Origin of the sequence: Nonomuraea sp. MTCD27 (genome assembly GCF_041950495.1) — a bacterium.
In the GTDB taxonomy this organism is placed as follows: Bacteria; Actinomycetota; Actinomycetes; order Streptosporangiales; family Streptosporangiaceae; genus Nonomuraea.
This window is the reverse complement of record NZ_JBGNUW010000022.1, coordinates 167,636-218,689: the sequence shown is the minus strand read 5'-3', so window position 1 is coordinate 218,689 and position 51,054 is coordinate 167,636. Positions and strand designations below refer to the sequence as shown.

The following is a 51,054-nucleotide window of genomic DNA, read 5'->3' as shown; positions in this document are numbered from 1 at the left end:
ACAAGGAGCTCCCCCAGGCCCGCGCCCACCTCCAGGCCACCCACCCCGACCTCTACCCCGCCGCCCCCCCCCCCCCCCCCCCCGAACCGAACCCGAGCCCCGCCACCGAGACCGCCGGGGACCCGGCCCCTGGCACACCCCACCAGGACCCGTGGACCGCCCCCTGGGACACCAGCGGCACCGCCTCCTCCCCTTCCTGGACGGCCCCGGCCCAACCGTGGGAAACCCCGGTAGCACAACCCCCGCCCGACGACCCGGCCCTGCGCGCCGCCCTGATCGCCACCGCCTCCGAGCTGACGACCACGCACACGAACGTCTCGGAGCCGGTCCTGACCCGCCTCACCCGCCGCCGCAGGATCCGCGTGGCCACGTGGACGACGGTGTCCCTGGGGACGGTGGGCGCGTTCGTCGCCCTGGTGGCGGTGGGCGTGAACGCCATGGTGAGCAACATCGAGCAGCAGGTCACCGGCGACCAGGCCTCCCCCTACTCGAGCTTCGAGGCACAGGAGGAGCAGATCCCCGACCCGCTGCCCGCCGAGCTGGACGACCCGGTCCAGTACGCCACCACCGGCTACTGCCGCTCGGGCGGCACCAACCAGAAGGACCCGCTGCCCTGCGCCCAGTGGCGGCTGACGACCGCGACGGGCGACGAATGGCGGCTCCCGGGCGCCCGTGCCGGCTATGACGCGGACACCGGCGCCACGATGTCGCTGGCCCTCAGCCAGGACGGCCACCGCGCCGCCTACCGCAGGTCCGACGGCTCGTACGTGGTGCGGGACCTCCGTACGGGCGTCGTCAAGGTGATCGACGTAACGGACGAGCGGGCCACCCCGCACTTCAGGTCCTCCCCGAGCGGCCGCTACTTCTCCGTCTACTTCGAGGACGGCGGCGGCGCGACGCTGGACTTCGACACCGGCGTCACGCACTACGAGTTCGGCGAGCGGATCCGGATCCTGGCGGTGTCCGACGACGGCACCAGGGTGGTCGGCGAGAAGGAGGACGTCACCAAGGTCCCCGGCCACGCCTCCATCACCAAGCTCACGCTGAACGGCCCGGAGGGCCTCGACGGCGGCTACCGCGTCGACCCCGGCCTCCTGGAGTACGGCGGCGCGCTCTCCCCGGACGGTCGCCGGCTGGCCCTGGTGGCGGAGGACACGGAGCTCGTCGTCATGGACGCCCGCACGGGCCGCCTCACGGGCACCCGCGCGGACCTGGGCGAGTACGAGGTGGTGCAGGTCGAACGCTGGCTCGGCGCCGACGAGGTCCTCATCCGCCAGTTGGAGGACGACGAGTACACGCACCTGGTCAAGGTCGACGTGCGGTCGGGCACCACCACGGACGTCACGGACGAGGCGGTGCCGGAGGAGCTGTACTACGACGACCCGCTCGGCCTCTTCCGGGAATGAGCGAAGGGCCCCGCCACCCCCCGGCGAGGCCCTCCCGCGTCCACGATCAGACGGTCGCCCACGATCAGACGGTCTCGTAGACCTGCGCCTTGTCCTCCCCCGGAGCCACCGCCGCCTTGCGGGCCCGCAGCCCGGTCGCCGAGATCGCCAGCCCGACGAGGGCCAGCACCAGCGACACCACGATCGCCGCGCGCAGCGAGCCGATGGAGAGCGTCTCGCCGCCGCCCGAGGTGAGCACGGCGGTCACCACGGCCAGCACGATCGCGCCGCCCACCTGCCCGGAGGTGTTGAGCAGGCCGGAGGCCAGCCCCTGCTCGTCGTCGTCCACGCCGTTGGTGGCCTGGATGTTCAGGGAGGGGAACGACAGCGCGAACGCGATGCCGAGCAGGATCATGCCGGGGATGACCATGCCGCCCAGGCTGGGCGTGCGGTCGATGCCGAGGAACACGGCGTACCCGCCGGCCAGCGCGGCCGCGCCGATCACGATCAGCTTGCCGGTGCCGAACCGGTCCGCGAAGTCGCCCATCTTGGTCGAGGTGAGCGCGACGAGCAGGCCGGCGGGCAGGAACGCCATGGCGGTGCCGAGGGCGGACCAGCCCAGCAGGTTCTGGAAGTACTGCATGGCCACGAACTGGAAGGCCACGTACGAGCCCATGAGGATGAGCAGCCCCAGGTTGGCGCGCACGATGTGGCCGGAGCGCAGGATGCCGAGCCGCACCAGCGGGTGCCGCATCCTCAGCTCCGTGAAGACGAACAGGCCGAGCAGCACCGCCACGCCCACGAGCGAGCCGATCGTCCGCACCGAGGCCCAACCGGCCTCGGGCGCCTGCACGACCGTGAACACCAGCAGCAACATCGACGCGGTGATGGTCACGGCGCCGATCAGGTCGTGACCGCCCTCGGCCCGCTCCTCCCGGCCCCGCGGCAGCACCTTCAGCGCGGCGATCAGCGCGATGATCGCGACGGGCACCGGCATGAGCAGCGTCCACCGCCAGCCGATCTCGGTCAGCAGACCGGACAGCACGAGGCCGAGTGAGTAACCGCTCGCGCCGCAGGCGGTGAAGATGCTCAACGCCTTGTTGCGCTCCGGCCCCTCAGGAAAAGTCGTCGTGATGATCGACAAGGCGGCGGGTGCGGTGAACGCGGCGGCCACACCCTTGATGAACCGGGCCGCGATCAGCAGCCCGCCATCGTCCACCAGACCACCGAACAACGACGCAACGGCGAAGACGCCCAGAGCGACCAGGAAAACCCTGCGCCGCCCGAGCAGGTCGGCGGTCCTGCCCCCGAGCAACAGAAGACCGCCGTAGCCGAGCACGTAGCCGCTGACCACCCACTGCAGAGATGACGTGGTAAGGCCCAGGTCGTGCTGGATGGCGGGCAGGGCGACACCGACCATCGAGACGTCAAGGGCGTCAAGGAATATCACTGCGCAGAGCACGGCGAGCGCGCCCCAACGGGATGAGGAAGAGGACATGAGTCAGAACAATACATGCACTCGCATCTAATGCAAGCGCATTTAATGTCGTTGCATGAGTTTTATCGAAGTGGTAACCTCCGCGACATGGACGAGCAGTTCGTGGTGGAGACCTGGCACTACGTCCTGGCCAAGCACGCCAAGGCGATGTGCGCGCTGGAGCGCGAGCTGGGCGATCGGCACGGTCTGGGGCCCAGCGAGTTCGAGGTTCTGGACCGGATCGTCCATAACAACCGGAAGCTCCGCATCCAGGAGCTGTGCGACGAGGTCCACCTGAGCCAGAGCGCGCTGTCGCGGGTGGTGGCGCGGCTGGAGAAGGCGGCGCTGGTGTCGCGCGGGGTCTGCGACGAGGACCGGCGGGGCGTGTTCGTGTGCATCACGGACGAGGGCCGCGCCCGCCACGCCGAGGCCCTGCCCACCCACCGGGCCGTGCTGTCCGAGATCTTCGCCGACGCCCCCGCCCTGACCCCCTGACCCGCTTCCCCACCGACCGCGGCCGGGGTCCTTTCGGCAAAAGGCGCAAAGGCACCGTAGCCGCGCCCCGCGCCGGTGACCTTAGCCCTGGCACCTCTCGGCTCTCAAGGGACCCCCAGGCCGGTCGGCGGGCCCCGGGACGCCTTCGCCCTCTCGTCCCCTCACCCCCCAGAACCCAAAGGGACCCCAGCCCGGTCGGTGGGCTGGGGTCGGGAAGGGACCGGCAGGGGCTACGGGGCGGCGGTGATGCGGTCGATGATCAGCGGGAACTGCTCCTCGCCCGCGTCACCCACCGCATACCCCCCGTCCAAAGCCTCAAGAGCCCGCTCGAACCGCCCCGTCTCATCCGCGTGCAGTGTCATCAACGGCTGCCCCGCCCGCACCAGATCCCCCGGCTTGGCGTGCAGCACCACCCCGGCCCCGAAGGACACCGGATCCTCCTTACGCGCCCGCCCGGCCCCGAGCCGCCAGGCGGCCAGCCCCACGGCGTACGCGTCCAGCCGGGTCAGCACCCCCGAGGACGGCACCTCCACGGTCATGGTCTCCGCCGCGCGAGGCAGCAGCGCGTCCGGGTCCCCGCCCTGCGCGGAGATCATCCGCCGCCAGGCGTCCATGGCCGAGCCATCCTCCAGCGCCTTCTCCGGATCCTTCCCGGACGACACCCCGGCGGCCTCCAGCATCTCCCTGGCCAGCCGCACCGTCAGCTCCACCACGTCGGCGGGCCCGCCGCCGGCCAGCACCTCGACCGACTCCTCGACCTCCAGGGCGTTCCCCACGGCCCGCCCCAGCGGCCGGTCCATCGCCGTCATCAGCGCGACCGTCCGCACCCCGGCGTCGGTCCCGAGCGCGACCATGGTCTCGGCCAGCTCCCGGGCCATCGGGACCGTCTTCATGAACGCCCCGGAGCCCACCTTCACGTCGAGGACGAGCGACCCCGTCCCCTCGGCGATCTTCTTCGACATGATCGACGACGCGATGAGCGGGATCGACTCGACCGTGCCGGTGACGTCGCGCAGGGCGTACAGCTTCTTGTCGGCGGGAGCCAGGCCCGACCCGGCGGCGCACACCACGGCCCCCGCCGAGCGCAGCACCTGCAGCATCTCGGAGTTGGACAGCGAGGCCCGCCAGCCGGGGATCGACTCCAGCTTGTCCAGGGTGCCGCCGGTGTGGCCGAGCCCGCGGCCGGAGAGCTGCGGCACGTACGCCCCGCAGGCGGCCACGAGCGGCGCCAGCGGGAGCGTGATCTTGTCGCCGACGCCGCCCGTCGAGTGCTTGTCGGCGGTGGGCCGGTCGAGCTCGGACCAGTCCATGCGCTCACCGGAGCGGATCATGGCCTGCGTCCAGTCGGCGATCTCGCGCCGGTTCATGCCGTTCAGCAGGATCGCCATGGCCAGCGCGGACATCTGCTCGTCGGCCACGACGCCACCCGTGTACGCGTCGATCACCCAGTCGATCTGGGCCGTGGTCAGCTCGCCCCGGTCACGCTTGGCGCGGATGACCTCGATGGCGTCCATCAGGCGCTCCTGCTGAGGTCCTGCGGCCCGAACGCGTACGGCAGGATCTCGGCCATCCGCTTCGGCCCGTCCTCGGTCTCGACCAGCAGCTCCTCGCCGCCGAACTCGTACAGGAGCTGGCGGCAGCGGCCGCACGGCATCAGCAGCTCGCCGTGGCCGTCCACGCAGGTGAAGGCCACCAGCCGGCCGCCGCCGGAGCTCTGCAGCGCCGAGACGAGGCCGCACTCGGCGCACAGGCCCAGCCCGTAGGAGGCGTTCTCGACGTTGCAACCGGTGACGATCCGCCCGTCATCGACCAGCGCCGCCGCCCCCACCGGAAATTTCGAGTACGGCGCGTACGCGTTCCGCATGGCCTCCGCGGCCTCGTCCCGCAGGCCGTTCCAGTCGATGTTCAATGTTGTTCCCCCCGGCGATAGCGCACGCCGTCGGCCTTGGGCATCCGCAGGCGCTGCGAGGCGACCAGGAGCACGAGCAGTGTGAGCACGTGTGGCGTGATGAAGACGAACTCTCTCTCCAGCTTGTCGACGACCAGCCAGAGCCAGAACAGGACGACCGCGCCCAGCGCGGCGACGGCCATCAGGGTGTACTGCCTGGCGCGCCCGGCCACCAGCTCGACGGGCCGGTCGGGCGCCGTCAGGCGGCGGACCTGCAGCCCCAGGTAGATCAGCAGCAGCACTGCCCCGAACAGGAAGAACGAGGTGACCGCGCCTTCGCTGCGCAGGCGCAGACCTTCGGTGTACCCGAACAGCGCGGCACCGACCGCGAGCCCGCCGGGCCGCCAGTTGCCGAAGATCATGGCGGCCAGGCCGATGAAGCCGCGCCCGGCCGTCTGGCCCTCGACGTACTTGTTGGAGACGAAGACCAGGAACACGCCGCCGAGCCCGGCGAAGGCGCCGGAGATGACGACCGCGAGGTACTTGATCCGGTAGACGTTCACGCCCAGCGACTCGGCCGCCCACGGGTTCTCGCCCGCCGAGCGCAACCGCAGGCCGAAGGACGTGTGCCAGAGCACGAAGAACGTCAGCGGCAGCAGCAGCACGGCCAGGATCACCAGCACGTTCACATTGTGCGTCAGTCCGCGCAGGATGCCGGCCACGTCGGACAGCAGGAACCAGTGGGTGCTCTCCAGCTTGCCGAGCAGGTCCGGACCGTCGGAGAGCAACGGCAGGCTGGGCTCCCACGTCTTCCCGGTGATGGCGGGCGAGGTGGTGATGCCCGCGCCCGCTTCGGAGGCCGGGGTGCCCTCCTTGTAGAGCACCTCGGACAGGAAGCGGGTGATGCCGGGGCCGAGCAGGTTGATGGCGACGCCGCTGATGATGTGGTCGACGCCGAACGACACGGTCGCGATCGCGTGCAGCAGCCCGCCGAGCGCGCCGCCGAGCAGCCCGGCGGCCAGCGCGGCCACAGGGCCCCACTGGTATCCGGCCCAGCCCGCGAACCAGGTGCCGAGCACCATCATGCCTTCGAGGCCGATGTTGACCACGCCGGCCCGCTCGGCCCACAGGCCGCCGAGACCGGCCAGGCCGATCGGCACCGCCAGCAGCAGGCCGGCGGCGAACGTGCCGGAGGAGGTGATGTCGTTCTGGCCGGACACCATCCGCACCAGCGACATCAGCAGGATGAGCGCCGCGACGCCGATGAGCGCCACGTGGTATTTGCCGACCCGGGTCATGCTGTCACCTCAACCGGAGTGTTCCTGCCGAGCTGCTGGGCCGCCCGCCGCTCTTCGAGTCTCAGCGCGAACCGGTTCGTCACCTCGTTGGCCACGACGACCAGCAGGACGATGGCGCCCTGGATGATCGTGACGACGGAGGCGGGGATGTCCGCGAACTGCAGCGCGCCCTGCGCCCGGTCCAGGAACGCGAACAGCAGCGCGGCGATCGCGATGCCGACGGGCTTGTTCCGGCCGAGCAGCGCCACCGCGATGCCCAGGAAGCCCAGGCCGGCGGTGAAGTTGGAGTTGAAGGCACCCCGGGAGCCGAGGATCTCGGGCAGGCCGATGAGGCCGGCGATCGCGCCGGACATCACCATCGCCGAGATCACCATGGTCTTCGGGTTGACGCCCGAGGCGAGCGCGGCGGGGCCGTTGAGCCCGCTGGCCTTGACGTTGAAGCCGAAGCGGGTGCGCTCCAGCACCAGCCAGACCACCACGCCGAGCACGACGGCCACGAGGAGGAAGCCCCAGAGACCGCCTTCGCGGGTGGGCCGCACCAGCCCGAACCAGTCGAACACGAAGTTCAGGTCGGGGAACATGGCCGAGTCGGGAAGCTTCGGCGTGGTCGTGGAGAGGTCGCCCTCGGCGCGCTGGCCGGCGAAGGGGCCGCGGACGAGGAAGGCCGCCAGGTTGATCGCGATGAAGTTCAGCATGATCGTGGCGATGACCTCGTTCACCCCCCTGGTCACCTTCATGACGGCGGGGATGAGCGCGTACAGGCCGCCGACCAGCGCCGCGACCACGATGATCACCGGGATCTGGATCCAGGCCGGCGCGGCGAACGTGGAGCCGACATAGGCCGCGCAGATGGCCGCGATCCGGTACTGGCCCTCGACGCCGATGTTGAAGAGGTTCATGCGGAAGCCGACGGCCACCGCCAGACCGGCGATGAACAGCGGCACCGCCCGGTTGAGGAGCGTGGCGATGGAGTTGGACTCCGCCCGCGCGGTCTCCCCGAAGTTGAAGAAGGCGCCCAGGGCGTCCAGCGGGCTCCCGCCCGCGACGACGATCGCCACGCTGCAGATCGCGATCGCCAGGAGGATGGCGATGACGGCGCCGGCGACGGTGAGCAGCGCCCGGTTGAGCCCGGCGGGCATCACGTCTCCTCAGTACCGGCGATGGCGCCGGTCATGTAGCCGCCCAGCCGCTCGGGCGTGATGTCGGAAGGATCGAGCGCGGCAACGAGCCGCCCACGGTAGATGACCTGGATCGAGTCGGACAGGCCGATCAGCTCGTCGAGGTCGGCGGAGATGAGCAGCACCGCCAGCCCGGCGGCGCGGGCGTTGCGCAGGTGGTCCCAGATCGCGGCCTGGGCGCCGACGTCCACGCCGCGCGTGGGGTGGGCGGCGATGAGGAACGCGGGCTCACCGCTCATCTCGCGGCCCACGATCAGCTTCTGCTGGTTGCCGCCCGACAGGGCCAGGGCCAGGGTCTCGACGCCGGGGGTGCGTACGTCGTACTCCTTGACGATGCGCTCGGTGTCGGCCCTCGAGGCCCGCCGGTCGACCCAGATGCCGTTGCGCGCGGGCTTCCTGGTCTGGTGCCCCAGCACGCGGTTCTCCCACAGGGACGCCTCCAGGAGCAGGCCCTGGCGGTGCCGGTCCTCCGGGATGTAGCCGATACCGGACTCGCGGCGCTTGAGCGTGGACCAGGCGCTGATGTCCCGGCCGTCCAGCTCGATGCCACCGTGCGCCGGGCGGATGCCCATGATGGCCTCGATCAGCTCGGACTGGCCGTTGCCCTCGACACCGGCGATGCCGAGGATCTCGCCCTTGTGGATCTCGAACGACACGTCGTCGAGGAGCAGGCGCTTGCCGTCCTCGCGCAGCTTGGCCACGTACGTGCCGACCGGGGTGCCCTTCGGCGCCGGGTGGTGGCCGTCGGCCTCCATCGTGAGGTGCGAGACCCGCAGCGCGACCGTGTCGGTCACGGTGGACTCGCGGGTCTCGGGCGTGGGCAGCTCGCTGCCCACCATCAGCTCGGCCAGCCGGCGGGCGGTGACCTGGCTGGGTTCGACGCTCGCGACGGTGGTGCCGCGCCGGATGACGGTGATCGCGTCGGCGATGTCGAGCACCTCGTCGAGCTTGTGCGAGATGAAGATGACCGTCAGGCCCTCGGCCTTGAGCTCGCGCAGGTTCTGGAAGAGCTCCTCGACCTCCTGCGGCACCAGCACGGCCGTCGGCTCGTCGAGGATGAGGATGCGGGCGCCCCGGTAGAGGACCTTGAGGATCTCCACGCGCTGGCGGTCGCCGACGCCGAGGTCCTCCACCAGCTTGTCGGGATCGACCCGCAGGCCGTGGGTGGCGGCCAGGTCGGTGATGCGCCTGCGCGCCGCGGCCGTGTCGAGCACGCCGGCCGTCGTGGGCTCGGCCCCGAGGACGATGTTCTCGAGCACCGTGAAGTTGTCGGCGAGCATGAAGTGCTGGTGCACCATGCCGATCCCGACCGCGATGGCGTCGCTCGGCGTGCGGAAGCTGACCTCCGTGCCGTTGATCCTGATGGTGCCCTCGTCCGGCTTCTGCATGCCGTACAGGATCTTCATCAGGGTCGATTTGCCCGCGCCGTTCTCCCCTACGATGGCGTGCACCGTGCCGGGCTGGACGGTGATGCGGATGTCGTGGTTCGCGACGACACCGGGGAAACGCTTGGTGATGCCCTCCAGCTCTACGGCGGGTTTCACCGTGGCCAAGGTGTCAGCACTCATTTGCCTCTCCTACAGGGGGGCGGCATAGGCAGAAGGCCCGAAGTCAGGACTCCGGGCCCTCGGCTGTCTCTCCTGCCCCGATTTACGGCTTGGCAGGAACCGTGATCTTGCCGTCGACGATGTCCTTCTTGGCAGCGTCGAGCTTGTCCTTGATGTCGTCGATCTCGCCACCGGTGGTGGACAGGCCCACGCCGTCGACCTTCAGGTCGTAGGTGACGTTCGAGCCGCCCTTGGTACCGCCCTGGAAGGCCTTGATGAACTCGAACACGCCGACGTCGACGCGCTTGAGCATCGAGGTCATGATGACCGACTGCAGGTCGGTCTCCTTGACCGTCTGGCGCTGGTCGGAGTCGACGCCGATGGCCTTCTTCTTGGCCGCGGCCGCCGCCTGGAACACGCCGAGGCCGGAGTCGCCGGAGGCGTGGTAGACGATGTCCGCGCCGTCCTGGTACATCTTCTCGGCCGCGACCTTGCCCTTGTCGGGGGCCTTGAAGCCGGTGAAGTCACCGTCGGGGGTGAGGTAGCTGATGTCGATCTTGGCGTCCGCCTTGACCGACTTCACGCCGGCCACGAAGCCGGCCTCGAACTTCTTGATCAGGTCGCTCTCGACGCCGCCGACGAAGCCGACGTGGCCGCTCTCGGACTTGGTCGCCGCGGCGACGCCCGCCAGGTAGGAGCCCTGCTCCTCGGCGAACAGCAGGCCGGTCACGTTGGGCGCGTTGGAGGCGGAGTCGACGACCGCGAACTCGATGTCCGGGTATTCGGTGGCCGTCTTCTTGATGTCCTCGGCGTAGGCGAAGCCGACACCGATGATCGGGTTGTAGCCCGCGTCCGCGAGCTGGCGCAGCAGGTCGCCGCGGTTGGAACCGTCGGCGGACGGGCTGAGCTCCTTGATCTCCGCACCGAGATCCGTCTTTGCCTTCTCCAGGCCGGCGTATGCGGCGTCGTTGAAGGACTTGTCGCCACGCCCGCCGACGTCGAACGCCAGACCCACCTTGAGCGAGCTCTTCGTGGCTTCGCTGCTGGCGCCGCCGGTCGGCTCCTGACTGGCCGCCGTGGTGCCCCCACCATCGCCGCCACAAGCGGCTGCTGCCATGAGCATGACACCGGCCACCGAGCCGAGCATCATCCTGTTGAATCGCTTGCCGAGCAAGGCGACTCCCTTCCATTTCCCCGCCGCCGAATCTCATCGCAGGCGCGAAGAAACGTACGGCACCTGCACGGAAGATAGTTGCTTGACCAGGGCGAACCAAACTGGCGCACAGGGTCGCAACCTGTCCGTTATCGACATCACTCGCGTCCGTGACCTGAATCCCGGTTCAGGCACACGGTACGCCCGTGGAAAGTTTTGCCCAACTTTGGTACACGATCACCCCTTGCCCGAGAGCCGATCGTGACGGATGTTCCCAGCGACGGTGAAATCTCGCATCGGAGTTCTGCATGCACCCTCGGAAGGCCCTTCGGGCACTCGCCGTGCCGCTGGCCGCGTTACTCGTCGCGTCCATCACCGGCGTCCCACCCGCCTCGGCCGGCACCCCCGCCATCAAGATCGAGAACAACGCCACCCAGCCCGTCTTCTCCCGCGCGGACGCCGTCAAGCAGACGGTGTTCGTCGAGGTCGCGGGGACCGACAGCGACAACGACGGCGCACCCGACCGGGTGGCCGTGGACATCCTGCGGCCCAAGGAGACCGACCAGGGACTGAAGGTCCCGGTGATCATGGAGGCGAGCCCGTACTACGCCCCCGGCAACGACGTCGCGAACCACCCCGTGGACGTGGACGAGAACGGCAACCCGCTGCCCGCCCTGACCGCCCTGTCGGCCAAGCTGGCCGCCGAACCGTTCGACGGCTACTACGACAACTACTTCCTGCCCCGCGGCTACGCCATCGCCCTGGTCGAGAACCTCGGCAGCGCCCGCGCCACCGGCTGCCCGACCTCCGGTGACCGCAACGAGACGGCCGGCCCGAAGGCCGCGATCGACTGGCTGAACGGCCGCGCCAAGGGCTTCGACGCCGAGGGCCACCCGGTCGAGGCCACCTGGTCGACGGGCAAGGTCGGCATGATCGGCGTCTCGTACAACGGCACCCTGCCCAACGCCGTCGCCGCGACGGGCGTGGAGGGACTGGAGACGATCGTGCCGATCGCGGCGATCTCCAGCTGGTACGACTACTACCGCGCCAACGGCGGCGTCCTGGCGCCCGGCGGCTTCCAGGGCGAGGACCTGGACGTGCTCGCCAAATACGTACTGACCAGGGAGAACGGCCAGGAGGCCTGCGGCGACGTGATCGACGGGATCACCGCCACCCAGGACCGGATCACCGGCGACTACAGCCCCCTCTGGGACGCCCGCAACTACCTCAACGACGTGCGCAAGGTCAAGGCCAGCGTCTTCGTGGTGCACGGGCTCAACGACTGGAACGTCAAGACCAAGCAGTTCGCCCAGTGGTGGTACGCCCTGTCCAAGCGGCACGTGCCGCGCAAGATCTGGCTGCACCAGGGCACCCACATGAACCCCTTCAGCCTGCGCACGGTCGAATGGCTGCGCCAGCTCCACGGCTGGTTCGACCACTGGCTGTACGGCATCGACTCGGGCATCATGCGCGAGCCCCAGGCGGACGTGGAGATCGCCGCCGGCCAGTGGGCCCAGCACGCCTCGTGGCCGCTGCCGGGCACCGCGACCGTGCCCCTCTTCCCGGGCTCCGGCTCGACGCTCGGCCTGCTGCCCCGCCCGCGCTCGCCCAAGGAGTCGTTCGTGGACCAGAAGGTCAGGACGGCCGAGCAGCTCGTGGAGGCGACGGGGGCCGATCCGAACCGGCTGGCGTGGACGACCGGCGCGCTGCCCGCCGACGTGCGGATCTCGGGAACGCCCACGGTGTCGGTGCGGGCCTCGCTCAAGGACGGCGCGTCCCCGTACCTGACGGCACTGCTGGTGGACTACGGCACCGACGTCCGCCCGAACGGCACCCTGCTCTCGACCGGCCAGTCCTACTGCTACGGCCAGGGCGTCCCGGGTGACACGGGCTGCACCACCCTCCGGACGCTCGGCACCGCGACGACCCCGTACAAGATCGTCACCCGGGGCTGGCTCGACGTCCGCAACCGCCACCGCCCGGACCGCACCGAGCCCCTACGGCCCGGCAAGGACTACACGTTCACCTGGGACTTCCAGCCGACCGACTACTTGTTCAAGAAGGGGCACCGGCTCGGCCTGGTGATCATCTCCACTGACTACGACTACACCCTCCGCTACCCGCCAGGCACCAAGATCACCGTATCCCCCGCCCAGTCCGCCCTCCGCCTGCCCGTGACCCTGGGCAAACTGCTCTGAACGACCGCCTCACAAAGGCGGCCACGCTTTCCTGCGCGCGCCCGGCTGTCCACCAGCCGGGCGCGCCCCTTGCGCGAACCGGGCCCCGCACTCCGCGACGCGGCACGCGAGACCCGAAGTACGGCCGGGTGGGGAGGAACAGGGGTCAGGCGGAGACGGAAAAGGGCATGTCAGGCCAGGGCGGAGGTGACCGGGTCCAGCGGCCCGACCTCCCACAGCGCCGTCAGCGCCGTGGCGGCCAGGACCCGCACGCCCATCGCGATCGCCTTCTCGTCCACGTCGAACGTCCCCTGGTGGATGTCATACGTCACCCCGTCGGGCGACCGCGTCCCGAGCCGGGCGAACGCCCCCGGGATCGACTCCAGGTACCAGGCGAAGTCCTCGCCCCCGAGCGACTGCTGCGTGGGGACGACCGCCCCCGCGCCCAGCACGCGCTCGGTGGCCTCGGCCAGCATCTCGACGCTGACCTCGTCATTGACCACCGGCGGCACCCCGCGCGTGTAGTCCATCGTGGCCTCGACCCCGTAGGCGGCCGCCACCGACTCCAGCAGCGACTTGATCAGGTCGGGCGCGGCGTGCCAGGCGGTCTCGTCGAGGCAGCGCACCGTGCCCTCGGCCACGCCGTCGTCAGGGATCGCGTTGGCCGCCGAGCCGGCCTCCACCTTGCCCCAGACGAGGCTGAGCGAGGAGCGCGGGTCGACGCGCCGCGACAGGGCCGCGGGCAGTTCGGTGAGGATCTTGGCCAGGGCGAAGACCAGGTCGGCGGTCAGGTGGGGGCGGGCGGTGTGGCCGCCGGGGCCGGAGACCCTGATGACGATCTTGTCGCAGGCGGAGGTGATCGGGCCGGGCCTGAGCCCGACCTGGCCCACGTCCACGCGCGGGTCGCAGTGGAGCCCGAAGATGCGGTCCACGCCGGCGATGCCGCCCTGGGACATGACCTCGAGCGCGCCGCCGGGCAGCTCCTCGGCGGGCTGGAAGATCAGGCGTACGCGGCCGGGCAGCAGACCGGCGGCGGCCTGCTGGGCGAGAAAGAGCGAGGTGCCGAGCAGCGCCGAGGTGTGCACGTCGTGACCGCAGGCGTGGCAGGCGCCGTCCACGGTCGAGCGGTAGGCGACGTCCTTCTCGTCCTGCAGGGGCAGCGCGTCGATGTCGGCGCGCAACGCGATGGTCGGCCCGTCGCCGCTGCCCACGTCGCAGATCAGCCCCGTGCCCTGGGTGAACACCGTGGGCTTCAGACCGGCGGCGACTAGCCTGTCGGCGATCCGCTGGGTCGTACGATATTCGGCGAAGGCCAGCTCAGGGTGCATGTGGAGATCGCGGCGGAACGCCACGAGATCCTGCTCGGTCTCCGCCAGGAACGCGTCGAGTTCCCCCCGCAGCTCACGTCCCCGCATATGTCACCGTCCCGTCCCATGCCGCGCGCCCCAGATGTGCTGGCCATCGCGGCTCATGCCCTGTAAAAATCTCCATCCCGCGGTGGCCACCCGGTTTGAGCGGCCGCTCGGCGAACCAAAAGGCACACCCAGTGGGTACGGTGCGCGAGATCGTCAGCACGGGCTTCGCGGTCATCGGTTGTGATTGCCGCCGCTCCAGCCCGGGAGCACAGCGGTCGGCCGTGAGCCCGATGGCGATGCCTCGACTTTATCGCTCCCCTGCGACTCCGCGCCGACAGATACACCAAAAGTTAGCCGACGGCAGGGCCGAAACCGCAGGTCGTCACGTTCCGCATACGCGCGGCTGATCCGGAAATAGTCACAAGGGATCAGTAGATCGTGACCCGATGCTGTCAGTTCAAACGTGGTCAGCGATTCCGAATCCTGTCACCTTCTGTCATGGTCATGACACTCCAACGATGGCTGCATTTGAGAAGAATGCGTGTTTCACTCGCTGTATGATCACTAATATCCCGTTCGGGGAGAAGAGTGCTGGGTTGAGCATCTTCGAGCCGAGTGAGGGGACCCTGGTGGTCGTACCCTCGCTCTCCCTCCCGCAGGATGAGCTCCGCCGCATCACGGCGGCCAGGTCGTACGAGGAGCGCCTGCTGTTCCTGCTGCTCACGCTCCGCGAACCCAAGGTCAAGGTGGTCTACCTCTCCTCCGCGCCCATCGACCCCGACATCGTCGACTACTACTTCGCGTTCCTGCCCGACCCGGATGACGCCGCCAAGCGTCTCACGCTGATCAGCCTCGACGACCCCTGGTCCCAGCCGTTGACCAGGACCCTGCTCGATCGCCCCGACGTCATCGAGCAGTTACGCTCGGCGATCGACGGTGACGCTTGGCTGGTGCCGTTCGTCCTCAGCGAGCTCGAGGAGGAGCTCGCCTCGTTACTCAACGTTCCCCTCTACGGACCGGCAACGTCCCTTTCCTATTACGGCTCCAAGAGCGGGGCCCGGGAAGTGGGACACGAGGCGGGTGTGCCGATGGCGCGCGGCTTCGCCGGCGTGCACTCGGCGCTCCAGATCGAGGAGGCGATGGAGGCCCTGCCCGGCGAGCGGGTGATCGTGAAGCTGAACGACGGGTACTCCGGTCTCGGCAACGCGATCGTCACGAAGGCCGACAGGTCGCTCACCAGCTTCTCCGCAGCCGGCGAGACCTGGGCCAACTTCACCGCGAAGATCCGTGACCGGGGGGCCGTGGTCGAGGAGTTCATCGAACATCGCCCGCTCTACTACCCGAGCGCGCTGGCTCAAATCACGCCCGGCGGTCAGGCTCAGGTGCTGGCCACGCACGACCAGGTGCTGGGCGGCAACAACGGCCACGTCTACCAGGGCTGCACGTTCCCCGCGGCGCCCGAGTACCGCGCCGAGGTGGGCGCGTCGGCCGGCCGGATCGCGCAGGTCCTGGCCGAGCGGGGAGTGGTCGGGCTGTTCGGGATGGACTTCTTCGCGCTGAAGGCCGACGCCGGGTACGCGGCGCTGCTGTGCGAGATCAACCTCCGGATCGGCGGCACCACGCATCCGTTCGGCGCCGCCGTGCTGACGACCGGGGCCACGTACGATCAGGCCACCGGTCACCTCATGTCTGGAAATCAGCCGAAGTTCTACACCGCAACCGACAACTGCGCTTCGTCCTGCCTGCGCGGGCGCACCCCGGGTGAGGTGATGCGGACGGCGGACCGGCTCGGGATCGGCTTCGACGCCGAGCGGCGCACCGGAAACGTGTTCCACCTGCTCGGCGCGATCCCCGAGTACGGCAAGCTGGGCTTCACCTCGATCGGTAACTCACGCGAGGAGGCCGACGAGCTGCACGCCCTCACCCGTCGTCTCCTCTGCGGCCCCTGACCGAGCCCCCCACCGAGCCCCCGCCCGAGCGGCCCGCCGAGCCCCCGGCCGAGGAGCCCCGCAGACCGCGCCAGCCGATGATCCCCAACACGATGGCGAGGATGATGTTCACCGCGATCAGGATCCCGTGCACCACGTAGAAGCTGGTCGGATGCCCATCGGCCAAGTTAAACCCCAGGTTCACCCACTCGAAGATCATGAATACGCCCAGGATGATGAGGAATCCGGCGATCTTTCGTGACACATGTACCTCTCTAGTATCGAAGGTGGATCTTCGGGGGATGTGTCGCCACATGGGCATTAACACGGAGCTACGCTGAGACCGCCATGTGGACGAAACTCGTGCCGGTCACGGCACTCATCGCCTCGGTCTCGCTCACCGGCGGGACCGCATATGCCGAACCGACGACGCCGGTCGGCGGCGAGGCGCTGGGCAGCCGCGGACTGGTTGTCCCTGCAGGCGTCAAGAAGCCGCCCAAGAGCAAGGCTACTTCGTACGTCATCGCGGACGCCGGAACGGGGCAGGTGCTCGCCGCCAAGGACGCCCACGGGCGCTACCTGCCGGCCAGCACGCTCAAGACGCTGACCGCACTCACACTGATCCCCAAGCTCGACAAGAACCGCAAGATCCGGCCCAGCCAGAACGCCTGCAACCAGGAGGGCAGCGCGGTCGGGCTGTCGCCCAAGGCGACGTACAAGGTCGACGACCTGTTCAAGGCGCTGATGATGTCGTCGGGCAACGACGCCGCGATGGCCCTGGCCGAGACGAACGGCGGCCTGGCCAAGACCATGAGTGACATGAACGCCGAGGCCAAGCGGCTGCAGGCGTACGACACCGTGGCCAAGACGCCCAGCGGCCTGGACAAGCCGGGGCAGAGCAGCTCCGCGTACGACCTGGCGCTGATCGCCCGCGCCGGCCTCGCCAACCCCGAGTTCCGGCGCTACATCAGCACGAAGACCAGCAAGTTCCCGGCGCCCAAGGGCCACTACGAGATCAGCAACCACAACAAGCTGCTCTGGCGCTACCAGGGCATGGTCGGCGTCAAGAACGGCTGGACGTCGAAGGCGCAGGCCAGCTTCGTGGGCGCGGCCACCCGCGGCGGCCACACGATCGTGGTGAGCATCATGCGGCACCAGGGCGGCTTCTGGGACGAGATCACCCAGCTGCTCGACTGGGGATTCTCGGTGCGCGGCAAGGCCGCCCCGGTCGGTCAGCTCGTGGACCCGCTGCCCGCGTCGGCGCTCGCCGCGCCCCAGCAGCGCCCGTCCGCCGCCGCCCCCGCCTCGCCGGGCACCTCGGTCACGCCGGCCGCCCAGCCGCCGCTGCTGGACACCGCCGCCTCCAAGCAGACCGACTCGACCAAGACGGTCGGCTCGCTGGTGATCGGCGGCGGGCTGCTGTTCGGGCTGATCTGGCTGGGGTACGGGATCCGCCGCAAGCGCGGCCGCTCACGCCTCTGACGGCCGGCCGGCCTCCTCGACGGAGCGAGCCGGGCCCTCCGCGGAGGGCGCCGGCTCCTCGGTGGACGGGACCGGCGAGGGCGCCGGCGGCGGGCACAGCCCCGAGGTGGCGGTCCAGGCGGCGACGAAGAGCACGAGCCGGGCCGAGAAGTTGATCCAGACCAGCAGGCCGACGATGACGGCGAACGTACCGTAGACCGGGTTGCCCAGGGTGGTGGCCAGCAGCAGCGTCGCGATCTGCTTCAGCACCCCGAACCCGATCGCGCCGAGCAGCGCCCCTTGGGCGATCACCCGGAACGGCCGGGTCGGCCGGGCCACCCAGCCGAGCAGGATCACGAACAGCACCCAGTCCGCCCCCACGCTCGCCGTCACGCCCGCGGCCCTGAGCCCGAGGTTGGCCAGCATGTCCGCGCCGCCGAAGACGGCGTGCACGACCTTGTCCGTGGCCGTCGTGGCGAACCCCGCGACCAGCACGGACACGATCGCCGTCAGCCCCAGCATGATCAGCGAGGCCAGGTCGCGCAGCTTGCCGAGGAAGAAGTTCAGCGGGGGCGTGGTGGCCATCGAGATGTCCCGCAGCGCCCCGCGCAGCGCGTCGAGCGCGCCGAGCCCGGCGTACAGGAGGCCGAGCAGGCCGATGATCCCGGCGGTCTCCTTGGCCCTGGCGATGGCCTTGATGTCGAGCTGGGCGGAGATGCCCGGCAGGCGTTCGACGATGGCCTTCTCCAGGGCGTATCTGGTCTCATCGCTGGTCGCCACCACGAACCCGAGCACCGCGTACGCCAGCGCCACCAGCGGGAAGAAGGACAGGAAGGCGAAGTAGGTCACCGCGCCGGCCAGCCGGTCGCCGGACTGGAGCTGGTAGCGCTGCGCCGCGCGGACGAGATGGTCGAACGACAGCCTGCGCACCCGCCAGTCGTCGAGCTTGCCGCGCCCCCATGCCTTAACCGACTCGACGCGCTCCGTCAGACTCGCCATGACACCCTCTTCCCAGGGATCTCCTACCCCAGGCCCGGGTGACGATCACGTACGAGCTACCGCGCCCGCGCTCCGCGCCAGGGCCGCCAGGACCGCCGCCAGGTCGTGATGGAGCAACTGCCCACCACTCTTGACGACACGCCCCGCGACCATGACCGTCTCCACACAACCGAGGTCGGCGTTCAGCACGACGGCGCCGATCGGGTCGTGGGCGGCCGCCATGCCCAGCGTGTCGGTGCGCAGGAGCATCAGGTCGGCCTGCTTGCCCGGCCGCAGCGAGCCGACGACGTCGGCCATGCCGAGCACCTCTGCGCCCTCGATGGTGGCCATGCGCAGCGCGTCACGGGTGGTGAAGCCGAGCCCGGCGCCGCCGGGGCGGCCGCGTTCGAGCAGGTGAACGGCGCGCATCAGGGAGAACATGTCGCCGGGCGAGCAGACCACGGTGTCGGCGCCGAGCCCGGCCGGGATGCCCGCCGCCCGGATCCGCCCGGTGGCCGGGTAGCCCATCGCCAGGTTCATCTCGTCCACGGGCGCGAGCGAGACGCTGCCGCCGTTCGCGGCGATGCGCTTGAAGTGCTCGTCGGTGTAGTGCAGGGCGTGCACGAACGTGGTGGGGACGTCGAGCAGCCCGTTGGACTCCAGGAACGCCAGGCCGTCGGCGGCGCCGTCCGGAGTGTGCCCCAGGTGCGCGGTGACCGGCAGGCCCAGCTCGCCGGCCAGCCGCCATTCCGCCAGCGCGCGCTCGGGGCCCGCGATCTCCGGTCCCAGGGCCGCGAGGGCCATCGTGACCAGGCCGGAGGCGTCCGGGAGCTGCTCGCGTACGCGCCGGGCCCCGCTCGCCAGGCCGGCCGGGTCGCCGCCGTGGCAGTAGCCGAACACGGCCCTGACTCCGGACTCGCGCAGCGCCCGGACGGCGGAGTCCGTGTGGTCGGGGGTGAGCTGGATGTGCGACCAGTCGAGCAGCGTGGTGACACCCGCGTCGAGGCACTCCAGCGCGCCCGCGAGGTTGCCGGCGTGGACGTCCTCCGGCCGGAAGCGGGGTGCGAACTCGCCGATGACGCGCCGCAGGTAACCGGGGAAGTCGACGTCGGGCGCGGCCGCCCTGATGGCCGCCTGCCAGGTGTGCCGGTGGGTGTCGACGAAGCCGGGGAGCACGATCCGCCCGGTCGCGTCGATCACCTGCGCGCCCGGGACCTCGGGCAGGCCGGGGCCCACCTCGGCGATCACGTCGCCCTCGATCCGCACGTCGGCGTGGCCGAGGACGACGGGCTCCGGCTCGGTGTCGATGACGAGGCCGTTCCTGATCAGTTGGGTGATTGCCATAGTGAAAAGCTTAGAGAGAAGCTTTTCAGAAAGCAATCTGATGATGGGTATTCTCGATGGCGTGAAACCGGATGAGATCGACGCGTTGGTGCCCGGCTGGCAGGAGGCGGGCATGTCGTCGTCGCTCATCGCCGCACTCGAGCTGAGCAAGCGGGCCTCCCGGCTGCACCTGCACTTCGAGCAGGCGATCAAGGCCGAGCTGTCGGAGCTGGGGCTGACCTACGCCGAGTTCGACGTGCTGACGGCGCTGAACCGGGCGGCGCCGCCGTACCGGATGAAGCCGAGCGAGTTGTCGAAGTCGCTGCTGCTCACCTCCGGGGGGATCAGCAACGTCCTGCAGCGGCTGGCGGCGGCCGGATACGTGGAGCGCGAGGCCAACTCCGGTGACGCCCGCAGCCGCTGGGTCCAGCTGACGGACAAGGGGCGCCTGCGGGCCGAGGCGGCGCTGGAGGCCTCGGCGCGGGCGCACGAGGACGTCACGGCGGGGATCCCTGAGGAGACGGTGCGGCAGGCGGCGGACGTGCTGCGCGCGGTCCTCACCCCGATGAGCCGCCGCCGCTACCGCTGAGCCCGCCCCCATGCCCGGCTACAGTCCGTGGCGCGCGGCCCAGGACGTGATGGCCGCGGCGATCTCCTCCGGCCGGTCCTCCGGCGCGTGGTGGCCGGCCGGGCCGCAGTGCTCGGTCTCCAGGGCGGCGATGTTCTCCGCGCACCAGGCCGCCATCGCCTCCCCGACCAGCAGCGTCGGCGACGAGTCGAACGTGAGCAGCAGCTTGGGCACGTCGTCGCTGCTCGCCAGCCACTTGCCCGAGCCGTCCAGGCGGGCGGCCACGTCGGCGGGCTCGCCGTCGATCGGCAGCGACCGCGCCCACTCCAGCAGCGGGCGGCGGCTCTCCCGGGTGGGGTAGGGCGCCAGGTACGGCTCCATCTCCTCCTGGCTCAGGCTCGTCAGCACCCCTCCGGTGAACGCGGTCTCCACGAGGAAGTTCCGGTCGAGCACCAGCGACTCCCCCTCGGGACCGCGGATCAGCTCGGCCCGCGCACGCGGCCCCTCGCCCAGCTCGTCCCAGCTCATCCCGCGGACGATCGTCTCCATGAAGGCCACGCCCCGCACCCGCTCCGGGTGGCGGGCCGCCCAGTCGAACGCCAGCGCGCCGCCCCAGTCGTGCCCGACCAGCACCACACCGTCCAGGCCGAGCGCGTCGAACCAGGCGTCGAGGTAGCGGGCGTGGTCATCCATCCGGTACGGCACGTCCGGCTTGCCCGAGCGCCCCATGCCGATGAGGTCGGGGGCGAGCAGCCGGCGGCCGGGCCGGGCGACCCCGGGCAGCACGTTTCGCCACAGGCGGGACGAGGCGGGATTGCCGTGCAGGAAGACGAAGGGCACACCCTCCCCCGCGTCCTCGTAGTACATCGCGGAGTCCAGCACATCGAGCTCAGGCATGATCGATCCATTTCGTTCGTTTGACTAACGTTCGTGGCACTAACGAAATTACACCGTTAGTCGCACTAACGCAACAGATAAGATCGCCCGCATGACGGACCCGATGGACGAACAACTCACCCCGGCCCCCCTGCGCAAGGTGCCCAGCCGGATGTTGTCGCTGGTCGCCACGCACGCCGACCGGCTCGTCACCGAGGGCCTGGCCGGAGCGGACGCCCGCAAGTGGCACTACGCCGCGCTCATGGCGCTGCGCGCGTCCGGCCCGGTGAGCCAGGCGGAGCTGAGCAGGATCACCGGGATCTACCGCAGCGACCTGGTCGCCGTCATCAACGAGCTCACCGAGCGCGGCCACGTCGAGCGCGCGCCGGACCCCGCCGACCGCCGCCGCAACGTCATCACCATCACCGAGCAGGGGCGCCGGCACCTGGAGCGGCTGCAGCGTCTCATGGCGGAGCTCCAGGACGACTTCCTGGCGCCCCTAAGCGGACCGGAACGCGAGCAATTCACGGATTTTCTCGCCCGCCTGCTGGCCCACCATTCGCGGCGTCGTGGGGCCTGAGCAGGGCCGAAACCATGGCAGCGGAACATCGGGAGCCCTAGCCTGAGGGGAGTTGGGACCGATCCAGGAGGCGTCGCGCCTATGGCCGAAATCAGCACCGGGCAGATGGTCAGACTCCAGCGCGAGCGAAGGGGCATGAGCACCACCGCGCTGGCGACCCAGTCCGGCTGCACCCCCAGGCACATCGAGCTGATCGAGCACGGCAAACGAACACCCTCGCTCCCCCTCCTGCGGGAGATCGCCAAGGTGCTGGGCGTACGCACCGCGGTGCTCTTAGGCGAGACCCCGCGCGACTCCCACGAGCCGAGCAGGCCGCAGATCAGCGACATCGAGCGGGCCCTGTTCACGTGCCGGTCGCTGGCGCCCGACATCGAACCGCCCGACGTCGAGCAGCTCTCCGAACGGGTGGCCGCGGCCCGCAACGCCTGGTTCACCTCGACGCGCCGCTACTCGATCCTGATGGCCGCGCTGCCGTCGCTGGTCACCGACGCCGAGAGCCTGGCCCTGGAGCGCACACCGGGCGCGCACAGCGTGGCGACGGACGCGTACCTGCTGGCCAGGGGGGTGCTGAAGCACCTGCGGCGGGTCGATCTGGCGCATCTCGCGGCCGACCGGGCCATGCGGTTCGCCGAGGAGTCCGGGGATCCGCTGATGATCGCGTGGGCGTACTGGAACCTGGGGCAGTCGATGTTGTCGGACGACATGCACCAGATCGCGTACGACGTCGCGCGGCGCGGCATCGAGCTGCTGGAGCCGCACGTCGGCGACGGCGACCAGCGCCACCTCAAGGCGCTCGGCGCGCTGCACCTGCTCGCCGCGATCGGCGAGGCCCGCATGGGCGACGACGACGGGGCCAGGGAGCGCGTACGCGGGCCGGCGGCGCAACTGGCCGAGCGGGTCGACGACTCCTCGGGCGTCTACGACCTGGCCTTCTTCGGCCCCACCAACGTCGCCATCCACATGGCCAGCATCGAGAACGACACCGGCCGCCCGGAGGCGGTGCTGCACATCGCCGACGACATCGACCTGCGGCGCACGCCGTCCATCGAGCGGCGCACCACCCACCTCGGCCACGTCGCCCGCGCCTGCGAGGACCTGGGCGACGACGCCGCCAGCCTGCTCCACCTCCTGCGAATAGAGCGTGAATGCCCGGAAGAGCTCGACCACAAGCTGCTGTTGAGGGAGATGGTCCGCTCGCTGGCACGGCGGGCGCGGCCGTCGTGGGCGCCGGAGGTGCGCTACCTGGCCGAGCGCCACGACATCCCGATATGAGCCGCCCGGCGGGCGAACTCAGAGTTCGGTCACCACGAACAGGGAGATCTTGCGTCCGAGTTCGTCACGGACAGGCGCGCGGGTGCGACTCTGCGTCCATGACCACAGCGCCGACTGCCGATTTCGTCATGGAACGCCTGCTCCAGGAGGCCACCCGAGAGTTCCCCGGGTGGTCCTTCGTACGAGATCATTCGGGCTGGACCGCCATACGCGATGAGACCCGGCTCACCCGGCCCAGCCTGGCCGCCCTGCGTGCCCTCCTGCGCGTGCACCGGGCGGCGCAGCGGAGATGACCGGCACGCCCTTCGAGGGCCCCAGGGCCGGCTCGCCACCCGAGCACGACCATCCTCTGGCGAGGCGGCAGCTCGAGGTCCTGCGGTCCACGTATCCGGCGTGGGAGATCCATTTCCGCATCGACGCGGCCGGCGCGCCCAGGTGGACGGCCGAGCTGCGGCGGCCGATCACGGCGCAACTGACGGCCGGCGGAGTACGGGAACGCATCGGCGGCCCTGACGCCATCACCCTCGCCTCCGCCCTGGCCCACCAGTCGTCCCTCCTCCACAACGGCCGGACCGCCTGGCCACCCGCCTGACCACCCCCCTGCCCGGCTTCCCATCCCTCTCCGGGGAAGCCGGGCCCGAGCGCGGGAAAGCGTCAGCCGGTGGTGGACGGCAGCACCCTGGCAGCCAGGCCCGAGATGACGGCGGCCACCTCTCCGGGGGCCTTGGCGTGGGCCGAGTGGCCCTGGCCGGACAGCACCACCCTCGACGCGGCCGGCAGCACCCGCTCCAACGCGTCCAGCCGCTCCCCCAGGTGCCCCGGGCTCCGGTCGCCCCCCAGCAACACCACCGGCGCGCTGATCTCCGCGTAGGCGCCGAGCCGGACGCCGAGGGAGTCCATGGCGGCGTTGTCCTCGATCTGCCGGGGAGCCAGTGCCCGCATCCTCGGCGACACCGACACGAACCAGCCCACCAGCAGGGCCGCCCAGGCCGGCAGCCCCACGGTGTCGCGCACGAAGATCCGCATCGCCCGGCCCGGCCGCCCGGCGGCGATGGCGGCCCGGGTCCGGGTGTGGACCTCGCCGTGCGGTCCCCCGAGCGGCGGTCCGATCACCGCCGGCGGCTCGTACAGGACCGCCCCGGCGAACGCCGACGGCGCCGCCACCATGGCCTCCAGCGCGATCACCGCCCCGGAGGAGTGCCCCGCGACCAGCACGGGCCCGCCGCCGACGGCCGCCACCACCGCGAGCACGTGCTCGACCTCCTGCGCGACGGTGCAGGGCGGGAGGTCGAGCCGGTATTGCCGCCGGTGCGGGCGGACGACCCGGTAGCCGGGGGTCAGCCGCTCGGCCACCTTCCGCCAGGAGGCGCCGTCGTCCAGGCCGGGGTGCAGGACCAGGATGACGGGCCCGCTCCCCTCGTCGACGGCCCGCGCCTCGGTCCCGTCGGCCGCCTTCGCCGTCATTTCCATGGCCTCTCCTTAGCATCGCTAAGTGCAACTTAGCGCCGCTAAGCCGCCCTGACAACCGGCCCGCCTCGGCGGCCGGCGGCGAGCCCTTCGATGGGAGAGGCGTACGCGACCGCGGCCGGCAAAAACGAAAGCCGGGCACGCCGCTTGATCGGCGTGCCCGGCCCTGAAGGTCGGGAAGGTTACAGCTTGGGCAGGAAGCCCACCCGGTCACGGACCTGCGCCATGGTCTCCTTGGCCACCGCCGCGGCGCGCTCCGCGCCGATCGCCAGCATGCGGTCGAGCTCCACCTCGTCGGACAGCAGCTTCTCCGTGCGCTCCCTGATCGGCGCGAACGTGTCGGCCACGGCCTCCGCCACGTCCTTCTTGAACGTGCCGTAGCCCTGGCCCTCGTAGCGGGCCACCAGCTCGGGGATGGGCGTGCCGGTCAGCGCCGACTGGATGCGCAGCAGGTTGGAGATGCCCGGCTTGTTCTCCTCGTCGAACAGCACCTCCGAGCCCGTGTCCGTCACCGCGCGCATGATCTTCTTGCGCAGCGGCCCGGGCTGCTCCAGGACGTCGAGGATGCCCGCCGGGCTCGACGACGACTTCGACATCTTCGCCGTCGGGTCCTGGAGGTCGGTGATCTTCTCGACCTCCTTGAGGATGTAGGGCTCCGGCAGCGTGAACGTGTCGCCGAACCGGTGGTTGAACCGCTGGCCCAGGTCGCGCGTGAGCTCGAGGTGCTGCTTCTGGTCCGCCCCGACCGGGACCCGGTTGGCCTGGTAGATCAGGATGTCGGCGGCCTGCAGGATCGGGTAGGTGAACAGGCCGACGCTGGCCGCGCTCTCCCCGAACTTGGCCGACTTGTCCTTGAACTGGGTCATCCTGGCCGCCTCGCCCATGCCGGTGAGGCAGATCAGGATCCAGGCCAGCTCGGTGTGCTCGCGCACGTGCGACTGCACGAAGACGGTGGAGCGCTCGGGGTCGAGCCCCGCGGCGAAGAGCTGGGCCGCGGCCACGCGGCTGCGTCGGCGCAGCGCGGCGGGCTCGGTCGGCACGGTGATCGCGTGGAGATCGACCACGCAGTAGAACGCGTCGTGGGTCTCCTGCATAGTGACCCACTGGCGGACCGCACCCAGGTAATTGCCCAGGTGGAAGGAGTCCGCTGTGGGCTGGATGCCGGAGAGTACACGAGGTCTGGCCATAGCAGGCAATTGTGTCAGGAATCCTGCTCAGGCTGCGACTCGGCGGCCGCTCGGCGTTTCACTCTCACCCGGGCGATACGGCGGCCGTCCAGCTCGGTGACGGTCAGCTCGAAGCCGGAGAACTCCACCCGCTCCCCGGCTGCGGGCACGTGACCCAGCATGGCCATGACGAACCCGGCCAGCGTCTCGTAGGGGCCGTCCGGCAGGCGGATGCCGGTCTCGGTGGCGAAGTCGTTGAGGTTGGTCAGGCCGTCGATCTCGATCTCGCCGGCCGGCAGGATCACGACGTCCTCCTCGACGTCGTACTCGTCCCTGATGTCCCCGATCAGCTCCTCGACCAGGTCCTCCATGGTGACGATGCCGGCCGTGCCGCCGTACTCGTCCACCACGATCGCCAGGTGCTGGCCCTCGTCGCGCATCTCGTTCAGGGTGGTGAGCAGGCGCTTGGACGCGGGCACGAACTTGGCCGCCCTGATCGGCACGACCGCGCTGAGCGGCTCGGTACGGCCGGCCAGCTCGGGATCCAGCAGGTCACGGACATGGACGAAGCCGATGACCTCGTCGTAGGACTCGCGGTAGACCGGGAACCGCGAGTGCGGGAGCGCGGCGGCCAGCCGGGCGGCGTCGTTCAGCGGTGTGTCGGCCTCCATGAACTCCACCTCCGTGCGCGGCAGCATCACCTCCCTGAGCTGCCGTTTCCCGGCGGCGAACACCTCGCCGATGAGCTTGCGCTCGTCGGCGGTCAGATCGGTGTGCCCGACCACCATGTCGCGCAGCTCCTCGGTGGTGACCTCCTCGCGGTCGGCCTTCGGGTTTCCGCCGAGCAGCCTGACCACGCCGTCGGTGGACTTCGACAACATCCAGATGATCGGGCGCGACAGGGAGGCGATCCGGTCGAGGAACGGCGCCACGTACAGCGACAACCCCTCGGCCCGTTGCAGCGCCAGGCGCTTGGGCGCCAGCTCCCCCAGCACCAGCGACACGTACGAGATCGCCAGCGTCACCAGCACCAGCGCCATGACGGGCGACACCGCCGGCGGCACCTGCCAGCCCTCCAGCACGGGCACGAGCTGCGCCGCCAGCCGGTCGGCGCCGAACGCGGCCGACAACATCGTGGCCACGGTCACGCCGATCTGCACGGCCGACAGGAATCTGTTGGGATCGCGGGCCAGCTTGGCCACGCGCTCGCCGCGCCGGCCGTACTGGGAGATCTTGCGGACCTGGCTGTCACGCAGGGAGACCATGGCGATTTCGGCGGCGGCGAAGAAGCCCCCGATCAAGATGAACAGCAGAACCAGGGCGATGTTGGCCGCGACGGTGTCAAACATGGTGGTTGGCAGCGTACTCAACGGATTTCCCGCGTATGCTGAACGGCAAGCCGTACAAAATCAAACATATTTGAACAGGAGTGAACATGAGGCTACTGGTCACCGGTGGTGCCGGATATGTCGGTAGCGTCGTCGCAGCGCAGCTCATCGAGGCGGGACACGAGGTGACCGTGCTCGACGACCTGTCGACCGGGCATGAGGACGCGGTGCCGGAGGGCGCCCGTTTCGTGCGCGCGGACATCGCCGAGGCCGGGCAGGTGCTCGACGGCGTGCAGGCGGTGCTGCACTTCGCGGCCAAGTCGCTGGTGGGCGAGTCGGTGGCGAAGCCGGGGCTCTACTGGGCCAACAACCTGGGCGGCACGCTGGCACTGCTCGACGCCATGCGGGACAAGGGCGTGGGCCGGATCGTGTTCTCCTCGACGGCGGCCACGTACGGTGAGCCCGAGCGCTCGCCCATCGAGGAGAGCGATCCCACGCGGCCGACCAACCCCTACGGGGCCTCCAAGCTGGCCGTGGACACCGCGCTGAGCGCGTACGCGGGGCTGCGCGGGCTGGGCGCGGTGAGCCTGCGCTACTTCAACGTGGCCGGCGCCTACGGCCGCTTCCGCGAGCGGCACACGATCGAGACCCACCTCATCCCGAACGTGCTGAAGGTCGCCACCGGCGAGCGCGAGTCGGTCAGCGTGTTCGGCACCGACTACGCCACGCCCGACGGCACCTGCGTGCGCGACTACATCCACGTCTCCGACCTGGCCAAGGCCCACCTGCTGGCGCTGGACGCGATCGCTCCGGGCGAGCACAAGGTCTACAACCTGGGCAGCGGCACCGGCTTCTCCGTGCAGGAGGTGATCTCGGTCTGCCGCGAGGTCACCGGGCACGAGATCCCGGCCGTCGTCGAGGACCGGCGGCCCGGCGACCCGGCGGTGCTGGTCGCCTCGTCGGCCAAGATCCAGCGGGAGCTGGGCTGGAAGGCCGAGCGGGCGTCGCTGCGCGACATCGTCTCGGACGCCTGGGGAGCGCTTTCCGGCAAATGAGCCATGCGGCGCGGCAATGTGTGCTGTGATACCGAAATGTGAGGAGCTTTTCACCAAGGGTCACGAAGCTGATCTTCGGTGCCCTCATCGTGACGTGCAGCCTCCTGGCCGCGGCCGGCGTGATCTTCGCGACCCCGCAGGCGGCTCCGGCCGTGCAGCCGACGCCATGTCCCGGGGCGGACAAAAGGTAACGCCGGTGGCGCGCTGGGCCGGACGTACGCGTCCCGCCACCGTCCCCGAGGCGCAACCCGCCTGAACGCGAACGCGCGCGCCCCCCACCACAGGGAACGCGCGCGCCTGGCTCAGATGAGGCCGAGCTCCTTCACCGCGTCGCGCTCCTCCTCCAGCTCGCGCACGCTGGCGTCGATGCGCTCGCGGGAGAAGGCGTCGATCTCCAGGCCCTGGATGATCTCGAACTTGCCGTTCGCCGCGCGGACGGGGAAGGACGAGATGAGGCCCTCGGGCACGCCGTAGGAGCCGTCGGAGACCACGGCCGCCGAGGTCCAGTCGGTGCCGTTGACCCAGTCGTAGACGTGGTCGATCGCGGCGTTGGCGGCCGAGGCGGCCGAGGAGGCACCACGGGCGTCGATGATGGCGGCGCCGCGCTTGGCCACCGTCGGGATGAACGTGCCGCTCAGCCACTCGGACTCGACCTGCTCGGCCGCGACCTTGCCGCCGACCTCGGCGTGGAACAGGTCAGGGTATTGGGTGGCGGAGTGGTTGCCCCAGATCGTCATCTTCTTGATCTCGGTGACCGGGACCTGCAGCTTGGCCGCGAGCTGGGACAGCGCGCGGTTGTGGTCGAGCCTGGTCATCGCGGTGAAGCGGTCGGCGGGCACGTCGGGCGCGTTCCGCTGGGCGATGAGCGCGTTGGTGTTGGCCGGGTTGCCCACGACCAGGACCCTGATGTCGTCGGCGGCGTGGTCGTTGATCGCCTTGCCCTGCGGGCCGAAGATGCCGCCGTTGGCGCCGAGCAGGTCACCGCGCTCCATGCCGGCCTTCCGCGGCATGGCGCCGACCAGCAGCGCGACGTTGGCGCCGGCGAAGGCGACGTTGGGGTCGTCGGTGATCTCGATGCCGGACAGCAGCGGGAACGCGCAGTCGTCCAGCTCCATCGCGGTGCCCTCGGCGGCCTTCACCGCCGGCGGGATCTCCAGGAGGCTGAGCTTGACCGGCGTGTCGGCGCCGAGCAGCTGCCCCGACGCGATGCGGAACAGCAATGCGTAGCCGATCTGGCCGGCGGCTCCGGTGACGGTCACCTTGACGGGCACAGTGGCTGACGACGCCATGGCCTTCCCCTAACTCGATGCATGAATCATTGACGTTGGGGATGTTACCCGCTCGTCATCAGCAGGTTTCCATCGCGGGCACTTTCAGCTCCGCCTCGAAATCGACCTTTCCGAACTGCCTGGTCACGAGCTGCTTGATGAAGCCGGTGGCGTAGAGATCGGCGATCACCGCCTTCACCGCCTTGCAGGTCTTCACGTCGCTGTCCCTGATGCCCACGGCGTAGCGCTCGTTGGTGAGCTTGACGCCGAGGATCTTGTAGCGCATGTTCTCCCGGGCCGCGAACCCGGCCAGGATCACGTCGTCGCCCGGCACCGCGTCCACCTTGCCGCTGCGGAGCATGTCCATGCAGGCGGCGTAGTCGCTGGCCGCGACGGGCTCGACCTTCACCCGGTCCTGGACCGCGCCGACCGACGGGCTGTTGGGGGCGCAGATCCGCTTGCCGTTCAGGTCGTCGATCGACTCGACGCCGCTGCCCGCGCGGACCAGGATGTCCTGGTGGGCCAGGTAGTAGGGGCCCGCGAACCGCACCTCGCTCTTGTCGATGGAGTAGGTGGCGACGACCAGGTCCACCCGGCCCTCGTCCAGGGCGGACGCCCGGTCGTCCCGGCCGAGCCGGACGAACGTGGTCTCCTTCGCCCCCAGCTCCGTCGCGATGCGCTTGGCCATCTCGATGTCGAAGCCCTGGAACTCGTCGCCGTTCTGCAGCGCGACGCCCGGCAGGTCGCCCTTCACGCCGATCACGATCTTCCCGGTCTGGGCCACCTTGTCCACCACCGAGGCGAAGCTGGGACCGGGCCCGGAGGTCTCGTCGGGCGGGGCGGGGTCGTCGGCGAACGGCAGGGGCTGCCAGCCGTTCAGGTAGAGCGCGAGCGCCGCGGCCGTGATCAGCGCCACCGCGGTGGCCAGCCCGGCCCACACCTTCCCCCGCCTGCGCCGCGCGGGCACGGCGGGCCCGGTCATCGGGTACGGTGCCCCACCCTCCGGGGGCGCCGGCACGCCGGAGGCCCCGGTGGTGACGGCCGGGACCGGCGGCGCGGTCACGGCCCGCTGCCCCGTCGCCCGCTGCTCCACCGGCCCCGCGCCCGAGCCCGCGGTGTGGGACGGTGCGCCCGAGCCGGCCGTCCGGGCGCCCGCGGTGTGGGAGGGGGGCACCACGGAGCCCTTCCGCCCCGGCTGATCGGTGATCGACCCGGCGGAGACCCTGGTGAACGGCGTGGTGTCGTCGCTGGCCACCTGCACGCCCCGGGTGAGCACCGCCGTCGAGGCGCCCACCGTGGAGGACTGCCCCAGCAGCCGCAGCAGGATCTGATCGGCGGACGGCCGCTCGGCCGGCGCCTTCGACAGCGCCGCGCTGACCACGCTCCGCAGCGGCTCCTGCATCATGCTGACGTCGACCTCGTGGTTGAGGATCCGGTTGAGCACCACCGCGATGGACTTGCCCTCGAAGGCCACCGTGCCGGTCGCCGCGAAGGCGATGGTCGCGCCCCAGGAGAAGACGTCGGTGTAGGGTCCGATGTCGTCGCCGGCGATCTGCTCGGGCGCCATGTAGGCCGGGGTGCCGATCGCGCGGCTGGTGATCGTACCGGTGGAGTCGATGATCCGGGCGATGCCGAAGTCGACCACGCGCGGCCCGTCGGCGGCGATCAGCACGTTGTCGGGCTTGAAGTCCCGGTGCACGATCGAGGCGTGGTGGATCGCGGTGAGCGCGGTGGCGGTGCCGATGGCCAGCCGGTCGAGCGGGGTGCCGGTGAGCGGCCCGTCGGTCTCGACGACCTCGCGCAGCGGCCGGCCGTCGATGTATTCGCTGGCGATGTAGGGCGTGTTGCCGTCGAGGTCGGCCTCCATCACCCGGGCCGTGCAGAACGACGCGACCCGCTTGGCCGCCTTCAGCTCCCTGGCGAACCGCGACCTGGCGATGGTGTCGCCGCTGAACTTGACGTGCAGCAGCTTGATCGCCGCCCGCTCGTCCTTGTCGTTGACGCCCAGATAGACGATGCCCTGACCACCTTCTCCGATCCGTCCGGACAACCGGAAGGACCCCAACTCGGTGGGATCGCCGGCGACCAACGGCGAGATTTGCGGCATTCGTCATCCCCACGTGTACTGAACCCCATCGACGAAAACTTTACGACGTTCAGCAACTTCTCAGGGATCCGTTAAGGCTTCGTGACGTCACGGGTTTGACTCTTTCGCGCACGGCTTCGTCACGTTCGCGCACAAAACCGCAGGCTTCGCGGCAGTGACGCGGAACACCTTGCGTCCCGGGGCCCCGGCGAGGAGTCTCGGGATCATGGATCGTCCGTACGACATCGTGCTCTTCGGGGCCGGCGGATTCACCGGCGCGCTCACGGCCGCCTACCTGGCCCGGGCCGCCGGCCCCGGCACCCGGTGGGCCCTGGCCGGGCGCGACCGGGCCAAGCTGGAGCGGCTGGGGCTGGACGTTCCGATCCTGCTCGCCGACGCCACGGACGCGGCCTCGCTGGCCGCCCTCGCCGGCCGGACCCGCGTCCTGGCCACCACCGTCGGCCCGTACGTCCGGTACGGCGAGCCGCTCGTCGCCGCCTGCGCCGACGCCGGCACCCACTACCTCGACCTCACCGGCGAGCAGGAGTTCGTGGACCGGACGTACACGCGCTACCACGACCGGGCCGCGAGGAGCGGCGCCAAGCTCGTGCACGCCTGCGGCTTCGACTCGATCCCGTACGACCTCGGCGTCCTGTACACCGTCGGCCTGCTCCCGGAGGGCGTCCCGCTGAAGGTCAGCGGCTTCCTGCGGACCAGCCTGCGGCCGTCGGGCGGCACGCTCGACACCATGCTGTCGGTGCTCGGGCGCGCCAAGGAGACGGTCGCGGCGGGCACGCAGCGCCGCTCGGCCGAGCCCCGGCCCAAGGGTCGCAAGGTGAGCTCCCTGCCCGGCGGCCTGCGCTACGTGGGCGGCTGGGCCCTGCCCATGCCCAGCCTCGACTCGAAGATCGTCGGCTACTCGGCCCGGCTCCTCGACCGCTACGGCCCCGACTTCACCTACCGCCAGCACTACGCGGTCCGGACCCTCCCGGCCGCGCTGGCCACGGTGGCGGGCGCGGGCACGTTCGCGGCGCTCGCCCAGCTCCCTCCGGTGCGCGACTGGCTGCGGAGCCGCCTCAGACCCGGCGACGGCCCCTCACCCGAGCGTCGGGCCAGGAGCTGGTTCAAGGTGACGTTCCTGGGCGAGGGCGGGGGCGAGCGCGTGGTCACGGAGGTGTCGGGCGGCGACCCCGGCTACGACGAGACCGCCAAGATGCTCGCGGAGTCGGCCCTCTGCCTGGCCTTCGACGACGTACCGGACCGGGCGGGCCAGCTCACGACCGCCTCCGCCATGGGGCAGCCCCTCATCGACCGCCTGCACGCCGCCGGGATCGCCTTCACGACCAGGGCCGCCTGACCGTTCCCCGCCGCACCGGTCAGTAGGGCAGGCTCCACTTCGCGAAGGTCTTGCGCATGTACGGGGCCTTGTACTTGGGATAGGCCACCGTGCTCACGTCCCCGTCGGAGGTGTAGCGCATGTCCGGGTTGTTCTTGAGCCAGTCGAGCCAGGCCGCCGAGCAGAACTGGGCGCAGTCGCCCTTCTTCTCCATGACCTTGATCCGCGGGATCCCGGCCGGGTCGAACGACTTGCTGAACGGCGCCGGCGCGGGCGTGTACCCGGCCAGGAAGGCGCCCTGGTGCTTGTAGAGCTTGCCGCGCATGGCCCAGTGCTTGTTGTTCGGCTGGTTGCCGTACGGGAGGGCGATCGTGGTGGGGTTGATGTAGGACAGGGAGTTGATCTGCTTGGCGATCGTGCCGATCTGCTCCTCGACCTCCTTGTGCGAGCGGCCGCGCAGGTTGAGGTGGTCGCGGGTGTGGTTGCCGATCTCGAACCCGTTGTCCTTGAGCCAGAGCAGAGCCTGCGCCTGCTCCTCGCGTACGCTCTTGCCGAACATGTCGCGCGTCACGTAGAACGTGGCCGCCGGACGCCAGCCCGGATGCTTGGCGGCCACCTCCTTCAAAATCGCGACCGCGGTGTCCTTCTGCGGGACGCCCATCTCGTTCAGGGTGAGCTGCGAAGGCGAGGAGTCGTCGAAGGTCAGGACCACGGGGTGCTTGCCCGCCGGGATGTCGATCTTGCCGGACACCATCTGCGCGGCGGTGATCGGCACGTAGTCCTCCCGGACCAGCCGCTCCAGGTCGGCCCTGAACTGCTGCGGCGACCGGTCGTCCGTCGTCTGCGGCTTGGGCACGATCCGATGCCACATCAGCACCGGGATCTGCCCCAGCTCGTTCGCCTTGACCTTGGCGGCGGCCTTCACCTTGGCGGCCCTGGTCGCCTTGAGCCTCGCGGCGGCCTCCGCCTTGGTGTCGGTCAGCTTGACGGTTTCGGGCTGAGAGTCGCAGCCCGTCAGGATCGCGGCAGCCGTGAGCACACCGAGCCCACTCAAAATACGCAGTCGCATCCGAACCCCCCGAGACGCGTACGACTGTTGCAGCGGCCCGCGTCCTGCGGGCTACTGTAGGTAGCGATATATGCACCTACAGTGGGCTCTTACCCCTCTGATCAACTGCGCCACGCCGCCGCACCGTCAAGACATGGGAAAGCCGCGTCGCCTCCGCGCATGGTCTGCCCGACGGCCCGAAAATGGCCCCTACCTTGCGGAAAACCGCAGGTAGAGGCCACGTGCGCCTGGCAGCGCTCTGACGTGCCCCGCAGCCGTCGTCACTGATCAGCGTCTGTCATTGTCGGCCCGCCTCGGACGGCCCACAGACGGCGTCACGCAGTCGCCGGAGCCCTTCCTGGACGTCACGTCGCGGCGACGCGGCGGCGGAACTCGGCGGTGGCGGTCTGGATCACCCGGTTGAGCTGGTCGAGCTCGTCCTGAGTGGGCTCGCGGCGCAGTTCGACGCTGACCGCGAAGTCGCCGTCCTTGAGGCTCACGCCGAGATCTGCGAGCAGATCCTGCGGCAGTCTGCTGTGGACGAACTCCCGGAACGCCTCGGCGACCACCCCAGGCAGGTCGCCGCAGCCGCACGAGCGGCCCTCCATGATGGCGCCCAGGTGGCTGCGACCCACGAGGGCATCGGGGTGCGCCACGTCGAGCGTGCCCAGCCCGGCCTCCACGATGTGACGGGCCTCGGCCAGCCGCTCCTGGTGCTGGAGGAACAGGCCGAGCGCGATACGTACGCGCCCGAGCAGCTCCTGGTTGCCGCTGTACTCGGCGGCGGACAGCGCCTCGCGCAGGCGCCGCTCCCCCTCGGCCGGCTGCTCCGCCTCCGACAGCGCCAGCCCCCAGTTCCGTAAAACCTGGGCGACCAGGTCGGCCCTGCCGAGGCCCTGCGCCCTGTCAAGGGCCTCGGCATACGTGCGGAGGGCGCCTTCGAGGTCACCGGTGTCGCTCTGCGCCATCGCCAGGCCGAGCTCGGCCATGAGCGCCTCCTCCGCCCTGCCCTGCCGGTGGTAGGAGGCGAGCACTTTCCTGATCGCCACGACGCGGCCCGCGCCATCGCCGCTCCTGTCGGAGTTGGCCAGCTGGGAGAGCGCGTTGAGCGTCGCCTGGTGGTCCGGGCCCAAGCGGGCCTCCATGGCCTCGGCCAGCAGGGACAACACGGCGCCGTCCGTCTCCGGGCGCTCGCCGACCCTGTTGAGCACGGCGAGCGCCACCTCTTCGACGACTTCGTCCGGCAACTGCTCCAGCGCGACGAAGGCAGGTTCACCGCCACCGGCGGCCGTCACGATCCTGGCCCGCAGCGCCAGCGCGGTGGCGATCCGCTCGTGACCGTTGCGCCAGAAGTTCTGGATCGTCTCCTCCACGGTCTCGCGGGCCGCGCGCAGGTCGCCGCGCCTGAGCAGCACCTCGGCCAGCGGCTCCAGACCGAACGCGTAACCGGCGTGCTCGCGACCGTAGAAGGCGAGCCGCTCTCGCACGTTGGCACGCAGTTCCGCCTCGGCCTCGTCCAGCCGCCCGGTCGTGGCGAGCACCATGCCGAGGTTCATCCGGTACGTCAGGCGGTCCTTGTGCGCCTCGGGATCGCGGGGCACCGGGCCGGAACAGGCGGCGCGGTAACATTCAACCGCTCTGGCCGGCTGGTCCGAATTGAGCAGGACGTTACCAAGATCGCACTGTACCGACGCCCACTCGGGGCTGCCGGAGCCGTACTTCTGCGTGATGTCCTGAAGTTCCCGCACCATGACTTGCTCGGCGTCGACCAGCCGGCCCTCCCGCAGCAGGGCGAACGCCATGTCGAGTGACGTAGATGATGTTGACATGGCGCAGGAGCCTATAGGTCACTACTGACATGCGATGGCGAATCACCACCGCCCTCGCACCTGTCGGAATGAGCGACCTGGACCGGCGTGTGCAGAGCGTCGCCGCTCACTCTGTCGCCGCTCACTCTGAGGTCATGACGGCCCCTACCGCGCGGGACAACTCGGGGTAGAGGCCGTCATCGACGCTCAGGCGGACATCTTCTTCTTGAGGTTCTCGTCCAGCGCCGCCAGGAAGTCCTGGGTGGTGAGCCACTTGGCGTCGCCGCCGACCAGGAGCGCCAGGTCCTTGGTCATCTGGCCGCCCTCGACGGTCTCGACGCAGACCTCCTCCAGCTTGTTCGCGAACTCGGTCACCGCCGGGGTGTTGTCGAGCTTGCCGCGGTGGGCCAGGCCACGCGTCCACGCGAAGATCGAGGCGATCGGGTTGGTGGAGGTGGGCTTGCCCTGCTGGTGCTGGCGGTAGTGGCGGGTGACGGTGCCGTGCGCGGCCTCGGCCTCGACGGTCTGGCCGTCGGGGGTCATCAGGACCGAGGTCATCAGGCCGAGCGAGCCGAAGCCCTGGGCGACCGTGTCGGACTGGACGTCGCCGTCGTAGTTCTTCGCGGCCCAGACGTAGCCGCCCTCCCACTTCAGCGCCGCGGCGACCATGTCGTCGATGAGGCGGTGCTCGTAGGTGAGGCCGGCCTTGTCGAAGTCGGCCTTGAACTCGGTCTCGAAGACCTCGGCGAAGATGTCCTTGAAGCGGCCGTCGTACGCCTTGAGGATCGTGTTCTTCGTGGAGAGGTAGACCGGGTAGTTGCGGGCCAGGCCGTAACGCATGGAGGCGCGGGCGAAGTCGCGGATCGACTCGTCCAGGTTGTACATCGCCATCGCGACGCCGCCGCCGGGGAAGTCGTACACGTCGAGCTCGATCGGCTCGGAGCCGTCCTTGGGCGTGTACGTCAGGGTGAGCGTGCCCTCGCCGGGGATCCTCAGATCGGTGGCGCGGTACTGGTCGCCGAAGGCGTGACGGCCGACGACGATCGGCTTGGTCCAGCCCGGGACGAGCCGCGGCACGTTCGACATGATGATCGGCTCGCGGAAGATGACACCGCCGAGGATGTTGCGGATGGTCCCGTTGGGGGACTTCCACATCTTCTTGAGACCGAACTCCTCGACCCGCGCCTCGTCCGGGGTGATGGTGGCGCACTTCACACCGACGCCGTACTTCTTGATGGCGTTCGCGGCGTCGATGGTGACCTGGTCGTCCGTGGCGTCACGGTGCTCGATGCCGAGGTCGTAGTACTTCAGGTCGACGTCGAGGTAGGGAAGGATCAGCTGGTCCTTGATGAACTGCCAGATGATCCGGGTCATCTCGTCGCCGTCAAGCTCGACGACCGGACCCTCCACCTTGATCTTGGGCATGCGAATGGTTCCCCTTCAATGAATTGATGCGTTGAGGCTATCGGACCGTCCGGTCACGGGGCGAAAAGGGACAGGATGAGCGCCTTGAGCTCGTTGTTGTAGAGCAGCAACGAGGTCAGGACCAGCACGAATCCGAAGACGGACAGCGTGATGACATCGGCCTTCTTGCTCCGGAGGGCGAGCTGCCCGCCGTAACCGGCGAAGCGCAGCGCGGCGGCGACCATGATGACGGCGCCCAGAACGAACCCACCCCAGCGCGGGTTCGTGAAGAAGATCACGAGCACGCCGACGGCCGCACCCCCCAGGATCAGCGGGTACGGCCCCCAGCTCTCGCGTTCGGTTCCTTGCTGGCTCAAACTCAACGCTCTTCTATCGGCTTCCACTTCTGGTCGGTCTCACCGATGTACTCACTGTCGGGGCGGATCAGCCGGTTGTCGGCGTGCTGCTCGATCACGTGAGCGGTCCAGCCGGACATGCGGCTGATGGAGAAGACCGGCGTGAACAGGTCGGTCGGGATGCCCAGGTAGTGGTAGACGGAGGCGGCGTAGAAGTCGACGTTCGGATAGAGGCCCTTCGTCTCGAAGACGACCTCCTCCATCTCCTTGGACATCCGGTAGTAGGTGTCGTCGCCGCTGGACTCGGCCAGCTCGGCGGACATCCTGCGCAGGTGGGTGGCGCGCGGGTCCTCGGTCTTGTAGACGCGGTGCCCGAAGCCCATGATCTTCTCGCCGGCCGCCAGCTTGTCGCGCACGGCCTGGGCCACGCCTCCGGGGGACAGCGACTCCAGGGTCTTCATGACCTGCTCGTTCGCCCCGCCGTGCAACGGGCCCTTGAGGGTGCCGATGGCGGCGACGATGGCGGAGTGCATGTCCGACAGGGTCGCGGCGCAGACGCGGGCGGCGAACGTGGAGGCGTTCATGGTGTGGTCGGCGTGCAGCACCAGGCACTCGTCGAAGATCTCGACCTCGCGTGCGCCGGGGGTGCGGCCGGTGACCTGCAACAGGAAGTTGGCGGCGATGCTCAGGGACGGGTCGGGTTCGGGGGCGCTGCCACCGGTGCGGGCCGCGTGGTAGCGGGCGACCAGCAGGGGCTGCTGGGCCACCAGACGGGCGGCCTTGCGCAGGTTGGCGTCGGGGGCGATGGAGTCCTTGTCGGGGTCGTCGGCGCCCGACAGCGACACCAGCGAACGCAGCGCCTCCATGGGTTTCTGTTTCTCGGCGATCTCGGCGATGTTCGCGGACACCAGGGCGCCCAGCTCCCGGCCGCGCACCAGCTCGGCGCCGTAGGCGTCCAGCTCGGAGCGGGTGGGCAGCTTGCCACACTGGAGCAGGTGTGCGGTCTCCTCGAACGTCGCGCGACCGGCCAGGTCGTGGATGTCGTATCCACGGTAGAAGAGCCGACCGGCCTTTCCGTCAATGTCGCTCAGCGCTGTGGACGCCGCGACGACATCAGCCAGACCTTTCGTGGGCTTGTCCGCCATGAGTGTTTCCTCCGCTTATCTCCGACCGAAGTCTACCCGTGAGCAGGCAAAACCGACTGCAAAGGTCCAGACCAATTTCACGTCGGATTCTCCTTTCGGCAAAGGAGATTCCGCATCCCCTCGGTTGGGTAAGCCGGAGCTGTAGTAATAGTTACGGCGGGCTACCTGGGGAGGAACTGCCGTGGAGGGGCCGTTCATACGCATCGAGGACACTGGCGAGGTGGTCCCGTTGCGCCCCGAGATCACGACGGTCGGAAGGGGCCGGGGTGTTGACATCCGGCTCACCGATCCGAGCGTGTCTCGACTCCATGCCGAGTTCGTCAGACGAGGACCCTACCTGTATGTCGTCGACCTGGGACTGTCCAGGAACGGCACACGGGTGAATGGCAGGCCGATCGCCCGGAGGGTCCTTGACGACGGCGACGTCGTTTCCTTCGGCGCGGCCCGGGGTCGAATCGGTGGAGTCCCCCGAGAGGACTTCACCCCCGAGGTCGAGCTGCGCAGGGCGGCCGCGCCCGAGCTGACCAGGCGCGAGGTCGATGTGCTGACCTCGCTCTGCAGGCCGGCACTGTCGGACGAGGCGTTCGTCGCTCCGGCGACCGCACGCGAGATCGCCGACGACCTGGTCGTGACCGAGGCCGCGGTCAAGCAGCATCTGCTGCGGCTCTACCAGAAGTTCAGGATTCCCGAGGGCACCAACCGGCGCACGCGACTGGCCAACGAGGTCGTCGCGCTCGGTCTGGTGCGCCCGACCCCTGTGGTGCCACCGCAGCGGTCGTCGGGAGCCTCTGCCGAGCAGCCTTCCGCCGCAGGGCGAAGGGCTTCATAGGGGCACAGGGCTTCTTAGGATCGGATCGCGACCGGGGCTTCGGCGAGGGGTTCCGGCAGCGTCGGAACCTGAGCGTCCACCGTGCCCTGGCAGAGCCGGGACGGCTTCGAGCAGCGGCGTCCGCCCGTAGGGCGTGCGCCGGGCTCGTCGCCGGTCAGGAAAGTGGCCGGCGACGCGCGCAGGCGTAGCACGCTCTCAGATCACCCTGAATCCGTTGCTCGGCTTGCTGGTCCTGTTGGCCCGGTCCACCGCGACGGCGTAGTAGTGGTCGCCACGCTTGCCGTCGGGGTCGGTCCAGCGGATCTGCCGGTCGCCGGGCACGATCGCGACCAGGTTCCGCGCGTCGGCGAAGGCGCCGGCGCCGGCGTGCCGGTCGAACCGGAAGATGGCGAACAGGAACGGCTCGTCCCTGCCGGTGGCCACGGCCCGTACCTCGACCCCGCCCGAGCGGCGCAGCGCGTACGCCAGCACCGGCCGCCGGGGCGGCTCGCCGTCGGCCAGCCTGGGCAGCACGGGAGCGAGCGCGGGCCGCTGGTAGTGGTCGTTGACCGCGGTCGAGATGGAGCCGATCCGGTCCACCTTGACGTCGTTGGCGTTGTACCAGATGTCGCCGCTGATCTCCGGGTGGTCCCGGTTGAGCGTCAGGTGCCTGGACAGCTCGTTCGGCACCTGCCACTCGGCCGCCTGGGCGGGGTCGCCGGCCTTGTACCCGGCCTGCCCGATCCACAGCAGCGTGTTCGTGCCGCTCGCGACGTCCGACCACCAGGGCACGAGCTTGGAGTAGTCGGCCGGCGGCTGCCCGATGTACCAGTAGAGCTGCGGCGCGATGTAGTCGAGCCAGCCCTTCTTGACCCAGCCGCGGGTGTCGGCGTGCAGGTTGTCGTACGACTGGCCGCCGTTGGTCTCCGAGCCCAGCGGGTCGGTGCCCTTGTTGCGCCAGATGCCGGACGGGCTGATGCCCCAGGCGATCTCCGGCTTGGCCGCCAGCACGCGCTGCTGCATCTCCTGGACCATGAGGTCGACGTTGTGGCGCCGCCAGGAGGCCAGGTCGGGGAAGCCGGCGCCGTATTCGGCGAACTCCTCGGCGTCGTCGAAGGCCGTGGTGTTGGTCGGGTAGAAGTAGTCGTCGAAGTGCAGGCCGTCGATGTCGTAGCGGGTGACCGCGTCCATCATGGCGTCCTGGCAGAACTTGCGCACCTCGGGCATGCCCGGGTTGTAGTAGAGCTTGCCGCCGAACGGCAGGATCCAGTCGGGGTTCTTGCGGCCCGGATGGTCGGGGTGCAGTTTGGCCGGGTCGGCCTGCATCGAGACGCGGTACGGGTTGAACCAGGCGTGGAAGGCCAGGCCGCGCTTGTGCGTCTCCTCCACGGCGAAGCCGAGCGGGTCGTAACCGGGGTCCTGCCCCTGGGTGCCGGTCAGATACTGTGACCACGGCTCGTACGGTGACGGCCAGAACGCGTCAGCCGTCGGCCTGACCTGCACGAACACCGAGTTGAGCCCGCGACTGACGGCCACGTCCAGCCAGGCGAGATACTCGGCCTTCTGCTGGTCGGCGCTCAGCCCGGGCTTGGACGGCCAGTTGATGTTGACCACGGACGCGATCCACATGCCGCGCATCTGGCGCAGCGGCGGAACGTAGTCCGCCGCCGCGAAAGCCGGCAGCGGGACGGCGGAAGCGGCGGCGGCGAGGGCGAGACCCTTCAGGAGAGTCCTTCTGCTGGGCATGGGGGGTGGCCTCTCGGAAGTGGTTGTATCGAAGGCGACGATGACAGAAAATTACCTTCAGATCAACAACTGTGAAGGAAAATGCCGATGAGCGGTGACCTGTACAGACTGGCGATGACGGTGCTGCATCCGGGGTTCGAGGGAACCTCCGCCCCCGACTGGCTGCGCCGCGCGCTGGGCGAGGGTCTGGGCGGCGTGGTGCTGTTCGCCCGCAACGCCATCGGCGAGCGGCTCGTCCGGGAGGTGCGCGCCGAGAATCCCGGTGTCGTCGTGGCGATCGACGAGGAGGGCGGCGCGGTCACCCGGTTGGAGGTCAGGACCGGCAGCTCCTTCCCCGGCAACCGGGCGCTGGGCGTGGTGGACGACGTGAAGCTCACCGAGCAGGTGGGCCGCCAGATCGGCAGGATGCTCGCAGATCTCGACATCACCCTCGACTACGCCCCCTCCGCCGACGTGAACGCGAACCCGGCCAACCCCGTGATCGGCGTCCGCTCGTTCGGCCCCACGCCGGAGCTGGTCTCCCGCCACACCGTCGCGTACGTCAACGGCGTGCAGGGCGCGGGCGTGGCCGCCTGCGCCAAGCACTTCCCCGGCCACGGCGACACCGTCACCGACTCGCACCTGGCGCTGCCCACCGTGCACGCCTCCCGCGAGCTGCTGCACGAGCGCGACCTCCCGCCGTTCCGCGCCGCGATCGGCGCCGGGGTGCGCTCGATCATGTCCGGCCACCTGCTCATCCCCGCCCTCGATCCGTCCGCGCCGGCCACGCTCAGCCGGGCCGCCATGACCGAGCTCCTGAGGGACGAGCTCGGCTTCGACGGGATGCTCGTCACGGACGCGATCGAGATGCGGGCGGTGGCCGCCATGTACTCCCCCGGCGAGATCGCGGTGCGCGCGCTCGGCGCCGGCGTGGACGCCATCTGCGTCGGGCTGACCACCGAGGACGGCCTGCGCGAGATCCGCGACACGATCGTGGCGGCGGTGCGAGACGGCACGCTCCCCGAGGAACGCCTGGCGGAGGCGGCCGCGCGGGTACGAGCCCTGTCCACCTGGTACGCCGACCGGTCGGCGCTGCGCGAGAAGGCCCGCCACGACGTCGACGAGGGCGTCGGCCTGCGGGCCGCCAGGGCGGCGCTGACCACGGCCGGCACCGCCGCGCTCGACCGCGGGCCGCTGGTCGTCGAGGTCAACACCCGCTTCAACCAGGCCGTGGACCCCGCCACGCCGACCGGCATCACGGCCGCGCTCGCCTCCCTGCTGCCGGACACCGCGCGGGTGCAGATGGAGCCGGAGGGCGAGCTGCCCGCCTTCGACGACCGGCCGGTCGTGCTGGTGGTGCACGACGCCGCCCGGCACGCCTGGGTACGCGACACCGTGGCCAGGGCCCTGGCGATCCGGCCCGACGTGATCGTGGTCGACACCGGCATCCCGGCCCCGCCCGAGGGCGTGACCCATGTCGCCACCCACGGCGTCTCCCGGGTGTCCGCGGTGGCCGCGGCGGAATGGCTGCTCCAGTGACCGCGGAGCCGGCGAACCCCGTCGCGACCGTACGCGCCGTGCTGCCCTCCCTGACGCCGGCGGCCCAGTCCATCGCCCGCCTCATCCTCGACGACCCCGGGCTGGTCGTGCGGAGCACGATCACCGAGTTCAGCGCGGTGTCCGGGACGAGCGAGGCGACGATCGTCCGCACGGCGCGGGCCCTGGGCTTCGCCGGGTACTCGCAGATGCGCTTCGCGCTGGCCGCGGCCGTGGCCAAGGAGCCGGAGCGGCTGGTGCCCGGGGACCTGGCGCCCGACGACCCGCTGACGGACGTGATCGCCAAGGTGGCGCGGGCCGAGTCCGAGGCGCTCGCCGACACCGCCGCCCAGCTCGACCCGGACCGGCTCGGCGAGGTCGTGGCGGCGATCTCGGACGCCCGGCGGGTGGACGTGTACGGGGTGGCGGCCTCGGGGCTGGTGGCGGCGGACATGTCGCAGAAGCTGCTGCGGATCGGGCTGTCCAGCCATCCGTTCAGCGACGCCCACCTGGCGCTGACCAGTGCCGCGCTGCTGCGGCGAGGCGACGTGGTGGTGGCGATCAGCTGCAGCGGGGAGACGCCCGACGTGCTGGTGCCCGCCCGTACGGCGGCCGAGGCGGGCGCGTTGGTGGTGGCCATCACCAACAACCCGCGGTCGTCGCTGGCCGAGCTGGCGGATCACACGCTGGTGTCGGCGGGGCGGGAGACCGCGTTCCGGCCGGGGGCGCTGGCCAGCCGGATCAGCCAGTTGCTGATCGTGGACTGCATCTTCGTGGGGCTGGCGCAGCGGCGGTACGACACGGCGGACGCGGCCATCCGGGCCACCCGGGAGGCCACGGACCGGTACCGCAACCGCTGAGCCGCCGACCCGGAAGGCACGGAAGGGCGCCTTCCGGCGGCCCGGTGGGCGTGGCGGAGGCGCTCAGGTGCGGGTGACGGAGAGGGCGGCCAGGTCGGCCTCGATCTTGGCGGCTGTGGCGAGGAGCGGGGGGAGCAGGTCGCGGACGGCCGCCTGCAGGCTCGTACGGGTGGCGTGCGTGGAGACGTTGACCGCCGCCACCGTCCGCCCCGTACGGTCGCGGATGGGCGCCGCGATCGAGCGCAGCCCCTCCTCCAGCTCCTGGTCCACCATCGCCCACCCCCGCCCCCGGACCTCGTCCAGCTCCGAGCGCAGCGCCGCGGGCAGGACGATCGTCCGTGAGGTGAGCCGGCGCAGCTCCGCCCGCCCCAGGTAGGCCTCCAGCGCCTCGGGCGTCAGCCCCGCCAGCAGCACCCGCCCCATCGACGTGCAGTACGCCGGGAACCGGGTCCCGATGTTGATCGTCACCCGCATGATCCGGGCCGTGGCCACCCGCGCCACGTAGACGACGTCCTCCCCGTCGAGCACCGCGACCGAGGCCGACTCGCGGACCTCGGCGGCCAGCCGTTCGAGGTGCGGGTCGGCCACCTCGGGCAGCGACAGGCTGGACAGGTAGGCGTAGCCCAGCTCCAGCACCCGCGGCGTGAGCGCGAACAGCCGCCCGTCGCTGCGCACGTATCCGAGGTCGGTCAGCGTGATCAGGAAGCGCCTGGCGGCGGCCCTGCTGAGCCCGGTCGCGCGGGCCACCTGGCTGAGCGTCAGCTCGGGCTCCGCGGCGCTGAACGCCCGGATCACCGCGAGCCCGCGTGCCAGCGACTGCACATGATCGACCATGTGATCCCCCTTGACAGGAGCCGACAAGAGCGTAGCTTCCGCGATACGGGGTTGTTCGGTCAGAGAATACATGTGCGCATCGCGAACAGAAATGGGAGCCAGTGTGCGTCGCGCCCCCTTGATCCTCGCCACCCCGCTCGTGACCGCCCGCGGCGGCGCGCAGCCCCGAGCCGACCTGGAGGACCTGCGGATCGACCAGCTCACGACGCGCTCGCTGCCCCGGTTGGTGGAGCCCCACGAGCGCGCCCACCGGCGGCTCCGGCGGCCGAGGGGGGCGCTGTGACGAGTGTCAGGGACGCGGTCTTCGAGGTGCTGCGGCGTCACGGGCTCACGACTCTCTTCTGCAATCCCGGCTCGACCGAGGTCTCGCTGCTGACCGGGCTGCCGGACGACCTGCGTTTCGTGCTGGCCCTGCACGAGGGGTCGGTGGTGGGGATGGCCACCGGGTGGGCGATCGGGCGCGATGCCCCGGCGCTGGCCGTCCTGCACACCACGGCCGGGCTGGGCAACGCCGTCGGGGCCATCGCCACCGCCCGGGAGAACCGGGTGCCGCTGGTGATCCTCGTCGGGCAGCAGGACCGGCGGCATCTGGCGCTGGAGCCGTTCCTGACCGGGCGGCTGGGCGGGCTGGCCGGGGACTATCCGGTGCGGGTGGACCAGCCGGTGCGGGCCCAGGACGTGCCGGGCGCGGTGGCCCGGGCCTTCCACGAGGCGGGCACGTTCCGGGGGCCGGCGCTGGTCGTGGTGCCGATGGACGACTGGGTGGCGCCCTTCGACGGGGAGGTCCTGGCGGCCCCGCGGCGGCTGCTGCGGCCGTCCGCCGTGGCCGACGCCGACCTCGCGCCGCTGGTGGAACTGCTGGCGGGGGCGCGTACGCCGGCGATCGTGGCGGGCGCGGGCGTGGGCGACGGGTGGGACGCGCTGGTGGCGCTGGCCGAGCGGCTGGGGTGCCCGGTGTACCAGGAGTCGTTCGGCGGGCGGGCCGGGTTCCCGCAGGACCATCCGCAGTACTTCGGGGTGCTGCCGGCCGACCGGGCGCGGTTACGGGAGCGGCTGGGGCCCCACGACGTGGTGCTGGCGGTGGGAGCGCCGGTGTTCCGGCAGTACCCGTACGTGCCGGGTCCGCTGGTGCGGCCGGGCACGGTGGTCGCGCTGGTGACGGACGATCCCGCGGTGGCCCATCGCAGCCCCGCCGACCTCGCCCTGCTCGCCTCGCCCGGGGCCGTCTGCGATCGCCTGGCCGCCCTGCTGCCGTTATCGGGGCGGGGCGGCGCGAGGGCCCGGGCGGAGGCGGAGGAACCCGCGACGGAGCCGCTGCGGCCCGCGCATGTGCTGCGCGAGCTGGCCAGGCGGTTGCCCCGCGACGCCGCGCTGATCGAGGAGACGCCCTCGTCGCGCCCCGACCTGCACCGGCTGGTGCCCGCCAGGAACCCGCTGGGTTTCGTCTCGGCGGCCATGGGCGGGCTCGGGTTCGCCGTCCCGGCGGCCGTGGGCCTGCGGATGGCGCTCCCCGACCGGCCCGTGGTCGCGGTCGTGGGCGACGGGTCCGCGCTCTACGGCCTGCACGCCCTGTGGAGCGCGGCGCACTACCGGGTGGGCGCGCTGTTCGTCGTGCTCGCCAACGGCCGCTACGCGGTCATGGACCGGCTGGCCGACCAGCAGGGCGGCAAGGGGCCGTGGCCGCCGTTCACCGAGGTGGACATGGGCGGCCTGGCCAGGTCGCTCGGGTGTCCCGCCGTACGCGTGGACTCGTACGAGGAGCTGACCACGGCTCTCGACGACGTCATGCCCACGCTCCCCACCCGCGACAGCCCGTTGCTGCTCGACGTGGCCGTGGGCGTGGATCCGGATTTCCAGCCCTGAGGAGGCGCACCATGACGTTCCTTGACCCCAAGATCTGGACGGGACTGATCTTCGACGGTGCCTGGACGGCCTCGCGGGCCGGCGACGTGGCCGTCGTCGAGCCCGCGACCGGCGACGAGCTCGGCCGCGCCGGTACGGCCGGCGCCGAGGACGTGGCGGCGGCGGCCGTACGCGCCAGGAAGGAGCAGCGGGCCTGGGCCGCCACGCCGTACGAGGAACGGGCCGCCCTGCTGCGGCGGGCCGGGCGGCTGTTCGAGGAGCACGCGCTGGAGATCCAGGACTGGGTCGTGCGCGAGTCCGGCGGCGTGCCGGGCAAGGCGGCGTTCGAGACGCACGTGGCGGCGCAGGAGTGCTACGAGGCGGCGGCGCTGGCCTCGCAGCCGCTCGGCGAGGTGCTGCCGACCTCCCGCAAGCGGCTCAGCTTCGCCCGGCGGGTGCCGGCCGGGGTCGTGGGCGTGATCGCGCCCTTCAACTTCCCCCTCATCCTCGGCATCAGGTCGGTCGCCCCGGCCCTGGCGCTGGGCAACGCGGTGGTGTTCAAGCCGGACCAGCGCACCGCCGTCTGCGGCGGCTACGCCATCGCCCGCGTCTTCGAGGAGGCCGGCCTGCCCGACGGCCTCCTGCACGTGCTGCCCGGCGGCCCCGAGGCCGGTCAGGCTCTGGTGTCCGACCCGAACATCCCGGTGATCTCCTTCACCGGCTCCACGGCCGCCGGCCGCCGGGTCGGGGAGGCGGCGGCCCGCTCGCTCAAGCGCGTGCACCTGGAGCTGGGCGGCAACTCCGCGCTCGTGGTCTTCGACGACGCCGACCTCGACCCGGCGGTGTCGGCGGGCGCGTGGGCGTCGTTCTTCCACCAGGGCCAGATCTGCATGACCTCCGGCCGGCACCTGGTGCACGAGGCCGTGGCCGCCGAGTACGTGGAGCGCCTGGCCGCCAAGGCCGCGGACCTGCCGGTCGGCGACCCGGCCACGGGGCAGGTCGCGCTCGGCCCGCTCATCGACGCCCGGCAGCGCGACCGCGTGCACCGGCTGGTCACGGAGAGCGTGACGGCGGGGGCGCGGCTGGCCGCCGGCGGGACGTACGAGGGGCTGTTCTACCGGCCCACGGTGCTGGCGGAGGTGCCGGTCGGCGCTCCGGCGTACGCGGAGGAGGTGTTCGGGCCGGTGGCGCCGGTGACGACGTTCTCCTCGCTGGAGGAGGCGGCGGCGCTGGCGGGGGACTCGGAGTACGGCCTGTCGCTGGGCATCCTCACCCGGGACGTGATGAAGGGCCTGGCCCTGGCGGACCTGGTGCCGACGGGCATCGTGCACATCAACGACCAGACGGTGGACGACGAGGCGGTGGCGCCGTTCGGCGGGGTGGGGGCCTCGGGGACGGGGTCCCGGTTCGGCGGGGCGGGCGCCAACATCGACGCCTTCACCGAGACGCAGTGGGTCACCATGCAGGGGGACATCGCCAGGTATCCGTTCTAGAGCCAGCATGGCGGTGTCCGGTATGTGCCCGGTATCGTCGCGAAATGGGGAAACGTCTCGAAGCCGAGCCTGAGTTTCGAGCCAGGCTCACGGTGGAGGCCGGGCAGCGCGTGCTCACCGGCGCCGGCGCGTTCTTCGCGCGCAACCGTTCCCTCGTCGGACACGCGAAGCGGGCGGCCGGCGAGGGGCCGGGGACGCTGCGTTACTACTGGCGGGGTGCCGATCGCCGGCTCTACCGGGTGACCGTCGAGAGCCACGGCACCGAGCGCGGGCCCGTGACCGGGCTGGAGGCGCGGCGGTGTGCCGCGCCCTGGGGGCTGACCCAGCGGGAGCACGAGGTGCTGACGTGCGTGGCCGTCGGCATGACGAACCCGGAGACGGCCGCGCGGGTGGGGTGCGGGACCCGTACCGTGGCCACGCACGTCGAGAACGTGCTGGCCAAGCTGGGCGCGCCCACCCGGGCGGCGGCCGCCGCGCTGGCCATGGCGGAGGAGGCGCTGCTGGCGCCGTTCGCGGCGCCCGAGGGGATGGAGATCACCGCCGTCGGGCGGGTGACCCGGGAGGCATCCGGTGGGCAGGTCCGGCGGGCCGGGGCTCCCCGCGAGCAGGCGCGGCGGCCGATCCGGCTGGGGGCGATCTATCCGCTCGACGGCCCCCGCCGTTTCGACGCGCTGGCCATGCGGCGGGGCGCGGCGATCGCCGTGGACGAGCTGAACGCCCGGGGCGGCGTCGCCGGGCGGCGGATCGACCACCTGGCGATCGAGGTGTCCGGCGACACCGACGGCGATCTGCTGCGTGCCGTCGACTACCTGCGCTCGCACGACGTGGACGCCATCACCCTGGGCAACGTCAGCCCGCGCCACCACCTCGGCGCCATCACGCTCGCCGCCGAGTACCGGGCGCCGCTGCTGCACTCCATGGTGACTCCTTCGATTGCCGAGCACGTGCACGACAATCCGGGCGTGCTTGGGCAGACGTTCCAGGTGTGCGCGACCGAGACCGCCTACTTGTCCGGATTTATCAGGACGTTGGACCTGCTCGCGGAGTCCGGGCAGTGGCGGCCCGGCAACCGGCGGGTGGTGGCCGTGATGCGCGAGGACGGCTACGACCCCGTGCAGGCGAACGGGCTCGCCGAGCTGGCCGCCGCGCGTGGCTGGGAGCTGGCGGCCATGGTGCCGGTCCCGGACACGGGCGTGCCGTGGCCGGCGGTGGTCGCGGCCGTGCAGGCCGGGGATCCGGCCGCGGTGCTGGTGTGCACGTACGTCGAGGACGAGCTCCGGCTCTTCCTGCGGGAGCTGCGCAAGAGCGGCGTCCGCTCGCTCGTCCACACGGTGTGGACGCCCACGATCCCGGGCTTCGAGGAGCGGATGGAGGGGCTGGCGGAGGGCCTGCTGTGGTCCACCGTGATCGGCACGTACGGGGACCCGGTGAGCGCCAGGTTCATGGAGCGGTACCGGCGGGCCCACGGGGACGAGCCGGGCAGCGGGAGCGCGGCGATCCACTACGACATGATCCACATGCTGGCCGGGGCCTGGTCGGCCGTGGGGCGGCCCTGGGACTTCGGGGCGGTGGTGCGGTCGCTGCGGGAGGGCGTGCACCGGGGAGCCGCGGGGCCGTACTACTTCGGCGGCCGGGGCCAGCGGGCCCTGGCCTACCCCGACGACACGTTCGACGCCTCCCTGGCCCACGCCCACCTCGTCCATCAGGTCCAGGACGGGAAGAGCCGGGTCATCTCCCCCGTGGAGCTGGCGCGGCACCGGTTCCGGCCGCTGCCAGCCACGAGGGCATGGTAGGCGAGCCGAGCCCGGCGCCGCCGTCCGCCGCGAGCACGTGCCCGTTCACCCAGGCCGAGGCCGGCGAGCACAGCCAGAGCAGGCTGGGCACGATGTCCTCCGGGGTGCCGACGCGGCCGGCCGGAGCGGCCTCGCGCAGGGCCTCGACGTAGTCGTCCGGCACCGGGTTCAGCGCCGACCCGACGTCCACGAAGCCCGGCGCGACCGCGTTGACCCGCACGCCTAGGGGGCCGAGCTCCAGAGCCAGGCCCCTGGTCACCGCCTCCAGGGCCGCCTTCGATGCCGCGTAGACGGTGGTGCCGGGGCGCGGGCGCAGGGCTCCTCCCGTGCTGGTGAACACGACGGTGGCCGGGCGCGCGTGCCGTACGCACAGGTCGGCCAGCGCCGTGGCGGCCATCAGCGCCGAGCGCGTGTTGACCGCCATCACCGCGTCGAACAGCTCCTCCGTCGTCTCCAGCGCGCGCCGCGCCGGGAACAGGCCGGCCACGTGCAGCAGCGCGTCCACCGGCCCGTGCTCCTGCCACCCGCGCAGCACGGCGGCCCGCGCCGCGCCGGGCTCGGCGAGGTCGGCCGGCACGGGCCGGGCGTACCGCTCGGCGACGTCCGACCGCGGCGAGTCCACCGCCACGACCTCGTGGCCCGCCCGCGCCAGCGCGGCGCACGCGGCCGAGCCGATCCCGCCGCACACGCCCATGACCAGGGCCCGCATCACGCCGCCCGGAAGGCCCGGGCGGTGTCCAGGCACGTACGGAAGTCCAGCGGCCGGTCCAGGCAGGCGTCGAGAAACCGTTCGAGCCCCATCAGGCGATGCCCGCGCCCGATGACCTGCGGATGGAACGTCAGCACGCACACCCCGCCGGGCACGTCCCGCACCATGTAGTCCACGTCGTCGAGGAAGTTGCGGAACACGCTCGCCGGGTCGCGCAGGCCCGGCAGCACGGCGTTGTCCAGCCGCAGGTACTCGAACTGCGGATAGTCGTCCAGCGACCACGACACCGGCAGCTCGACGAGCGGGGTGGGCTCGCCGAACCGGTACGGCCCGTCGGGGTCGGCCACGTCGCCGCGCCTGGCGTAGTAGGGGGTGTAGTCGGTGGCCATGAGGCTGGAGTCGTACTCGCAGCCGAGCTCCAGCAGCACGTCCACGGTGGAGGCGGTGAAGTCCCAGCTCGGGGTGCGGTTGCCGGCGGGCTCGTAGCCGGTGACCTTGATGATCGAGTCACGGGCCCTCGTGGCCGCCGCCATCTCGCCGTCCCGGTCCAGCTTGGAGACCGCCTCGTGGACGTAGCCGTGCAGGGCGATCTCGTGGCCGGCCTCCGCGATGGCGGCGCACTCGGCGGGATAGGTGTCCACGGTGTGCCCGGGGACGAAGAACGTGGCGGTGATGCCGCGCTCGCGCAACATCTTGAGGATCCGCGGCACCGCGTGCGCCCCGAACTCGCCCCGCGAGACCGGTCCGGGCGAGGTCATCCCCCGGGCCAGCCAGAGCGAGATCGCGTCGAAGTCGAACGTGAGGCAGATCGTCGAGCGGTCAGGCATGTTCCTCCTCGGTCGGGAAGCGGATCTCCGGCACCGCGCCGGGCTCGAACAGGTCGTCCAGGCGCCACCGCTCGTACGGCCGCTCGCACGGCGGGTGCGCCGCGATGTACAGCTCGCGAACGTCGAGGTCCATCAGCACGGAGTAGACGGACGCGACCTCCTCGCCCTTCGCCACGTCCGGATCGACGTGGCGGCAGATGCTGTCGGGGTAGGAGTAGTGG

45 protein-coding genes and 1 pseudogene (1 of these 46 running past the window's edge) are annotated in these 51,054 nt (G+C 70.7%); 19 read left to right on the top strand and 27 right to left on the bottom strand.

The window, feature by feature from the left end; all coding sequences use genetic code 11:
* Window positions 1-1,406 (top strand): annotated as a pseudogene (locus tag ACBJ59_RS48075) (hypothetical protein); the annotation flags it as partial.
* A gap of 64 nt (window positions 1,407-1,470) precedes the next feature.
* Here the strand turns inward: ACBJ59_RS48075 and ACBJ59_RS48070 are convergent.
* Entirely contained in the window at window positions 1,471-2,883 is a 1,413-nt protein-coding gene (locus tag ACBJ59_RS48070; RefSeq protein WP_375116724.1) for an MFS transporter, read from the bottom strand.
* Between the two features lie 87 nt (window positions 2,884-2,970).
* Between ACBJ59_RS48070 and ACBJ59_RS48065 the strand changes: the two genes are divergently transcribed.
* Window positions 2,971-3,357 carry a MarR family winged helix-turn-helix transcriptional regulator gene (locus tag ACBJ59_RS48065; RefSeq protein WP_375116723.1) on the top strand — a complete coding sequence of 129 codons (387 nt, stop codon included), beginning with the start codon at window positions 2,971-2,973 and terminating at the stop codon, window positions 3,355-3,357.
* Window positions 3,358-3,587: 230 nt separating this feature from the next.
* On the opposite strand, the gene ACBJ59_RS48060 is transcribed toward ACBJ59_RS48065, so the two are convergent.
* The 6 genes from ACBJ59_RS48060 to ACBJ59_RS48035 form a co-directional block, all read right to left on the bottom strand.
* A complete protein-coding gene (locus ACBJ59_RS48060) occupies window positions 3,588-4,871 on the bottom strand; it encodes a thymidine phosphorylase (protein ID WP_375116722.1) in 1,284 nt (427 codons plus the stop codon).
* Entirely contained in the window at window positions 4,871-5,266 is a 396-nt protein-coding gene (locus ACBJ59_RS48055; RefSeq protein WP_364112616.1) for a cytidine deaminase, read from the bottom strand. The genes ACBJ59_RS48060 and ACBJ59_RS48055 overlap by 1 nt, the downstream gene beginning before the upstream one ends.
* Window positions 5,263-6,543: an ABC transporter permease gene (locus ACBJ59_RS48050; protein WP_375116721.1), complete on the bottom strand. Its 1,281-nt coding sequence runs from the start codon at window positions 6,541-6,543 to the stop codon at window positions 5,263-5,265. Before ACBJ59_RS48050 ends, ACBJ59_RS48055 begins: the two co-directional genes overlap by 4 nt.
* On the bottom strand, window positions 6,540-7,682 hold the full coding sequence (locus ACBJ59_RS48045; RefSeq protein ID WP_375116720.1) for an ABC transporter permease: 1,143 nt from the start codon (window positions 7,680-7,682) through the stop codon (window positions 6,540-6,542). Before ACBJ59_RS48045 ends, ACBJ59_RS48050 begins: the two co-directional genes overlap by 4 nt.
* Window positions 7,682-9,289 (bottom strand): ABC transporter ATP-binding protein, encoded by a 1,608-nt coding sequence (locus ACBJ59_RS48040; RefSeq protein ID WP_375116719.1) that lies wholly within the window; start codon window positions 9,287-9,289, stop codon window positions 7,682-7,684. Before ACBJ59_RS48040 ends, ACBJ59_RS48045 begins: the two co-directional genes overlap by 1 nt.
* 82 nt (window positions 9,290-9,371) lie before the next feature.
* Complete coding sequence (locus ACBJ59_RS48035) at window positions 9,372-10,442, bottom strand: BMP family ABC transporter substrate-binding protein (protein ID WP_364112624.1); 1,071 nt, start codon at window positions 10,440-10,442, stop codon at window positions 9,372-9,374.
* 287 nt (window positions 10,443-10,729) lie between these two features.
* On the opposite strand from ACBJ59_RS48035, the gene ACBJ59_RS48030 reads away from it, so the two are divergent.
* Window positions 10,730-12,619, top strand: a complete 1,890-nt coding sequence (locus ACBJ59_RS48030) for a Xaa-Pro dipeptidyl-peptidase (protein ID WP_375116718.1) — start codon at window positions 10,730-10,732, stop codon at window positions 12,617-12,619.
* 170 nt (window positions 12,620-12,789) lie between these two features.
* Here ACBJ59_RS48030 and ACBJ59_RS48025 read toward each other — a convergent pair whose 3' ends face one another.
* A complete protein-coding gene (locus tag ACBJ59_RS48025) occupies window positions 12,790-14,013 on the bottom strand; it encodes a M20 family metallopeptidase (RefSeq protein ID WP_375116717.1) in 1,224 nt (407 codons plus the stop codon).
* A 536-nt stretch (window positions 14,014-14,549) separates the two neighbouring features.
* On the opposite strand from ACBJ59_RS48025, the gene ACBJ59_RS48020 reads away from it, so the two are divergent.
* Window positions 14,550-15,902: a peptide ligase PGM1-related protein gene (locus ACBJ59_RS48020; protein ID WP_375116716.1), complete on the top strand. Its 1,353-nt coding sequence runs from the start codon at window positions 14,550-14,552 to the stop codon at window positions 15,900-15,902.
* On the opposite strand, the gene ACBJ59_RS48015 is transcribed toward ACBJ59_RS48020, so the two are convergent.
* Complete coding sequence (locus tag ACBJ59_RS48015) at window positions 15,874-16,146, bottom strand: SCO4848 family membrane protein (RefSeq protein ID WP_375116715.1); 273 nt, start codon at window positions 16,144-16,146, stop codon at window positions 15,874-15,876. The two genes, ACBJ59_RS48020 and ACBJ59_RS48015, sit on opposite strands and share 29 nt — an antisense overlap.
* 83 nt (window positions 16,147-16,229) lie before the next feature.
* Between ACBJ59_RS48015 and ACBJ59_RS48010 the strand changes: the two genes are divergently transcribed.
* Complete coding sequence (locus ACBJ59_RS48010; protein ID WP_375116714.1) at window positions 16,230-17,363, top strand: D-alanyl-D-alanine carboxypeptidase family protein; 1,134 nt, start codon at window positions 16,230-16,232, stop codon at window positions 17,361-17,363.
* On the opposite strand, the gene ACBJ59_RS48005 is transcribed toward ACBJ59_RS48010, so the two are convergent.
* Complete coding sequence (locus tag ACBJ59_RS48005; RefSeq protein WP_375116713.1) at window positions 17,352-18,341, bottom strand: YihY/virulence factor BrkB family protein; 990 nt, start codon at window positions 18,339-18,341, stop codon at window positions 17,352-17,354. The genes ACBJ59_RS48010 and ACBJ59_RS48005 overlap by 12 nt on opposite strands.
* A gap of 45 nt (window positions 18,342-18,386) precedes the next feature.
* Window positions 18,387-19,664, bottom strand: coding sequence for an amidohydrolase family protein (locus ACBJ59_RS48000; protein ID WP_375116712.1), 1,278 nt, complete (start codon window positions 19,662-19,664; stop codon window positions 18,387-18,389).
* A 61-nt stretch (window positions 19,665-19,725) separates the two neighbouring features.
* On the opposite strand from ACBJ59_RS48000, the gene ACBJ59_RS47995 reads away from it, so the two are divergent.
* Window positions 19,726-20,232: a MarR family winged helix-turn-helix transcriptional regulator gene (locus ACBJ59_RS47995; protein ID WP_375116711.1), complete on the top strand. Its 507-nt coding sequence runs from the start codon at window positions 19,726-19,728 to the stop codon at window positions 20,230-20,232.
* A gap of 18 nt (window positions 20,233-20,250) precedes the next feature.
* On the opposite strand, the gene ACBJ59_RS47990 is transcribed toward ACBJ59_RS47995, so the two are convergent.
* Window positions 20,251-21,108 (bottom strand): haloalkane dehalogenase, encoded by an 858-nt coding sequence (locus ACBJ59_RS47990; RefSeq protein WP_375116710.1) that lies wholly within the window; start codon window positions 21,106-21,108, stop codon window positions 20,251-20,253.
* 91 nt (window positions 21,109-21,199) lie between these two features.
* Between ACBJ59_RS47990 and ACBJ59_RS47985 the strand changes: the two genes are divergently transcribed.
* The 4 genes from ACBJ59_RS47985 to ACBJ59_RS47970 all read left to right on the top strand — a co-directional run bounded on the left by ACBJ59_RS47985 (window position 21,200) and on the right by ACBJ59_RS47970 (window position 23,531).
* Window positions 21,200-21,667, top strand: a complete 468-nt coding sequence (locus ACBJ59_RS47985; protein WP_375116709.1) for a MarR family winged helix-turn-helix transcriptional regulator — start codon at window positions 21,200-21,202, stop codon at window positions 21,665-21,667.
* 81 nt (window positions 21,668-21,748) lie between these two features.
* The gene (locus ACBJ59_RS47980) at window positions 21,749-22,939 is read left to right on the top strand and encodes a helix-turn-helix domain-containing protein (RefSeq protein ID WP_375116708.1); all 1,191 of its coding nucleotides are present in this window, start codon (window positions 21,749-21,751) and stop codon (window positions 22,937-22,939) included.
* A gap of 98 nt (window positions 22,940-23,037) precedes the next feature.
* On the top strand, window positions 23,038-23,232 hold the full coding sequence (locus tag ACBJ59_RS47975; RefSeq protein WP_364112648.1) for a hypothetical protein: 195 nt from the start codon (window positions 23,038-23,040) through the stop codon (window positions 23,230-23,232).
* Window positions 23,229-23,531: a hypothetical protein gene (locus ACBJ59_RS47970; RefSeq protein ID WP_375116707.1), complete on the top strand. Its 303-nt coding sequence runs from the start codon at window positions 23,229-23,231 to the stop codon at window positions 23,529-23,531. The genes ACBJ59_RS47975 and ACBJ59_RS47970 overlap by 4 nt, the downstream gene beginning before the upstream one ends.
* A 62-nt stretch (window positions 23,532-23,593) precedes the next feature.
* Here ACBJ59_RS47970 and ACBJ59_RS47965 read toward each other — a convergent pair whose 3' ends face one another.
* The 3 genes from ACBJ59_RS47965 to ACBJ59_RS47955 all read right to left on the bottom strand — a co-directional run bounded on the left by ACBJ59_RS47965 (window position 23,594) and on the right by ACBJ59_RS47955 (window position 26,921).
* Window positions 23,594-24,409: an alpha/beta fold hydrolase gene (locus ACBJ59_RS47965; RefSeq protein WP_375116706.1), complete on the bottom strand. Its 816-nt coding sequence runs from the start codon at window positions 24,407-24,409 to the stop codon at window positions 23,594-23,596.
* 179 nt (window positions 24,410-24,588) lie between these two features.
* Window positions 24,589-25,593 (bottom strand): tryptophan--tRNA ligase, encoded by a 1,005-nt coding sequence (gene trpS / locus ACBJ59_RS47960; protein WP_364112654.1) that lies wholly within the window; start codon window positions 25,591-25,593, stop codon window positions 24,589-24,591.
* A 14-nt stretch (window positions 25,594-25,607) separates the two neighbouring features.
* Entirely contained in the window at window positions 25,608-26,921 is a 1,314-nt protein-coding gene (locus tag ACBJ59_RS47955) for a hemolysin family protein (protein WP_375116705.1), read from the bottom strand.
* 86 nt (window positions 26,922-27,007) lie between these two features.
* On the opposite strand from ACBJ59_RS47955, the gene galE reads away from it, so the two are divergent.
* Window positions 27,008-27,955: a UDP-glucose 4-epimerase GalE gene (galE, locus tag ACBJ59_RS47950; RefSeq protein ID WP_364112658.1), complete on the top strand. Its 948-nt coding sequence runs from the start codon at window positions 27,008-27,010 to the stop codon at window positions 27,953-27,955.
* A 302-nt stretch (window positions 27,956-28,257) separates the two neighbouring features.
* Here the strand turns inward: galE and ACBJ59_RS47945 are convergent, their stop codons facing one another.
* Both ACBJ59_RS47945 and ACBJ59_RS47940 read right to left on the bottom strand, forming a co-directional pair.
* Entirely contained in the window at window positions 28,258-29,244 is a 987-nt protein-coding gene (locus ACBJ59_RS47945; protein ID WP_364112662.1) for a malate dehydrogenase, read from the bottom strand.
* A 58-nt stretch (window positions 29,245-29,302) separates the two neighbouring features.
* Entirely contained in the window at window positions 29,303-31,330 is a 2,028-nt protein-coding gene (locus ACBJ59_RS47940) for a protein kinase (RefSeq protein ID WP_375116704.1), read from the bottom strand.
* Between the two features lie 205 nt (window positions 31,331-31,535).
* Here ACBJ59_RS47940 and ACBJ59_RS47935 point away from each other — a divergent pair, with 205 nt between their 5' ends.
* Window positions 31,536-32,666 carry a saccharopine dehydrogenase family protein gene (locus ACBJ59_RS47935; RefSeq protein ID WP_375116703.1) on the top strand — a complete coding sequence of 377 codons (1,131 nt, stop codon included), beginning with the start codon at window positions 31,536-31,538 and terminating at the stop codon, window positions 32,664-32,666.
* Window positions 32,667-32,685: 19 nt separating this feature from the next.
* Here the strand turns inward: ACBJ59_RS47935 and ACBJ59_RS47930 are convergent, their stop codons facing one another.
* The 5 genes from ACBJ59_RS47930 to ACBJ59_RS47910 form a co-directional block, all read right to left on the bottom strand.
* Complete coding sequence (locus ACBJ59_RS47930; RefSeq protein WP_364112668.1) at window positions 32,686-33,714, bottom strand: polysaccharide deacetylase family protein; 1,029 nt, start codon at window positions 33,712-33,714, stop codon at window positions 32,686-32,688.
* Between the two features lie 344 nt (window positions 33,715-34,058).
* Window positions 34,059-35,522 carry a tetratricopeptide repeat protein gene (locus ACBJ59_RS47925; RefSeq protein WP_375116702.1) on the bottom strand — a complete coding sequence of 488 codons (1,464 nt, stop codon included), beginning with the start codon at window positions 35,520-35,522 and terminating at the stop codon, window positions 34,059-34,061.
* Between the two features lie 186 nt (window positions 35,523-35,708).
* Entirely contained in the window at window positions 35,709-36,926 is a 1,218-nt protein-coding gene (locus tag ACBJ59_RS47920; protein ID WP_375116701.1) for an NADP-dependent isocitrate dehydrogenase, read from the bottom strand.
* A gap of 53 nt (window positions 36,927-36,979) precedes the next feature.
* On the bottom strand, window positions 36,980-37,282 hold the full coding sequence (locus ACBJ59_RS47915) for a DUF3017 domain-containing protein (RefSeq protein WP_364112672.1): 303 nt from the start codon (window positions 37,280-37,282) through the stop codon (window positions 36,980-36,982).
* Between the two features lie 2 nt (window positions 37,283-37,284).
* Entirely contained in the window at window positions 37,285-38,406 is a 1,122-nt protein-coding gene (locus ACBJ59_RS47910; RefSeq protein ID WP_375116700.1) for a citrate/2-methylcitrate synthase, read from the bottom strand.
* Window positions 38,407-38,587: 181 nt separating this feature from the next.
* On the opposite strand from ACBJ59_RS47910, the gene ACBJ59_RS47905 reads away from it, so the two are divergent.
* A complete protein-coding gene (locus ACBJ59_RS47905; protein WP_364112676.1) occupies window positions 38,588-39,235 on the top strand; it encodes an FHA domain-containing protein in 648 nt (215 codons plus the stop codon).
* A 195-nt stretch (window positions 39,236-39,430) separates the two neighbouring features.
* Here ACBJ59_RS47905 and ACBJ59_RS47900 read toward each other — a convergent pair whose 3' ends face one another.
* On the bottom strand, window positions 39,431-40,960 hold the full coding sequence (locus ACBJ59_RS47900) for a glycoside hydrolase family 10 protein (RefSeq protein ID WP_375116699.1): 1,530 nt from the start codon (window positions 40,958-40,960) through the stop codon (window positions 39,431-39,433).
* Window positions 40,961-41,047: 87 nt separating this feature from the next.
* Between ACBJ59_RS47900 and ACBJ59_RS47895 the strand changes: the two genes are divergently transcribed.
* Window positions 41,048-42,478 carry a glycoside hydrolase family 3 N-terminal domain-containing protein gene (locus ACBJ59_RS47895; protein WP_375116698.1) on the top strand — a complete coding sequence of 477 codons (1,431 nt, stop codon included), beginning with the start codon at window positions 41,048-41,050 and terminating at the stop codon, window positions 42,476-42,478.
* Window positions 42,475-43,335, top strand: coding sequence for a MurR/RpiR family transcriptional regulator (locus tag ACBJ59_RS47890; RefSeq protein ID WP_375116697.1), 861 nt, complete (start codon window positions 42,475-42,477; stop codon window positions 43,333-43,335). The genes ACBJ59_RS47895 and ACBJ59_RS47890 overlap by 4 nt, the downstream gene beginning before the upstream one ends.
* Before the next feature lie 63 nt (window positions 43,336-43,398).
* On the opposite strand, the gene ACBJ59_RS47885 is transcribed toward ACBJ59_RS47890, so the two are convergent.
* The gene (locus tag ACBJ59_RS47885) at window positions 43,399-44,169 is read right to left on the bottom strand and encodes an IclR family transcriptional regulator C-terminal domain-containing protein (protein ID WP_375116696.1); all 771 of its coding nucleotides are present in this window, start codon (window positions 44,167-44,169) and stop codon (window positions 43,399-43,401) included.
* Between the two features lie 103 nt (window positions 44,170-44,272).
* Between ACBJ59_RS47885 and ACBJ59_RS47880 the strand changes: the two genes are divergently transcribed.
* Genes ACBJ59_RS47880 through ACBJ59_RS47865 form a run of 4 tightly spaced genes read left to right on the top strand, consistent with a single transcriptional unit; the run spans window position 44,273 to window position 49,297 of the window.
* Window positions 44,273-44,452: a hypothetical protein gene (locus tag ACBJ59_RS47880; RefSeq protein WP_375116695.1), complete on the top strand. Its 180-nt coding sequence runs from the start codon at window positions 44,273-44,275 to the stop codon at window positions 44,450-44,452.
* Window positions 44,449-46,032 carry a thiamine pyrophosphate-dependent enzyme gene (locus ACBJ59_RS47875; protein ID WP_375116694.1) on the top strand — a complete coding sequence of 528 codons (1,584 nt, stop codon included), beginning with the start codon at window positions 44,449-44,451 and terminating at the stop codon, window positions 46,030-46,032. The genes ACBJ59_RS47880 and ACBJ59_RS47875 overlap by 4 nt, the downstream gene beginning before the upstream one ends.
* Window positions 46,033-46,043: 11 nt before the next feature.
* Window positions 46,044-47,504, top strand: coding sequence for a benzaldehyde dehydrogenase (locus tag ACBJ59_RS47870; protein WP_375116693.1), 1,461 nt, complete (start codon window positions 46,044-46,046; stop codon window positions 47,502-47,504).
* 44 nt (window positions 47,505-47,548) lie between these two features.
* Window positions 47,549-49,297: an ABC transporter substrate-binding protein gene (locus tag ACBJ59_RS47865; protein ID WP_375116692.1), complete on the top strand. Its 1,749-nt coding sequence runs from the start codon at window positions 47,549-47,551 to the stop codon at window positions 49,295-49,297.
* Here the strand turns inward: ACBJ59_RS47865 and ACBJ59_RS47860 are convergent.
* The 3 genes in view from ACBJ59_RS47860 to ACBJ59_RS47850 are tightly spaced (each overlapping or abutting the next) and all read right to left on the bottom strand, a layout consistent with a single transcriptional unit that may run on beyond the window.
* Window positions 49,233-50,042, bottom strand: a complete 810-nt coding sequence (locus ACBJ59_RS47860; protein ID WP_375116691.1) for an SDR family NAD(P)-dependent oxidoreductase — start codon at window positions 50,040-50,042, stop codon at window positions 49,233-49,235. The genes ACBJ59_RS47865 and ACBJ59_RS47860 overlap by 65 nt on opposite strands.
* A complete protein-coding gene (locus tag ACBJ59_RS47855; RefSeq protein ID WP_375116690.1) occupies window positions 50,006-50,833 on the bottom strand; it encodes a polysaccharide deacetylase in 828 nt (275 codons plus the stop codon). Before ACBJ59_RS47855 ends, ACBJ59_RS47860 begins: the two co-directional genes overlap by 37 nt.
* Window positions 50,826-51,054, bottom strand: partial view of a C45 family autoproteolytic acyltransferase/hydolase gene (locus tag ACBJ59_RS47850; protein ID WP_375116689.1) — the end only. The gene runs 896 nt beyond the window's last position; the window shows 229 of its 1,125 coding nt (coding positions 897-1,125); the start codon falls outside the window, past its right edge; the stop codon is at window positions 50,826-50,828. Before ACBJ59_RS47850 ends, ACBJ59_RS47855 begins: the two co-directional genes overlap by 8 nt.

Excerpts from the sequence above, each read along its gene's own strand:
- ACBJ59_RS47910 (WP_375116700.1), bottom strand. The coding sequence starts at position 38,406 with ATGGCGGACAAGCCCACGAAAGGTCTGGCTGATGTCGTCGCGGCGTCC.
- ACBJ59_RS48040 (WP_375116719.1), bottom strand. The coding sequence starts at position 9,289 with ATGAGTGCTGACACCTTGGCCACGGTGAAACCCGCCGTAGAGCTGGAG.
- ACBJ59_RS47895 (WP_375116698.1), top strand. The coding sequence starts at position 41,048 with ATGAGCGGTGACCTGTACAGACTGGCGATGACGGTGCTGCATCCGGGG.
- ACBJ59_RS47945 (WP_364112662.1), bottom strand. The coding sequence starts at position 29,244 with ATGGCGTCGTCAGCCACTGTGCCCGTCAAGGTGACCGTCACCGGAGCC.
- ACBJ59_RS47980 (WP_375116708.1), top strand. The coding sequence starts at position 21,749 with ATGGCCGAAATCAGCACCGGGCAGATGGTCAGACTCCAGCGCGAGCGA.
- ACBJ59_RS47935 (WP_375116703.1), top strand. The coding sequence starts at position 31,536 with ATGGATCGTCCGTACGACATCGTGCTCTTCGGGGCCGGCGGATTCACC.
- ACBJ59_RS47900 (WP_375116699.1), bottom strand. The coding sequence starts at position 40,960 with ATGCCCAGCAGAAGGACTCTCCTGAAGGGTCTCGCCCTCGCCGCCGCC.
- ACBJ59_RS48025 (WP_375116717.1), bottom strand. The coding sequence starts at position 14,013 with ATGCGGGGACGTGAGCTGCGGGGGGAACTCGACGCGTTCCTGGCGGAG.
- ACBJ59_RS47955 (WP_375116705.1), bottom strand. The coding sequence starts at position 26,921 with ATGTTTGACACCGTCGCGGCCAACATCGCCCTGGTTCTGCTGTTCATC.
- ACBJ59_RS48030 (WP_375116718.1), top strand. The coding sequence starts at position 10,730 with ATGCACCCTCGGAAGGCCCTTCGGGCACTCGCCGTGCCGCTGGCCGCG.
- trpS (WP_364112654.1), bottom strand. The coding sequence starts at position 25,593 with ATGGCCAGACCTCGTGTACTCTCCGGCATCCAGCCCACAGCGGACTCC.
- ACBJ59_RS48060 (WP_375116722.1), bottom strand. The coding sequence starts at position 4,871 with ATGGACGCCATCGAGGTCATCCGCGCCAAGCGTGACCGGGGCGAGCTG.
- ACBJ59_RS47940 (WP_375116704.1), bottom strand. The coding sequence starts at position 31,330 with ATGCCGCAAATCTCGCCGTTGGTCGCCGGCGATCCCACCGAGTTGGGG.
- ACBJ59_RS48045 (WP_375116720.1), bottom strand. The coding sequence starts at position 7,682 with ATGCCCGCCGGGCTCAACCGGGCGCTGCTCACCGTCGCCGGCGCCGTC.
- ACBJ59_RS48050 (WP_375116721.1), bottom strand. The coding sequence starts at position 6,543 with ATGACCCGGGTCGGCAAATACCACGTGGCGCTCATCGGCGTCGCGGCG.
- ACBJ59_RS47920 (WP_375116701.1), bottom strand. The coding sequence starts at position 36,926 with ATGCCCAAGATCAAGGTGGAGGGTCCGGTCGTCGAGCTTGACGGCGAC.
- ACBJ59_RS48070 (WP_375116724.1), bottom strand. The coding sequence starts at position 2,883 with ATGTCCTCTTCCTCATCCCGTTGGGGCGCGCTCGCCGTGCTCTGCGCA.
- ACBJ59_RS47865 (WP_375116692.1), top strand. The coding sequence starts at position 47,549 with ATGGGGAAACGTCTCGAAGCCGAGCCTGAGTTTCGAGCCAGGCTCACG.
- ACBJ59_RS47990 (WP_375116710.1), bottom strand. The coding sequence starts at position 21,108 with ATGCCTGAGCTCGATGTGCTGGACTCCGCGATGTACTACGAGGACGCG.
- ACBJ59_RS47930 (WP_364112668.1), bottom strand. The coding sequence starts at position 33,714 with ATGCGACTGCGTATTTTGAGTGGGCTCGGTGTGCTCACGGCTGCCGCG.
- ACBJ59_RS47855 (WP_375116690.1), bottom strand. The coding sequence starts at position 50,833 with ATGCCTGACCGCTCGACGATCTGCCTCACGTTCGACTTCGACGCGATC.
- ACBJ59_RS48010 (WP_375116714.1), top strand. The coding sequence starts at position 16,230 with ATGTGGACGAAACTCGTGCCGGTCACGGCACTCATCGCCTCGGTCTCG.
- ACBJ59_RS47970 (WP_375116707.1), top strand. The coding sequence starts at position 23,229 with ATGACCGGCACGCCCTTCGAGGGCCCCAGGGCCGGCTCGCCACCCGAG.
- ACBJ59_RS47925 (WP_375116702.1), bottom strand. The coding sequence starts at position 35,522 with ATGTCAACATCATCTACGTCACTCGACATGGCGTTCGCCCTGCTGCGG.
- ACBJ59_RS48000 (WP_375116712.1), bottom strand. The coding sequence starts at position 19,664 with ATGGCAATCACCCAACTGATCAGGAACGGCCTCGTCATCGACACCGAG.
- ACBJ59_RS47885 (WP_375116696.1), bottom strand. The coding sequence starts at position 44,169 with ATGGTCGATCATGTGCAGTCGCTGGCACGCGGGCTCGCGGTGATCCGG.
- ACBJ59_RS48005 (WP_375116713.1), bottom strand. The coding sequence starts at position 18,341 with ATGGCGAGTCTGACGGAGCGCGTCGAGTCGGTTAAGGCATGGGGGCGC.
- ACBJ59_RS48065 (WP_375116723.1), top strand. The coding sequence starts at position 2,971 with ATGGACGAGCAGTTCGTGGTGGAGACCTGGCACTACGTCCTGGCCAAG.
- ACBJ59_RS47965 (WP_375116706.1), bottom strand. The coding sequence starts at position 24,409 with ATGGAAATGACGGCGAAGGCGGCCGACGGGACCGAGGCGCGGGCCGTC.
- galE (WP_364112658.1), top strand. The coding sequence starts at position 27,008 with ATGAGGCTACTGGTCACCGGTGGTGCCGGATATGTCGGTAGCGTCGTC.
- ACBJ59_RS47975 (WP_364112648.1), top strand. The coding sequence starts at position 23,038 with ATGACCACAGCGCCGACTGCCGATTTCGTCATGGAACGCCTGCTCCAG.
- ACBJ59_RS47985 (WP_375116709.1), top strand. The coding sequence starts at position 21,200 with ATGACGGACCCGATGGACGAACAACTCACCCCGGCCCCCCTGCGCAAG.
- ACBJ59_RS47870 (WP_375116693.1), top strand. The coding sequence starts at position 46,044 with ATGACGTTCCTTGACCCCAAGATCTGGACGGGACTGATCTTCGACGGT.